44 protein-coding genes and 5 pseudogenes (1 of these 49 running past the window's edge) are annotated in these 57671 nt (G+C 38.6%); 40 read left to right on the top strand and 9 right to left on the bottom strand.

Translation table 11 applies throughout. From position 1 onward, the window contains the following. Positions 1-165 precede the first annotated feature (165 nt). From IGJ95_RS08520 to IGJ95_RS08510, 3 genes are all read right to left on the bottom strand, one after another. Positions 166-1164, bottom strand: a complete 999-nt coding sequence (locus tag IGJ95_RS08520) for a hypothetical protein (RefSeq protein WP_438748235.1) — start codon at positions 1162-1164, stop codon at positions 166-168. Between the two features lie 53 nt (positions 1165-1217). Further along, the gene (locus IGJ95_RS08515) at positions 1218-2201 is read right to left on the bottom strand and encodes a hypothetical protein (protein WP_023519851.1); all 984 of its coding nucleotides are present in this window, start codon (positions 2199-2201) and stop codon (positions 1218-1220) included. 400 nt (positions 2202-2601) lie between these two features. Further along, entirely contained in the window at positions 2602-3081 is a 480-nt protein-coding gene (locus IGJ95_RS08510) for an arginine repressor (protein ID WP_010735183.1), read from the bottom strand. 374 nt (positions 3082-3455) lie between these two features. On the opposite strand from IGJ95_RS08510, the gene rpsB reads away from it, so the two are divergent. The 20 genes and pseudogenes from rpsB (at position 3456) to IGJ95_RS08410 (ending at position 26087) form a co-directional block, all read left to right on the top strand. Next, on the top strand, positions 3456-4238 hold the full coding sequence (rpsB, locus tag IGJ95_RS08505) for a 30S ribosomal protein S2 (RefSeq protein ID WP_010735184.1): 783 nt from the start codon (positions 3456-3458) through the stop codon (positions 4236-4238). Positions 4239-4340: 102 nt separating this feature from the next. Next, positions 4341-5222: a translation elongation factor Ts gene (tsf, locus tag IGJ95_RS08500; protein ID WP_010735185.1), complete on the top strand. Its 882-nt coding sequence runs from the start codon at positions 4341-4343 to the stop codon at positions 5220-5222. A gap of 234 nt (positions 5223-5456) precedes the next feature. Further along, positions 5457-6179: a UMP kinase gene (gene pyrH / locus IGJ95_RS08495; RefSeq protein WP_010735186.1), complete on the top strand. Its 723-nt coding sequence runs from the start codon at positions 5457-5459 to the stop codon at positions 6177-6179. A gap of 3 nt (positions 6180-6182) precedes the next feature. Beyond that, a complete protein-coding gene (frr, locus tag IGJ95_RS08490; protein ID WP_023519849.1) occupies positions 6183-6740 on the top strand; it encodes a ribosome recycling factor in 558 nt (185 codons plus the stop codon). A gap of 180 nt (positions 6741-6920) precedes the next feature. Further along, on the top strand, positions 6921-7727 hold the full coding sequence (locus IGJ95_RS08485) for an isoprenyl transferase (RefSeq protein ID WP_010735188.1): 807 nt from the start codon (positions 6921-6923) through the stop codon (positions 7725-7727). Next, positions 7724-8524, top strand: a complete 801-nt coding sequence (locus tag IGJ95_RS08480; RefSeq protein WP_023519848.1) for a phosphatidate cytidylyltransferase — start codon at positions 7724-7726, stop codon at positions 8522-8524. Before IGJ95_RS08485 ends, IGJ95_RS08480 begins: the two co-directional genes overlap by 4 nt. Before the next feature lie 200 nt (positions 8525-8724). Next, the gene (gene rseP, locus IGJ95_RS08475; RefSeq protein WP_438761719.1) at positions 8725-9993 is read left to right on the top strand and encodes an RIP metalloprotease RseP; all 1269 of its coding nucleotides are present in this window, start codon (positions 8725-8727) and stop codon (positions 9991-9993) included. A 58-nt stretch (positions 9994-10051) separates the two neighbouring features. Continuing rightward, a complete protein-coding gene (locus IGJ95_RS08470) occupies positions 10052-11761 on the top strand; it encodes a proline--tRNA ligase (protein ID WP_010735191.1) in 1710 nt (569 codons plus the stop codon). 404 nt (positions 11762-12165) lie between these two features. Beyond that, positions 12166-16518 (top strand): PolC-type DNA polymerase III, encoded by a 4353-nt coding sequence (locus IGJ95_RS08465; protein ID WP_137072540.1) that lies wholly within the window; start codon positions 12166-12168, stop codon positions 16516-16518. A gap of 205 nt (positions 16519-16723) precedes the next feature. Further along, positions 16724-17197, top strand: coding sequence for a ribosome maturation factor RimP (gene rimP / locus IGJ95_RS08460; RefSeq protein ID WP_010735193.1), 474 nt, complete (start codon positions 16724-16726; stop codon positions 17195-17197). Positions 17198-17218: 21 nt separating this feature from the next. After that, positions 17219-18406: a transcription termination factor NusA gene (gene nusA, locus IGJ95_RS08455; protein WP_010735194.1), complete on the top strand. Its 1188-nt coding sequence runs from the start codon at positions 17219-17221 to the stop codon at positions 18404-18406. Positions 18407-18429: 23 nt separating this feature from the next. Next, entirely contained in the window at positions 18430-18723 is a 294-nt protein-coding gene (rnpM, locus tag IGJ95_RS08450; protein WP_010735195.1) for an RNase P modulator RnpM, read from the top strand. Continuing rightward, positions 18720-19031 (top strand): YlxQ-related RNA-binding protein, encoded by a 312-nt coding sequence (locus tag IGJ95_RS08445; RefSeq protein ID WP_010735196.1) that lies wholly within the window; start codon positions 18720-18722, stop codon positions 19029-19031. Before rnpM ends, IGJ95_RS08445 begins: the two co-directional genes overlap by 4 nt. A gap of 12 nt (positions 19032-19043) precedes the next feature. After that, positions 19044-19466, top strand: a pseudogene (locus IGJ95_RS08440) (translation initiation factor IF-2 N-terminal domain-containing protein); the annotation flags it as partial. Between the two features lie 138 nt (positions 19467-19604). Then, positions 19605-21494, top strand: a pseudogene (gene infB / locus IGJ95_RS08435) (translation initiation factor IF-2); the annotation flags it as partial. 24 nt (positions 21495-21518) lie between these two features. Beyond that, a complete protein-coding gene (gene rbfA, locus IGJ95_RS08430; RefSeq protein ID WP_010735198.1) occupies positions 21519-21866 on the top strand; it encodes a 30S ribosome-binding factor RbfA in 348 nt (115 codons plus the stop codon). Positions 21867-22373: 507 nt separating this feature from the next. After that, the gene (gene truB / locus IGJ95_RS08425; protein ID WP_096081583.1) at positions 22374-23297 is read left to right on the top strand and encodes a tRNA pseudouridine(55) synthase TruB; all 924 of its coding nucleotides are present in this window, start codon (positions 22374-22376) and stop codon (positions 23295-23297) included. A 7-nt stretch (positions 23298-23304) separates the two neighbouring features. Beyond that, entirely contained in the window at positions 23305-24249 is a 945-nt protein-coding gene (gene ribF, locus IGJ95_RS08420) for a riboflavin biosynthesis protein RibF (RefSeq protein ID WP_153829751.1), read from the top strand. 190 nt (positions 24250-24439) lie between these two features. Next, a complete protein-coding gene (locus tag IGJ95_RS08415) occupies positions 24440-25225 on the top strand; it encodes a glucose-1-dehydrogenase (protein ID WP_010735201.1) in 786 nt (261 codons plus the stop codon). A gap of 10 nt (positions 25226-25235) precedes the next feature. Further along, on the top strand, positions 25236-26087 hold the full coding sequence (locus IGJ95_RS08410; RefSeq protein ID WP_023519841.1) for a GRP family sugar transporter: 852 nt from the start codon (positions 25236-25238) through the stop codon (positions 26085-26087). 49 nt (positions 26088-26136) lie between these two features. Here IGJ95_RS08410 and IGJ95_RS08405 read toward each other — a convergent pair whose 3' ends face one another. Further along, complete coding sequence (locus IGJ95_RS08405; RefSeq protein ID WP_023519840.1) at positions 26137-26595, bottom strand: helix-turn-helix domain-containing protein; 459 nt, start codon at positions 26593-26595, stop codon at positions 26137-26139. A 1106-nt stretch (positions 26596-27701) separates the two neighbouring features. Here IGJ95_RS08405 and IGJ95_RS08400 point away from each other — a divergent pair. The 6 genes from IGJ95_RS08400 (at position 27702) to IGJ95_RS08375 (ending at position 34271) form a co-directional block, all read left to right on the top strand. Continuing rightward, positions 27702-27959: a hypothetical protein gene (locus tag IGJ95_RS08400; RefSeq protein ID WP_023519839.1), complete on the top strand. Its 258-nt coding sequence runs from the start codon at positions 27702-27704 to the stop codon at positions 27957-27959. 596 nt (positions 27960-28555) lie between these two features. Further along, positions 28556-29452: a 6-phosphofructokinase gene (locus tag IGJ95_RS08395; protein ID WP_153829752.1), complete on the top strand. Its 897-nt coding sequence runs from the start codon at positions 28556-28558 to the stop codon at positions 29450-29452. 544 nt (positions 29453-29996) lie between these two features. After that, positions 29997-30650, top strand: coding sequence for a hypothetical protein (locus tag IGJ95_RS08390; protein ID WP_228760881.1), 654 nt, complete (start codon positions 29997-29999; stop codon positions 30648-30650). After that, on the top strand, positions 30650-31243 hold the full coding sequence (locus IGJ95_RS08385) for an SLBB domain-containing protein (protein ID WP_438761716.1): 594 nt from the start codon (positions 30650-30652) through the stop codon (positions 31241-31243). Before IGJ95_RS08390 ends, IGJ95_RS08385 begins: the two co-directional genes overlap by 1 nt. Beyond that, positions 31240-32253: an RnfABCDGE type electron transport complex subunit D gene (locus IGJ95_RS08380; RefSeq protein ID WP_438761714.1), complete on the top strand. Its 1014-nt coding sequence runs from the start codon at positions 31240-31242 to the stop codon at positions 32251-32253. The genes IGJ95_RS08385 and IGJ95_RS08380 overlap by 4 nt, the downstream gene beginning before the upstream one ends. A 281-nt stretch (positions 32254-32534) precedes the next feature. After that, positions 32535-34271 carry a glycosyl hydrolase family 28-related protein gene (locus IGJ95_RS08375; protein WP_194179790.1) on the top strand — a complete coding sequence of 579 codons (1737 nt, stop codon included), beginning with the start codon at positions 32535-32537 and terminating at the stop codon, positions 34269-34271. 2042 nt (positions 34272-36313) lie between these two features. Here IGJ95_RS08375 and IGJ95_RS08370 read toward each other — a convergent pair. After that, positions 36314-36856 carry a hypothetical protein gene (locus tag IGJ95_RS08370; protein ID WP_041684224.1) on the bottom strand — a complete coding sequence of 181 codons (543 nt, stop codon included), beginning with the start codon at positions 36854-36856 and terminating at the stop codon, positions 36314-36316. Between the two features lie 115 nt (positions 36857-36971). On the opposite strand from IGJ95_RS08370, the gene IGJ95_RS08365 reads away from it, so the two are divergent. The 7 genes and pseudogenes from IGJ95_RS08365 (at position 36972) to dnaJ (ending at position 44504) form a co-directional block, all read left to right on the top strand. Then, positions 36972-37202: a hypothetical protein gene (locus IGJ95_RS08365; protein ID WP_023519833.1), complete on the top strand. Its 231-nt coding sequence runs from the start codon at positions 36972-36974 to the stop codon at positions 37200-37202. A gap of 9 nt (positions 37203-37211) precedes the next feature. Further along, positions 37212-37654, top strand: a pseudogene (locus IGJ95_RS08360) (IS3 family transposase); the annotation flags it as partial. A 358-nt stretch (positions 37655-38012) separates the two neighbouring features. Then, positions 38013-39194, top strand: a complete 1182-nt coding sequence (gene hemW / locus IGJ95_RS08355; protein WP_153829755.1) for a radical SAM family heme chaperone HemW — start codon at positions 38013-38015, stop codon at positions 39192-39194. Between the two features lie 232 nt (positions 39195-39426). Continuing rightward, positions 39427-40470 (top strand): heat-inducible transcriptional repressor HrcA, encoded by a 1044-nt coding sequence (gene hrcA / locus IGJ95_RS08350; protein WP_023519830.1) that lies wholly within the window; start codon positions 39427-39429, stop codon positions 40468-40470. A gap of 79 nt (positions 40471-40549) precedes the next feature. Then, on the top strand, positions 40550-41098 hold the full coding sequence (gene grpE, locus IGJ95_RS08345; protein WP_153829756.1) for a nucleotide exchange factor GrpE: 549 nt from the start codon (positions 40550-40552) through the stop codon (positions 41096-41098). A 55-nt stretch (positions 41099-41153) separates the two neighbouring features. Then, entirely contained in the window at positions 41154-42983 is a 1830-nt protein-coding gene (gene dnaK / locus IGJ95_RS08340) for a molecular chaperone DnaK (protein WP_010735218.1), read from the top strand. 354 nt (positions 42984-43337) lie between these two features. Next, the gene (gene dnaJ / locus IGJ95_RS08335) at positions 43338-44504 is read left to right on the top strand and encodes a molecular chaperone DnaJ (protein ID WP_010735219.1); all 1167 of its coding nucleotides are present in this window, start codon (positions 43338-43340) and stop codon (positions 44502-44504) included. Positions 44505-44532: 28 nt separating this feature from the next. Here the strand turns inward: dnaJ and IGJ95_RS08330 are convergent, their stop codons facing one another. Together IGJ95_RS08330 and IGJ95_RS08325 are read right to left on the bottom strand one after the other, a co-directional pair. After that, complete coding sequence (locus tag IGJ95_RS08330) at positions 44533-45231, bottom strand: HAD family hydrolase (RefSeq protein WP_023519827.1); 699 nt, start codon at positions 45229-45231, stop codon at positions 44533-44535. Positions 45232-45241: 10 nt separating this feature from the next. After that, positions 45242-46018, bottom strand: coding sequence for a DeoR/GlpR family DNA-binding transcription regulator (locus IGJ95_RS08325; protein ID WP_023519826.1), 777 nt, complete (start codon positions 46016-46018; stop codon positions 45242-45244). A 226-nt stretch (positions 46019-46244) separates the two neighbouring features. Between IGJ95_RS08325 and lacG the strand changes: the two genes are divergently transcribed. The 5 genes and pseudogenes from lacG to IGJ95_RS08300 all read left to right on the top strand — a co-directional run bounded on the left by lacG (position 46245) and on the right by IGJ95_RS08300 (position 51326). After that, positions 46245-47645, top strand: coding sequence for a 6-phospho-beta-galactosidase (gene lacG, locus IGJ95_RS08320; protein ID WP_010735222.1), 1401 nt, complete (start codon positions 46245-46247; stop codon positions 47643-47645). Positions 47646-47661: 16 nt separating this feature from the next. Continuing rightward, complete coding sequence (locus IGJ95_RS08315; protein WP_010735223.1) at positions 47662-47973, top strand: PTS lactose/cellobiose transporter subunit IIA; 312 nt, start codon at positions 47662-47664, stop codon at positions 47971-47973. An 18-nt stretch (positions 47974-47991) separates the two neighbouring features. Continuing rightward, positions 47992-49276: pseudogene (locus IGJ95_RS08310) on the top strand (PTS transporter subunit EIIC); the annotation flags it as partial. Between the two features lie 77 nt (positions 49277-49353). Further along, positions 49354-49674, top strand: a pseudogene (locus IGJ95_RS08305) (lactose/cellobiose PTS transporter subunit IIB); the annotation flags it as partial. Between the two features lie 20 nt (positions 49675-49694). Continuing rightward, on the top strand, positions 49695-51326 hold the full coding sequence (locus tag IGJ95_RS08300) for a glycosyl hydrolase 53 family protein (protein ID WP_438761711.1): 1632 nt from the start codon (positions 49695-49697) through the stop codon (positions 51324-51326). A gap of 60 nt (positions 51327-51386) precedes the next feature. Here IGJ95_RS08300 and IGJ95_RS08295 read toward each other — a convergent pair whose 3' ends face one another. Both IGJ95_RS08295 and IGJ95_RS08290 read right to left on the bottom strand, forming a co-directional pair. Then, complete coding sequence (locus tag IGJ95_RS08295) at positions 51387-52124, bottom strand: amino acid ABC transporter ATP-binding protein (protein WP_019723724.1); 738 nt, start codon at positions 52122-52124, stop codon at positions 51387-51389. 1 nt (position 52125) lies between these two features. Next, on the bottom strand, positions 52126-53715 hold the full coding sequence (locus tag IGJ95_RS08290; RefSeq protein WP_438761709.1) for an amino acid ABC transporter substrate-binding protein/permease: 1590 nt from the start codon (positions 53713-53715) through the stop codon (positions 52126-52128). Positions 53716-53913: 198 nt separating this feature from the next. Here IGJ95_RS08290 and uvrB point away from each other — a divergent pair, with 198 nt between their 5' ends. Both uvrB and uvrA read left to right on the top strand, forming a co-directional pair. Beyond that, entirely contained in the window at positions 53914-55908 is a 1995-nt protein-coding gene (uvrB, locus tag IGJ95_RS08285; protein WP_019723722.1) for an excinuclease ABC subunit UvrB, read from the top strand. Positions 55909-55917: 9 nt separating this feature from the next. After that, on the top strand, positions 55918-57671 hold the 5' portion of the coding sequence (gene uvrA, locus IGJ95_RS08280) for an excinuclease ABC subunit UvrA (protein ID WP_010735229.1). It continues 1066 nt past the right edge of the window; 1754 of the gene's 2820 nt are visible here — the first part of the coding sequence; the start codon lies at positions 55918-55920; its stop codon lies off the right edge, out of view.

Here is a 57671-nt window from a genome sequence, read left to right as displayed (position 1 = left end):
CATATCCTATTTTAAAATAAATATATACTCTGAAGTAAAAGATTTTCTAATGACATGGGTGAATAAGAAACGCAGATGTGGGACTTATTAATTAACTATAAAAAGACTAATGTCAAAACTATTTTTCAAGCTTTGATATTGGTCTTTTTATTTATCGGAATCTATTTAAAGTTTTTTTCCAAGCCTGCTTAAACCTCTTTCTTTATATTCATTGATTTTTTTTTGAAACATTTCAGGTGTATACACAGTACGCCAATAATATAAATTGTTCTGTTGATATTGATAGATGATAGCTAAAATTGAATTATTCAATTGTTCGCTTAAACCAAGGTAGTCCGTATTAAACATCCATTCGTTATAAAAATCCCCATGTATTCCATAGCTTAATTGATAAGGGGAACAACCAAATAAAGAAATACCGCCGTAACTAATTGTATACTCTTCATTAGACAAATAACGTCTAGGATCATCTGGCTCGTCTTCCTCTGGATCGTAAGGGCACTCCGCAAGAAAATGACCGATATCTGGATCAAAATCAATGTATGAGTCATCACGAATCACGGTTAATCGAGAATCTAATTGATCTAACTGAGTTTCTAGAAATTCCGTATTCTTTTCTACAGCAGCTAAAGGTCGATGCTTGGGGTCAGTGAAACTAATTGGTGAACTAATTAGTTCGCCAGGTCCAATAGATTGCGATACTCTCTTGTAGGGTTTTAACTTCTCCTGTTCAAATTGTTTTTCTGTAAATATATCTTTCCAATAGAGAAGGTTATGAACTTGATAGTCATGAATGATTCTTAGGAGAGTCTGTTCAATCATTTTTAAAGTTTTTCTTCGCGAGTCTGCATTCCCTCCAGGGCTTCTATAATATTCGTAAATTTGTTCATCATAAGGCGTAAACCAGTAAAGAGGATAGCCGCCATATCTAAGCAGATACTCCGAATACACAAAATGTTCCATCGGATGATCTGGCACACGAGGGTCCCAATAAATTTTCGATAGCTTTGGAAAGACCTCTGGACCATAATCAATAAAGTTATCATTATGTATCAAAGTCAAATCTGGATCGATTGCTTGAAATTTTTGTGTGAGTTCTTCTGTCATTTTTTTGATCTCTGCTTGTGGTCGACGGTTGGGATCGACAAAGGGGAAGAAGGTCATAGTTACTATCCTTTCTGTTCAAGATTTTTTTAGTTCAATCATAAGATGTTGAATTAATTCAACTTCCATGTCTTTTTATAGTTACGCACTATTTTTTGGAAATCTTCATAGGAATAATTGTTGCGCCAGTAATATTTATTATAGAGCATATATTTCCTCATAATCACTTCGATCGCATCATCTAGTTCCTTACTAAGTCCAAGGTACGTAACATTAGCAATCCCCCCATTAAAGAAGTCGCCATGAAAACTAGTTCCTATACTATAAGGAGAAAGTCCGTAAATGGCTGTCTCATTAAAATAAATGTGGTAATCATAGTGAGATAAGTAACGTCTAGGATCATCTGGCTCGTCTTCTTCAGGATCATAAGGACATTCCGCAAGAAAATGGCCAATATCCGGACCAAAATCAATATAAGAATCATCATGAATCACCGTTAATTGAGAATCTAAGTGATCTAATTGAGTTTCTAAAAATTCGGTATTCTTTTCTACAGCAGCTAAAGATCGATGTTTGGGGTCAGTGAAACTAATTGGCGAACTAATGATTTTTACTGGTCCAACGAATTGTGATAATCGTTTATAAGGTTCTAACTTTTCCTGTTCAAATTGTTTTTCTGTAAATAAGTCTTTCCAGTAGAGTCGGTTACGCACTTGATAGTCATGAATGATTCTTAGGAGAGTCTGTTCAATCATTTTTAAAGTTTTTCTTTCTGGATCTGGAGTTCCTCCAGGTTTTTTATAAGTTTCGTAAAGCCATTCACCATAAGGAGTAAACCAGTAAAGAGGATAGTTTTTATATCTAAGTTGGTACTCCGAGTACACAAAATGTTCCATCGGATGATTTGCCACGCGAGGATCCCAGTAAATCGACGAAAGTTGTGGAAAGACCTCCGGACCGTAATCAATAAAGTTATCATTATGTATCAAAGTCAAATCTGGATCGATTGCATGAAATTTTCGAGTAAGTTCTTCTGTCATTTTTTTGATCTCTGCTTGTGGTCGACGGTTGGGATCGACAAAGGGAAAGAAGGTCATAATCGTTTTTCCTTTCTATGCTATAAAAGTTTTTTAAATTAAAGTATGACATGTAAATAAGTAGTGTGGGGTCCTGTTTTTTCGTCAATCAGAAAAAAGTGGAGGTTTATAATGGAACAAGCAATACCTGCCTAATTCAAAGTTAAATAAGCTTTATATGGTTTTTAGCGCTTGTGGTGTTTCTCAAATTTGTATTTATTCTACTAGTGGAAAACATTACTATTGTTGTTTCTATGAGGCATTGAGTGCGAGGTATAGCGGAAATTTCGTAGTAACTGAAGGTTAAGTCAACTTGAGAGAGGTTCAAGGTTCTTCTCTAGTATTGATTCAAATAAAAAAGATGCTGGCAAATTTCACCAACATCAAAAAATATAGATACAATTACTATTTGTTATGGTATTTAAAAAATTGTAGCTGTAGTGGGATGATGCAAGAAGTTTTCAACTAACTGCGCATCTTCATCATCTTTCGAAATAATGATCGTTGTATCAAAGCCAGCAATCGTACTAACGATATGAGGCGGTTTGATTTCATCTAAGACAGCAGCGAACAATGGTGCGTTGTCTGGTAAGGTGTGGACGATAGTCAAAAAATGAACTCGTTCCACTTTTAACACGATATCTTCAATCATCTGGATCAAACGTTTTTCATCTTCGCTTTTTGATTCAGCTGTCTCCTTTTCTTTGAACAGGACAAAATGGGAAACACCATTTTCATCAGGCGCCTTGACGATTTTTAAGTCACGTATATCTCTTGAAATCGTCGCTTGAGTCGCAGATACACCCATTTCAGTCAGCTTAGCTAACATTTCATCTTGTGTACGGATCGTATAATCTTCAATGATTTGTTTAATCAACAAGTGTCGCTCAGTTTTTCGCATTTTAGTTCTCCTTTAACGAAACTTTTCACAAGTATCATAACAAAAAAACGTTGAATTGCCCATCTTTATTTTCCAGTTACCTGTTTATTTTTTCACGAATTCCTTATAAAAAAACAAAGAAATAAAATAAAAAAATGAGAGGGAGAAAAAGAAGACACAAAAAATTAAGTAAGTTGATTTTTTTTCTTGAATTTTATGCCCAATTCAGTTAAACTATTGAATGTTGAGCAGAAAAAGATCACTTTGGTGTATCTTGCGTCACTACTCAATAAATCCACATTCTTGTTGGATCGTTGGTCGGTGCTTGTAAAAGTTGGCTAGCGAGTTGGAAGACAAGAAGAGGGAAAATAAAAACCAAATCGGAGGAAACAAACATGGCAGTAATTTCAATGAAACAATTACTAGAAGCCGGCGTACACTTTGGTCACCAAACGCGTCGCTGGAACCCAAAAATGAAGAAATACATCTTCACAGAAAGAAACGGAATCTACATTATTGACTTGCAAAAAACAGTTAAATTAGTAGATGCAGCTTACGATTACATGAAGAGCGTAGCAGAAGAAGGCGGCGTTGCTTTATTCGTAGGTACAAAAAAACAAGCACAAGAAGCAATCAAAGATGAAGCTACTCGTGCTGGACAATACTTTGTAAACCACCGTTGGTTAGGTGGAACATTGACAAACTGGGATACGATCCAAAAACGTATCGCTCGTTTGAAACAAATCAATGCAATGGAAGAAGATGGAACTTTTGCAGTTCTACCTAAAAAAGAAGTTGCTGGTTTGAACAAACAACGTGAACGTCTTGAAAAATTCTTAGGTGGTATCGCTGATATGCCAAGAATCCCAGATGTAATGTACATCGTTGACCCACGTAAAGAACGCATTGCCGTTCAAGAAGCACACAAATTGAATATCCCAATCGTAGCAATGGTTGATACAAACTGTGATCCAGATGAGATCGACGTAGTTATCCCATCAAACGACGACGCAATCCGTGCCGTTAAATTGATTACTTCAAAAATGGCTGATGCTTTCATCGAAGGAAATCAAGGGGAAGATCAAGTAGTTGAAGAAGATTTTTCAGCAGAAAACACAGCGACTTCAATCGAAGAAATCGTTGATGTTGTTGAAGGCGACAACTCTTCAGCAGAATAATTTTTAAATGATGGAGCTGTTTCAAAGGCTAGGCGACAAGCCTCACTCTCCTTTGAAACAGCTTTTTTTAAAGAAAAAGCATACAACTAGGAGGAAGAAAAAATGGCAGACGTTACAGCTAAAATGGTAAAAGAACTACGCGACATGACTGGCGTAGGAATGATGGACGCGAAAAAAGCATTGGTTGAAGTTGAAGGTGACATCGAAAAAGCAGTAGATCTTTTACGTGAAAAAGGAATGGCTAAAGCTGCGAAGAAAAACGATCGTATCGCCGCTGAAGGTCTTGCTTCAGTTGCAGTGAAAGGTAATACTGCAGCAATCGTTGAAGTCAACTCAGAAACAGACTTCGTTTCTAAAAACGAAATGTTCCAAGACTTAGTAAAAGAAATCGCTGAACTAGTTGCTGAAAACAAACCAGCTGACATGGACGCAGCAATGAAAATCAAAACATCAAAAGGAACAGTTGAATCTGACTTGATCGAAGCAACACAAGTTATCGGTGAAAAAATCAGCTTCCGTCGTTTTGAAGTAATCGAAAAAGATGACAACGCTGCATTTGGCGGTTACCTACACATGGGTGGACGTATTGCTGTATTAGCTGTTTTAGAAGGTACAACTGACGAAGCAGTAGCTAGAGACGTAGCGATGCACGTAGCAGCGATCAACCCTCGTTATGTAAACGAAACACAAATTCCTGAAGCTGAATTAGATCACGAACGTACAGTCTTGACTGAACAAGCATTGAACGAAGGCAAACCAGCGAACATCGTTGAAAAAATGGTTGAAGGACGCTTAAACAAATTTAAAGCTGAAATCGCATTGGTTGACCAACCATTCGTTAAAGATCCTGATATGACTGTTGAAAAATTTGTTGCTTCTAAAGGCGCAACTGTGAAATCATTTGTCCGCTTTGAAGTCGGCGAAGGTATCGAAAAACGCGAAGATAACTTTGTAGAAGAAGTAATGAACCAAGTGAAAAAATAATCCGGTTTATAGACTTGATCAATGGGACGATGTTTGGGGCAAAGAAAATGAAGATCATTCTCCGTTTTCTTTGTGCCCCCATCGATTCCATCGCTTATTTGAATGAAATGAGGAGCAGCGACATTCGTCACAGCTCTTTTTTTTAGGGCAAGAGATATCAGGAGCATAGGTATTTTCGTGCCTAAACTATCTGGATATGGTAGAATGTCAATAGAAAATATTGGAGGAATGAACATGGTCACACCAAAATATCAGCGTGTCGTCTTAAAATTAAGTGGAGAAGCTTTAGCTGGAGATGAAGGGTTTGGAATCAAACCACCAGTTATCAAAGAAATCATCCAAGAAATCAAAGAAGTCCACGAGTTAGGCGTAGAGATGGCAATTGTTGTCGGCGGTGGAAATATCTGGCGCGGTCAAATTGGCGCACAAATGGGGATGGAACGTGCACAAGCGGATTACATGGGCATGTTAGCAACTGTGATGAATGCTTTAGCATTACAAGATACATTAGAAAATGTTGGTGTTCCTACACGCGTACAAACCTCAATTGAAATGCGACAAATCGCAGAACCATACATCCGTCGTAAAGCAGAGCGTCATTTAGAGAAAGGGCGCATCGTTATTTTTGCCGGTGGTACTGGAAACCCTTATTTTTCTACAGATACAACTGCGGCATTACGTGCAGCTGAAATTGGCGCTGATGTTATTTTAATGGCTAAGAACAATGTTGACGGTGTTTATTCTGCCGATCCAAAAATCGATTCAACAGCAGTGAAATTCGATGAATTGACACACATGGAAGTCATTGCAAAAGGATTACAAGTAATGGATTCAACTGCTAGTTCATTGAGTATGGACAATGATATCCCGTTACTTGTGTTCAATCTTAATGAACATGGAAACATTCGCCGAGCAATCTTAGGTGAAAATATCGGAACAACCGTAAGGGGGAAATAAACAATGGCAGATGCAATTATGACAGAAGCAAAAGACAAGATGCAAAAAGCAGCACAAAATCTACAACGTGAACTTGGACAGATCCGTGCCGGCCGTGCGAATGCGAGCTTATTAGATCGTATAACTGTTAATTATTATGGCGCACCAACACCATTGAACCAATTAGCATCGATCCAGATCCCAGAAGCAAGAGTATTGATGATCACACCATTCGATAAAAGTGTGCTTCAAGACATCGAAAAATCGATCATGGCAAGCGACATCGGTATCAGCCCAACAAATGACGGAAATGTGATCCGTTTAGTCATTCCTCAGTTAACAGAAGAACGTCGGAAAGAATTAGCGAAAGACGTGAAAAAAGAAGCTGAAAATGCGAAAATCGCTGTCCGTAACATTCGTCGTGATGCAATCGATGAGTACAAGAAACAACAAAAAAATGGCGATATCACAGAAGATGATTTGCGTGACTTAGAAAAAGAAGTGCAAACTCTAACAGATGATAGTATCAAAGAAGTAGATCGTATCGCTGCAGACAAAGAAAAAGAATTGCTTGAAGTATAAGAATCAATAAAGACAGGTGGACAGTGTGAAGTGCTGTCTCCTGTTTTTTACTTTTTGACTAAGAAAAACTAAAAAATCCTTTGAATTTGCGTAAAAAAAGGGCTATACCATAGGAAATAACGATAGATATTGCTATAATGGTAAAGATAGTTGTAATTTTTTAGTATGGGAGGAAAAAGAATGTTACGTTTTTTTCCGCAAAAAAACAAATATATTCAAGAAAAAAGTGAGCACCATTTTGATGCGCAGAGAGATATCCCGAAACATATCGCCATCATCATGGATGGGAATGGTCGTTGGGCACAAAACCGTCGTCTTCCACGAGTGGCTGGCCACAAAGAAGGCATGGAAACCGTTAAGAAAGTCACTAAAAAAGCTTCTCGACTTGGGGTAAAGGTGTTAACGCTCTATGCGTTTTCAACCGAAAATTGGAAACGTCCAAAAGAGGAAGTCAATTTTTTGATGCAATTACCTGTAGACTTTTTTGATACGTTCGTCCCTGAGTTGATTGCTGAAAATGTCAAGGTACAAGTGATGGGCTATGAAGAACTTTTGCCGGAACATACGCAAGATGCAGTACGCCGTGCCATTGAACAAACCAAAGAAAATACGGGAATGATCTTAAACTTCGCACTGAATTATGGTAGTCGGGCAGAAATCATCTCTGCAGTCAAAGCAATCAGTGAACAAGTAAAAGAAAACGATCTTTCTACGGAAGACATCGACGAGGACATGATCGCGGATCATTTGATGACCGGTTTCTTACCTCCCGAACTTCGCGATCCAGGATTAGTCATCCGGACAAGTGGCGAAGAACGGATCAGTAATTTCTTATTGTGGCAGATTGCTTATAGTGAATTATATTTTTCAAAAGCCTTATGGCCAGATTTTGACGGCGCCCATTTAGAGGAAGCAATCGCTTCTTATCAACATCGAGACCGTCGTTTTGGTGGCGTAAAAAGTGTAGATAAAGGAGAACAATCATGAAGCAACGTGTGATCACTGCGGTCGTAGCATTGGCATTATTTATTCCGATCATTTGGATCGGAGGAATTGGTCTTGAGCTAGTAGCGGCTTTATTAGCAGTAGTTGGTGTCTATGAACTTTTTCGTATGAAAGGATTGACACTATTAAGTTTTGAAGGAGTTCTTTCTGCCATTGGTGCAGTTTTTCTTGTCCTGCCGAAAGAGCGCTGGTTTTTCTTTTTACCTGAACAAACAAATGAATTTATGTTGTTTTATTTGACTGTGATGATCCTATTGGGTGCCGCTGTCTTCTCAAAAAATATGTATACGATCGATGAAGCTGGTTTTCCAGTTGTTACTAGTTTATATGTCGGTTTTGGTTTTCAAAACTTTGTTAGTGCGCGTACAGAAGGAATCAACGTATTACTTTTTGGCTTGTTCATCGTTTGGGCAACCGATATTGGCGCATATCTAGTTGGTAGACGTTTTGGTAAGCGTAAGCTATGGCCAGATATCTCACCCAATAAAACGATTGAAGGTGCATTAGGGGGAATAGGTAGTGCGTTAGTTGTTGCCTTACTATATTTCTTACTTTATCCACCACAAGAATTGTTTGGACATGGCTTATTCGTCATGTTACTCCTAACGATCATTCTATCGATCGTAGGCCAATTTGGGGATCTAGTCGAGTCGGCAATTAAACGCCACTATGAGGTCAAAGATTCAGGGAACATTTTACCTGGACACGGTGGGATCTTAGATCGATTCGATAGTCTATTGTTCGTCTTTCCAGTCATGTACTTATTTGGATTGATATAAATAAAAATTCTGTAAAAGAAGCTTCCGAAGCCAAAAGTTTTTCGTCCGTCAATCAGACACGATCGGTAAGGAGATTCTTTACAGGATTTTTATTTTTTTACATTTTAATAGGTGCTTGGTGAAGTGTCGATAATATGGTAAAATTAAGTAGTTTTATTTTAACTGAATAAAAAATAATGATTAATGTAAAGGAGAATAGGATGAGAACAATTATCACGTTCATTATCGTTTTTGGCATCTTAGTGATCGTACATGAATTTGGCCACTTCTTCTTTGCGAAACGATCAGGAATCCTAGTTCGCGAGTTTGCGATTGGCATGGGACCTAAAATCTACGGTCATCAAGCAAAAGACGGCACGACTTATACATTGCGTTTGTTACCGATCGGTGGCTATGTGAGAATGGCTGGGAATGGGGACGACGAAACGGAAATGGCCCCAGGAATGCCGTTATCACTCTTGATGGATTCAGATCATGTCGTAAAGAAAATCAATTTAAGCAAAAAGATCCAATTGACCAATGCGATCCCCATGGAATTGATCCGTTATGATCTTGATGAAGCACTCACGATCACAGGTTATGTGAATGGTGATGAAACGCAAGAAGTAACGTATGCAGTGGATCACGATGCTTCGATCATCGAGGCGGATGGGACTGAATTGAGGATCGCACCGAGAGATGTGCAGTTCCAATCAGCCAAATTATGGCAACGAATGTTAACTAACTTTGCAGGTCCAATGAATAATTTTATTCTAGCAATTCTATTATTCATCGTATTAGCGTTCATGCAAGGCGGGGTGACTGTCACAAATACCAACCAAATCGGTGTTGTTACGCCAGACGGAGCTGCGGCTGCAGCCGGACTGAAAGAAAATGATGAAATTCTTTCAGTAGAGGGAAAATCAATCCAAACATGGAATGATCTGACAGCGATCATTACTGAAAATCCAGATAAACCACTTGATTTTGAAGTTGAACGAAATGGACGGGTTTCTTCTGTTGAAGTGACACCGAAAGCAATTGTGTCAAATGGTGAAAAAATTGGTCAACTTGGGATACAAGCGCCAATGAAAACTGGCTTCTTCGATAAGATCATCGGTGGAACACAACGTGCATTTAGTAGCTCTTTGGAAATATTCAAAGCATTAGGTTCATTATTTACCGGCTTTAGCTTGGACAAATTAGGTGGACCGGTGATGATGTTCCAATTGTCTTCTGAGGCAGCGAATCAAGGGATCATGACAGTCATTGGTTTGATGGCTATCTTATCCATGAATTTAGGGATCGTCAATTTATTACCGATTCCAGCATTAGATGGTGGAAAACTAGTCTTGAATATTTTTGAAGGTGTCCGTGGTAAACCACTTAGTCAGGAAAAAGAAGGCGTTTTGACGCTCGTTGGTTTTGGCTTCCTGATGCTATTGATGGTATTAGTAACATGGAATGACATTCAACGATTCTTTTTCTAGAAAAAGTAGGGTATAATGACATGCGTTAGATTATTTGAGGAATAAAGGAGTTTATATAATGAGACAATCAAAAATGTTGATTCCAACATTAAGAGAAGTTCCAAATGATGCGGAAGTATTAAGTCATCAAATCTTACTACGTGCCGGTTACATTCGTCAGGTTTCGGCTGGAATCTATTCTTATTTACCACTTGCAAATCGTGTATTAGAAAAATTAAAAACGATCATGCGCGAAGAATTTGAAAAAATCGGCGCAGTAGAAATGTTGATGCCAGCGATTTTACCTGCTGAGTTATGGCAAGAATCTGGTCGTTATGAAACATACGGTCCCAACTTGTATCGCTTGAATGATCGTAACGATCGTCAGATGATCTTAGGACCAACACATGAAGAAACATTTACAGAATTGATCCGTGATGAAGTCAATTCATACAAAAAATTACCTTTGAATCTTTATCAGATCCAAGCAAAATACCGTGATGAAAAACGTCCTCGTTTTGGACTATTGCGTGGACGCGAGTTTATCATGAAAGATGCTTATTCTTTCCATGCGTCTCAAGAGAGTTTGGATGAAACATACAAAGATTATGAAAAAGCTTATACAGAGATCTTTAAGCGTTGTGGTCTAGAGTTCCGCGCGATCATCGGTGACGGTGGGGCGATGGGCGGAAAAGACTCAAAAGAATTTATGGCAATCTCAGAAATTGGTGAAGACACGATTTGTTATTCAACAGAAAGTGACTATGCAGCAAATTTGGAGATGGCGACGAGCTACTATGTGCCAAAAAAATCCCATGAAACACAATTGGAAATGGAAAAGAAAGAAACACCAGATGTGAAAACCATCGAAGAGGTTGCAGCTTTCTTTGACGTTCAACCACAAAAAATTATTAAGTCTGTACTTTTCACAGCAGATGAGCAGCCTGTTCTAGTTTTAGTTCGCGGCGATCATGAAGTCAATGATGTGAAATTGAAAAACTTCTTAGGTGCAGATTTCTTAGAAGAAGCAACAGAAGAAGAAGCGAAAAACTATTTAGGCGCTGATTTTGGATCAGTTGGACCAATCGGTGTAGCAGAAGAAGTCAAAGTCTATGCGGATCGTCATGTTCAAGATCTGGCCAACGCGATTGCGGGAGCGAATGAAACTGGCTACCATTATATTAATGTCAATCCAGAACGTGATTTCAATGTCCTAGCATATGAAGACTTACGCTTTGTCCAAGAAGGCGATCCTTCGCCAGATAATAATGGCGTATTAGCCTTCACTCGAGGAATCGAGATTGGGCATATCTTCAAACTAGGTACACGTTACAGTGAATCAATGGGTGCTACTGTTCTTGATGAAAATGGTCGTGAAAAACACGTGATCATGGGTTGCTATGGTATCGGTGTGAGCCGTCTACTTTCAGCGATCGTTGAACAAAATGCTGACGAAAACGGTATTCACTGGCCAAAAGGCATTGCACCATTTGATTTGCATGTCGTACAAATGAACTTAAAAGATGAGTTCCAAACGAACTTGACGAATGAAGTGGAAAAAGCAATGAACGAAGCCGGTTATCAAGTACTTGTTGATGATCGCAATGAGCGTGCCGGTGTTAAGTTTGCTGATTCTGATTTGATCGGATGTCCAATCCGTATCACCGTCGGTAAAAAAGCAGTAGATGGCATCGTCGAAGTGAAAATCAAAAAAACAGGTGAAATGGTCGAAGTTCGGAAAGAAGAACTCGTAAATACACTACCGATTTTATTGAATCAAGGCGAATAAATAAGAGTGGAAAAGTCGTATCAGTCTTTTAGAAGACGGAAGCGACTTTTTCATTTCCTTTTCTTCAGTTAATGAACGGTGTTCAAGAAGCAACACTTCAATAATAAGCCAAAAAAATCAAAATGAAAAAGCCATTTTTCGATTTTCTTGTCTTATTCCTCAGTGCTGATCGCTTTTTTCACAACCTGATAAACGGTTTTCGAAAAGCTAACCTTCAACATTAAGCTGGAAAATTAAAAAATATGAAAAGCTATTTTCTGATTTTCCATCTTACTGCTCAGGTCAGAGCGCTTTTCTTACAACCTTAATGAAAATTTCCCTAAAAAGGGTTATACTAAATAGTATTGAAAAGTAAGGGTCGGAAATGGAATAATTTCTGGTCTTGACAGAAAGGGCGTATATTTTTGTCAGAAAAACGAGAGTTATTTGAGAAATTATTGGAGCAGATCCAATTAGAAGAAACAGAAAAAGCACATCCGCTTATTTCTGCTGGGGAAATGGAACAGGTGGTGGTCCATCGTAAATCTCGTCTGTGGGAGTTTACGTTACGTTTTCCAGCTATTTTGCCTGTGATGCTTTATCGCTCGCTGGTGCAGCATGTTATACTTGCATTCAAAGAAATTGCTGAGGTGAAAATCACAGTCCAAGCAGCGGATCAAACATTCGATGAACAACTCTTACAAGATTATTGGTCGCAAGCACTGGAAAGTCAGCAATGCGATACACCTTTAGTACAAAAGGTATTAAAGACGCAAGTACCAATGATCAAAGAGCATAAGGTGATTTTGCCTGTTGATGGTGAAGGAGCGATCGGCTATCTTAAACAACAATATCTGCCATTAGTAGAACAGTTATTTGTTAGTTACGGTTTTCCTAAGTTTCGAATCGAACCAGAAGTTGATGAGCAACAAGCAGAAAGAGTCCTAAAGCTTTTTGAAGAAAGACGACAAGAACAGGCTGAGGCGTTCATGAAACAAGCAGCTGAAAGCTTGATTGTTCATGAACAAAAGAAAAAAGAGCGCAAAGAGCAATTACCAGCGCTTGACGGGCCAATCCAGCTAGGTAGAAATATCCCGAATGATGAGCCTATCACACCGATGATCAATATCTTGGAAGAGGAACGCCGGGTAACGATCGAAGGCTACGTGTTCGATAAAGAAGTACGCGAGCTTCGTTCAAAACGTAAGATTTTGACATTGAAGATCACAGATTACACTTCTTCATTTATCGTCAAAAAGTTTTCAAATAATGAAAAAGATGAACAAATCTTTGAAGCAATCAGTACGGGTAGTTGGTTGAAAGTTCGTGGGAGTGTACAAGAAGACACGTTTGTTCGTGACCTAGTGATGAATGCCCAAGACATTTTAGAAGTCAAACATGCACCACGTAAAGATTATTCTCCTGAAGGGGAAAAGCGTGTCGAATTACATCTTCATAGTAATATGAGTACTATGGATGCAACGAACAATATTTCAGATCTTGTGGCACAGGCAGGTAAGTGGGGACATAAAGCAATTGCAATCACTGACCATGGCGGTGCACAAGCATTTCCAGAGGCACATAGTGCAGGGAAAAAAGCTGGTGTGAAGATCTTGTATGGTGTCGAAGCGAATGTGGTCGATGATGGGGTGCCGATTGCGTATAATGACGCCCATGATTCATTGAGTGAATCCACTTATGTCGTGTTTGACGTGGAGACAACAGGTTTGTCTGCTGTTTATGATACGATCATCGAGTTAGCTGCTGTTAAGATGTACAAAGGAAATGTCATCGAAAGTTTTGATGAATTTATCGATCCTGGACATCCCTTATCACGAACAACCATTGATTTGACAGGGATCACGGATGAAATGGTTCGCGGTTCAAAATCTGAGGAGGAAGTTTTACGCTTATTCTTGGAATTCTCAAAAGATGCGATCCTAGTTGCCCATAATGCGGCATTCGATATGGGATTTTTGAATACAAGTTATGCCAAATACAACATCCCTGAAGCAGCCAATCCAGTTATAGATACCTTAGAATTAGCTCGTTATTTATATCCACAATTCAAACGGTTTGGTTTAGGTGTACTATCCAAAAAATTCGGTGTTAGCTTGGAACAACATCACCGCGCGATTTATGACGCGGAAGCAACCGGACATCTGGCTTGGATATTTATCAAAGAAGCGATGGAAAACCACGAAATGTATTATCACGATCAGTTGAATGCCCATGTAGGTGAAGGTGATTCTTACAAACGGGCGCGACCTTTCCATGTCACATTACTGGCTAAAAACCAAGCTGGATTAAAAGACCTGTTCAAATTGATCTCGATGTCAAACGTCGATTATTTTGAACGCGTGCCACGAATCCCCCGATCACAGCTGAAAAAATTCCGACAAGATTTGTTAGTTGGCTCTGCCTGTGACAAGGGTGAGATTTTTGAAGCCATGATGCAAAAAGGGGTAGAAGAAGCACGTAACCGGGCGAAATTTTATGACTATATCGAAGTCATGCCTAAAGCTGTCTATGCACCACTCCTGGAGCAAGAGCTTGTCAAAAATGAACATGACTTAGAAGAAATCATTCGTAACTTAGTAGAAATCGGCAAATCATTAGATAAAATTGTTGTAGCGACAGGAAATGTCCACTACCTGAATGAAGAAGATGCGATCTATCGTAAAATCTTGGTCAATTCGATGGGGGGAGCCAATCCATTGAATCGTCACAGTCTGCCCGAAGTGCATTTCAGAACAACAGATGAGATGCTGACTGCATTCTCCTTCTTAGGTACGGATTTAGCAAAAGAAATCGTAGTTGAAAATACCAATAAGATTGCAGATATCTGTGAAGAAGTCGTGCCAGTGAAAGATGAATTATATACCCCTAAAATTCCTGGTTCGGAAGATGAAATCACGGATCTAAGTTATTCGAAGGCAAAACAAATGTATGGTGATCCATTACCGGATATCGTAGAAAAGCGTCTGAAAAAAGAGCTGGATTCGATCAATGGTAATGGCTTCTCAGTGATTTATTTGATTTCACAAAAGTTAGTGCATAAAAGTAATGAAGATGGCTATTTAGTAGGTTCTCGTGGCTCGGTTGGTTCTAGTTTCGTCGCAACCATGACAGGGATCACAGAGGTCAATCCATTGGCACCTCATTACTATTGCCCAGATTGTCAGTATTCGGAATTTTATGAAGATGGAACTTATGGTTCAGGATTTGATATGCCTGAGAAAAAATGTCCAAAATGCGGTACTCGTTTAAATAAAGATGGGCATGATATTCCGTTTGAAACATTCTTAGGTTTCCATGGCGATAAAGTACCCGATATTGATTTGAACTTCTCAGGGGATTATCAAGCAGAAGCCCATCATTATACGAAAGTATTGTTTGGCGAAGAATATGTCTATCGTGCGGGAACGATCGGTACTGTTGCGGATAAAACGGCGTATGGATTCGTTAAAGGGTTTGAACGCGACCACAACTTGCATTACCGCAGCGCCGAAGTGGATCGCTTAGCCAAAGGTGCTACTGGGGTCAAACGAACGACCGGACAGCATCCAGGAGGGATCATTGTTATCCCCGATTATATGGATGTATATGATTTCACGCCGATCCAATATCCGGCAGACGATCAGAATTCAGAATGGAAAACGACCCACTTTGATTTCCACTCGATCCATGACAATGTCTTGAAACTTGATATCCTGGGACACGATGATCCAACGGTGATCCGGATGTTGCAAGATTTATCTGGGATTGATCCACAAACGATCCCAACCGATGATCCAGAAGTCATGCGGATCTTTTCTGGACCCGAAGTCTTGGGAGTCACACAAGAACAGATTTATTCTAAAACAGGTACATTAGGGATACCGGAATTTGGGACACGTTTCGTTCGTGGGATGTTAGAGGAAACACACCCAACGACTTTTGCGGAATTATTGCAGATCTCTGGTCTTTCTCATGGTACGGATGTTTGGTTAGGGAATGCAGAGGAATTGATCAAACGTGGGGATGCGACGCTGGCTGAAGTAATCGGCTGTCGTGACGATATCATGGTTTATTTGATCCATGCTGGCTTAGATAGTGGGATGGCGTTCAAAATCATGGAGACGGTGCGTAAAGGATTATGGAATAAGATCCCTGACGAATTGCGTGAAACGTATTTGACCGCAATGAAAGAAAATAACGTACCTGACTGGTACATCGATTCTTGTTCGAAAATCAAATACATGTTCCCGAAAGCCCATGCGGCTGCTTATGTCTTGATGGCGCTACGGGTTGCTTATTTCAAAGTTTATTTTCCGATATTGTATTACTGTGCCTATTTTTCCGTTCGTGCAGATGACTTTAATCTTGTCGCTATGTGCAAAGGAAAAGAAGCAGTGAAAGAGGCGATGAAGGAAATCACGGATAAAGGCTTAGATGCTTCTGTAAAAGAAAAGAATCAGTTGACAGTTTTAGAGTTAGCCAATGAGATGCTAGAACGTGGCTTGAAATTCGGAATGATCGATTTATACAAATCCGATGCAGTAAACTTTGTGATCGAAGGAGACACGCTGATTGCGCCATTCCGTGCGGTACCAAGTTTAGGGGCCAACGTAGCGAAACAAATCGTCGAAGCTAGAAAAGATGGTCCTTTCTTATCCAAAGAAGACTTGGCAACTCGTGGGAAAGTCTCGAAGACATTGATCGAGTATATGACAGAAAATGGTGTCTTGAAAGATTTACCTGATGAAAATCAATTATCGTTATTTGATATGTTATAAAAGTCAACGTGAGAAATGAAAATGAATCAAAATGAAAGCAAAGATTAGTAAAGCTGGTTGCCAGTTGGTTCTAATGATATGGCTTGTCATTTAGAGTGATTTATGTTATAGTTATTTAAGGTAATGATACTAACTGTGAGTGAGCGGAATTTTCGCTCACTCTTTTTAATGGAATTACGGATCTAATTTTAAGGAGGCGAAATCTTTGAGTAGCGTCGTTGAAACAGTCACAGAAATGGTGACACCGATCTTAGATGAACAAAAGTTTGAGCTAGTAGAAGTAGAATTTGTCAAAGAAGGAAAAAGCTGGTTTTTACGGGTGTTTATAGATAAAGAAGGCGGAATCGACATTGAAGAATGCGCATTTGTCAGTGAAAAATTAAGTGAGAAACTTGATACGACAGAGCCAGACCCGATACCACAAGCATATTTCCTAGAGGTATCATCTCCAGGCGCAGAACGCCCTTTGAAAAAAGAGGCAGATTATGAAAAAGCACGAGGAGAGTATATCCATGTGTCTTTATATCAACCAGTTGACGGAGAAAAACAATACGAAGGTTTTCTCCAATCATTTGATGCTGAACAGCTTACATTGAAGATACGCATAAAGACACGGGAAAAAGAAATTGTTTTTGACCGTAAGAATATTGCCAAAGCTCGCTTAGCAATCCAATTTTAATCACGGAGAGGAAACAGAAGAATGAGTAAAGAAATGTTGAACGCGTTAGATGCTTTAGAGGCTGAAAAAGGAATCTCAAAAGAAATCGTGATCGACGCTTTAGAAGCTGCGTTAGTTTCTGCATACAAACGCCATTATGGGCAAGCACAAAACGTAGAAGTAGAATTTGAACAAAAAAAAGGCAAGATCCATGTCTATGCAGTGAAAGAAGTCACTGAAGAAGTGATGGACTCACAATTAGAAGTATCTTTGAAAGACGCCTTGTTGATCAATCCTGCTTACGAGATCGGTGACAAGATCCGTTTTGAAGTCACACCAAAAGATTTCGGTCGTATCGCTGCCCAAACAGCGAAGCAAGTCATCTTGCAACGTGTACGTGAAGCAGAACGCACGATCATCTATAACGAATTCAGTGCTTATGAAAAAGACATTATGCAAGGGATCGTTGAACGTCAAGACAAACGTTATATCTATGTCAATTTAGGTAAAATCGAAGCGGTACTATCAAAACAAGACCAAATGCCAAATGAATTTTATCAACCACATGATCGTATCAAAGTATATGTATCACGTGTTGAGAATACATCAAAAGGCCCTCAAGTCTTTGTTAGCCGTAGTCATCCTGATCTTTTGCGTCGCTTGTTCGAACAAGAAGTACCAGAAGTTTATGATGGACTTGTTGAAATCGTCAGTGTGGCTAGAGAAGCAGGCGATCGTTCAAAAGTGGCTGTCCGCTCAACGGATCCGAATATCGATGCTGTCGGCACGTGTGTTGGTCCTAAAGGCCAACGTGTCCAAGCGATCGTGAATGAATTGAAGGGCGAAAACATGGATATCGTCGAGTGGGATGAAGATCCTGCGGTGTTCATTGCGAACGCATTGAATCCTTCACAAGTCGTGGATGTCATTTTTGACGAACAAAATCCAAAAGCTTGTACGGTCGTGGTACCGGATTATCAGTTGTCATTGGCAATCGGTAAACGCGGACAAAATGCGCGTCTAGCAGCCAAATTGACGAACCACAAAATCGACATCAAATCAGAGTCAGACATGACTGAATTCTATGAGAAAAAAGCTCAGGCAGAAGCAGCAATCTCTGAAGAATTACACGATGAAGCAATCATCCAATCAGATTTGACAGATGATGAATATCAAACAATCGCATTTGAAGACGAAACAGCTGAAGTAACTGAACAAGAAGAAATTTAACTGCTAGTGAAGGAGGCAAAGAGATGAAACAAAGGAAGATCCCTTTACGCAAATCTGTGGTTTCAGGTGAAATGAAACCAAAAAAAGAGATGATTCGTGTCACACGTTCAAAAGAAGGTGTGGTATCGATCGATCCTACTGGAAAAATGCCTGGACGAGGAGCGTATGTCTCACTTGAGCCGGAGGAAGTACAACAAGCTTGGGATAAACATCTCTTGGATCGTGTACTTGAAGCTAAGCTAACAGATGAATTTTATCAAGAACTATTAGATTACGTCACTCACCAAAAAGCCCGAAAAGAGCTATTTGGCGAATGAATGGAATGAATCGGCAAAAAGCCATGAATCTTATTGGTCTAGCGATGCGTGCAGGGAAAATGATCACAGGTGAAGAATTGACGATCGGAGACATCCGTCGTCAAAAAGCCAAGATCGTTTTCGTCGCAAGTGATGCCAGTGAGAATACCAGAAAAAAAATCAAAGATAAGAGTTCGTACTACGAAGTTCCTTGCTTTGAGCTGTTTTCTGAGGAAGAAATCACGCAGATGATCGGTAAACCTCGGAAAGTGATAGGAATCACGGACACCGGCTTTGCAAAAAAGGTCAAGGAGCTAATTGAAGGTTAGGAAGGTGATTGCATGGGCAATAAACGAATTTATGAACTAGCGAAAGAATGGAACAAGTCTAGTAAAGAGGTCGTTGATAAAGCGCAGAAACTTGGAATCGATGTGAAAAATCACATGGGTGCGGTCAGCACACAAGATGAAAAGAAACTGCAACAAGCGTTCAACCAACCACAGCAGAAAAAGCAACCAGTACAAAAAGCAAACCAAAAACCAGCCGGACAACAGCCAAGTAACCAAAAGAAAACAAACGAACCATCGAACCAACAAAAAAATAAAAGTAACCGCAACTATCAAGATCGCGGTCAAGGGAGCGGTCAAGTGAATCAAGGAAAAAACCAATCAACAAATCAGAATAAGAGTAACCAGACAGGTGGAAACAATCAAAACCGTCAAGGATCTACTCAAAACAATAATCAAAATCGCCAAGGTAACAACCAAGGCAGCAACCAAAACCGTCAGGGAACTACCCAAGGAAACAGCCAAGGTAGCAACCAAAACCGCCAAGGCTCTACCCAAGGAAACACTCAGGGCAGTAACCAAAACCGTCAAGGAGCAAACCAAGGCGGCGGCCAAAATAGAAACAATAATAACAATCGCGGCAAATTCAACAATAACAACCGCAATCGTTTCAACAAAAAAGGAAAAAAAGGCAAACAACAAACGTCAAACAAGCCAGCAGTTCCACCACGTAAATTCCGTGAGTTACCTGAAGTATTAGAGTATACAGAAGGTATGAATGTTGCAGATATCGCGAAGAAAATTCACCGCGAACCAGCAGAGATCATTAAAAAATTATTTATGCTAGGCGTGATGGTCAATCAAAACCAAGCATTAGATAAAGATACGATCGAATTGTTAGCAACAGACTACGGGATGGAACCACAAGAAAAAATCCAAGTAGATATTGCGGATATTGACAAATTCTTTGAAGCGGATGAAGTGAATCCAGAAAAATTAGTCTCACGTCCTCCAGTTGTTACGATCATGGGACACGTTGACCATGGTAAAACAACTTTACTCGATACCTTACGTCATTCTCGCGTAACAAGCGGAGAAGCCGGTGGTATCACACAGCATATCGGTGCGTATCAAATCGATATTGATGGCAAACCAATCACATTCTTGGATACACCAGGACATGCGGCCTTTACAAGTATGCGTGCGCGTGGTGCAAGTATCACTGATATCACGATTTTAGTTGTTGCCGCCGATGATGGCGTAATGCCACAGACTGTAGAAGCGATCAACCATGCGAAAGCAGCTGGTGTGCCAATCATCGTTGCAGTCAACAAAATCGATAAACCAGGTGCAAACCCACAACATGTGATGCAAGAATTAAGTGAATATGAATTGATTCCTGAAGCATGGGGTGGCGAAACGATTTTTGTAGAAATCTCAGCGAAATTCGGTCAAAACATCGAAGAACTATTAGAAATGATTCTTTTAGTCGCTGAAGTGGAAGACTTGAAAGCTGATCCAACACAACGTGCGATCGGTACAGTGATTGAAGCACGATTAGACAAAGGAAAAGGTCCTGTGACAACATTACTTGTTCAACAAGGTTCATTGAATGTTGGAGACCCAATCGTTGTCGGAAACACATATGGTCGTGTACGTGTAATGGTCAACGACTTAGGACGCCGTGAAAAAACAGCTGGACCAGCAACACCAGTTGAAATCACAGGATTGAATGATGTACCTCAAGCAGGCGATCGTTTTGTTGTCTTTGAAGATGAGAAAACAGCTCGTGCGGCGGGTGAAGAACGAGGCAAACGTGCGATGTTAGAACAACGTGCAGCAACTAGCCGTGTGACATTAGATAACTTGTTTGAAAGCTTAAAAGAAGGCGAATTAAAAGAAGTCAATGTCATAATCAAGGCTGATGTACAAGGTTCAGCAGAAGCACTAGCTGCTTCATTGAAGAAGATCGACGTTGAAGGCGTACGTGTCAAGATCGTCCATTCAGCTGTTGGAGCAATCAATGAAAGTGATGTAACGCTTGCTGCGGCAAGTAATGCGATCATCATTGGTTTCAATGTTCGTCCGACACCACAAGCGAAAATCCAAGCAGATACAGAAGAAGTGGATATCCGTCTTCACCGTATCATCTACAAAGCCATCGAAGAAATCGAAACAGCGATGAAAGGGATGCTAGATCCTGAATTTGAAGAGAAAATCACTGGTCAAATGACTGTCCGTGAAACCTTCAAAGTATCAAAAGTCGGAACGATCGCTGGTGCCTTTGTCACTGATGGTTACATTCGTCGTGATAGCGGCGTACGTGTCATTCGTGATGGCATCGTCATTTTCGAAGGACAATTAGCAAGCTTGAAACGCTTCAAAGACGATGTCAAAGAAGTGAAAATGGGCTTTGAATGTGGAGCAATGGTAGAGAAATTCAATGATCTTAAAGTAGACGATGTTATCGAAGGCTTTATCATGGAAGAAATCAAAGTCGACTAATTTAAAAAAAGGAGGCCGCTCATTATGGCTAACTATCGTGACCGCAGAGTCGGTCAAGAAATTTTAAAAGAAGTGAATGATATCTTACGCAAAAAGGTACGTGATCCACGTGTGGAAAACGTAACGATCACAGATGTGCATGTCACGGGTGATCTGCAACAAGCAACGATTTATTATAGCCTCTTATCTGACTTAGCCTCAGATAAGAAAAAAGCGCAAGAAGGGTTGAATAAAGCAAGTGGACTGATTCGTCGTGAATTAGGACATAACATGAGCATTTATAAAACACCTGAATTGACGTTTGAGCTAGACGAATCAGTTGTCTATGGTAATCATATCGATGAATTATTGCGTAATTTAAACAAAGACTAATGTTCTAGCGAGTTAAATCGTTCGTATCAATGGTCGAACAGGGAGGATACAATAACTGTATCCTCCCTGTTTTTTTTTTTTGTCTATTTTCATTCGACACTAGAGAGCCAAACAAAATACAACGAAAGAATCCAAAAATAAAAGGAGCCATTTTCGAATTTTTTCGTTGTATTCGTAGCAGATGATCATCGCTGAATTGTCCGCTTTTGGGGAAAACATGTTTCATCATAAAAGCAAAAGATAAGAATTGACTGATCAAAGAATCATCCGATCATCTACCAGATAACCATCCGTATAACCAATCAAAAGGTGCAAAGAAAAGATTTTCCATAGGTGCTCCCTCCTTTACAAAAAGAATACCACCTTTCTATTTACAACAGTGTGAACTTTTGTTACGTTTATGTTTCTAAAACAAAATAATCGTACATTTAAGGATCAATCCCGTCAGTTTTTGATCCGATGTGTTATAATAATTCAGTTAATACTTAAAAGAATGGAGAACAAAAGATGGAAGGCTTATTACCTTTATGGAAAGAACGCGGCATGACTAGCCACGATTGTGTATTCAAATTACGAAAAATTTTACATACAAAGAAAATCGGACATGGTGGGACATTAGATCCTGATGTAGATGGTGTTCTTCCAATTTGTATTGGTAAAGCCACTAAAGTCATTGAATATCTGACGGATTCGGGGAAGACCTACAAAGGAGAAATCACACTTGGCTACAGTACGACGACTGAAGACAAATCAGGTGAAATCGTTGAACAACGAGCGGTCACCGAAGCATTGACAGAGGAGCAAGTAGATGAAGCAATGGCTGCTTTTGTCGGTGAGATCACACAGATTCCTCCGATGTACTCGGCTGTGAAAGTCAATGGTCGACGTTTATATGAATATGCTCGAAATAATGAGACAGTGGAACGACCTGTTCGCAAGGCACAGATCTATCGTTTTGAACGAACAAGTGAAATCCTCTGGTCAAAAGAAGCAGGGACCGTTTCGTGGCGGTTTGAAGTCGAATGTGGCAAAGGTACCTATGTTCGGACGTTGGCTGTAGATACGGGGAGTAAGCTAGGCTATCCTGCGCATATGTCAGATTTGACGAGAACAGCGAGTGCCGGCATGGATGAATCCCAAGCAATTACTTTAGCTGAAGTAGCATCATATATGGAGAATGGTACGATCGAAGAGTATTTATTACCCATTGAAACGGGTGTAGCAAAGTTCAAACAGGTCGATATCGATGAAACAGTGTGGCAGAAAGTCAAGAATGGTATGCGCTTAGATTACCAAGTATTCGGTCTATCCGAGATGCCATCAGAAGAAATTGCCCTTTTTTATCAAGGAAAAGTAGTGAGTATCTACCAACCAAATCCAAAAGAAAAAAATAAGTTAAAACCAAGTAAAGTTTTAAGAAATGAGGTTTAATGTAAAAATGGAAATCATCAAAATCAGACACCCTTATCAAGTTTCTCAAATTCCGAAAGAAGACGTCGTATTGATCTTAGGTTTCTTTGACGGAGTTCATTTAGGACATCAGAAAGTGATTGAAACGGGGCGAGAAATTGCTCAAAGAGAGGGTCTGAAATTGGCATTGATGACATTTAATCAACATCCGTCAATCGTCTTTAAAAAAATCAATCCAAGTAACGTCAAATACTTGACTAAGTTAGAACAAAAAGAAGAAAAAATGGCAGAACTTGGGATCGATTATCTTTACGAAATTGAATTTACTTCTGCATTTGCTCACTTAGCCCCTCAAGATTTCGTTGATCAATATATTGTAGGGCTAAATGCTAAGTATGCCGTTTCTGGCTTTGACTATACGTATGGTCCAAAAGAAATTGCGGATGTCCCTCATCTCCCAGGTTATGCAAAAGGTCGCTTTGAAGTAGTCACTGTACCAAAAGAGCAACAAGAAGGGGAAAAAATCAGTTCTTCACGGATTCGTCAAGACTTGGATGCTGGGGATGTCGCGAGTGTGGCCCATTTGCTAGGATATATTTATGAAATCGACGGTGTGGTCATCCACGGGGACGCACGTGGTCGCTTATTAGGATTTCCGACAGCCAATGTCAAAGTTAAAAGCACCGTTCATTTACCAAAAGTGGGGGTCTATGTTTGTGAAATCAAAATCGGTGAGACGTGGTACCCAGCGATGGGATCAATCGGACATAATGATACATTTGGCGATGGACGTGAATTGACAGTCGAACTGTATATTCTAGATTTTGATCAAGATATCTATGGTGAACATGTCTACATTCGTTGGCACGAGTTTATCCGAGATCAAGTGAAGTTTGATGGAGCAGAAGCTTTGATCGAGCAATTAAAAGCAGACGAACGAGTAACTGCTGATTTTTTTGAACATGTTGAATAAGCAAATGTAGTATTCGAGAATAAGGAAGAAGCCCAATCAGGATAGCTGAAGGGCTTTCTTTTTTGGAAAGAATTTTTTAGTGCGTATGATTTGCTTTCACCTACACTGCGTAGTGTACACTGTCTTTATAGCTAATAACGAATGTTTTAAAATATCTGATATTAATGTGATAAAAGAAAGGGTGTCTTCTATGTATAAAGAATTAGAACAGAAAGTAGCTATAGTGACTGGTGGGTCCAAAGGGATCGGTACAGCCATTTCTCAGCGTTTTGGAGAAGAGAAGATGAAAGTAGTTGTAAATTACCATTCGGATGCTGATGGAGCAGAAGAAGCAGTTAAAGCGATTGAAGAAGCTGGGGGTCAAGCATTAGCTGTCAAAGCGGATGTAGGAACAGAAGAAGGCGTGCAGACTTTGATTGATCAAGCGATAAAAGCCTATGGTCAGTTGGATGTTTGGGTCAACAATGCTGGCACTGAAAACCAAAAACCTACGCACGAATTAAGCTTGGAAGAATGGGAAACTGTGATGCAAGTCAACCTTACTGGCGTGTTTTTAGGAACAAAAGCCGCGATCAATTATTTCAAAAAACACAAAGTAAAAGGAAGTATTATCAATCTTTCCTCTGTCCATGAACAAATCCCATGGCCGACCTTCTCACATTATGCCGCTTCAAAGGGTGGGGTAAAACTATTCACTCAAAGTGTTGCGATGGAGTATGCGCCTGAAGGAATACGTATCAATAGTATCGGACCAGGAGCGATCAAAACACCGATTAATGCCGAAAAGTTTGATGATCCAGAGCAAAAAGCGACAACAGAAAGCATGATCCCGATGGAACGCATTGGAAAACCAAGTGAAGTCGCCGCTGCGGCTGCTTGGTTGGCTTCAGATGAATCAAGCTACGTTACAGGTATCACGTTGTTTGTAGACGGTGGTATGACGCTTTATCCTTCATTTCAAGGTGGGAAAGGGTAGGGATTGATTGATGGGAATCTTAATTGCATTAATACCAGCGATTGGCTGGGGAATCCAACCACTGGTTTTGAAAAAAATCGGTGGACGTCCCACCAATGAAATATTGGGTACAGGTATTGGGGCATTACTCGTTGGTCTAGTTGTTCAATTGTTCATGTCACCCGGTGGTATTTCGATTACTACATTTTTGATCAGTCTTTTATCTGGGGCGTTTTGGGTCATTGGCCAAATCGGACAATATACGACGTTCAATTTGATCGGCGTATCCAAAACAATGCCTATTTCCACTGCGATGCAGCTTGTTGGAACGTCACTCATTGGTGTTTTTGCTTTTGGCGAATGGTCAGGAACAACAGGGAAAGTGATTGGTGGAGTAGCGATCGTCTTGCTAGTGATTGGTTCTGCACTAACAGCAGTAACTGATAGGGGAAGTAAACAAGGTGGAATAACTAAAGGAATTTCGATTCTTGCTTCTACGAGTATTGGTTATTGGGTGTACAGTGCATTACCTAAATTAGTCAATGCAGATGGTGTAGCTATCTTCTTTCCACAAATGTTAGGTGTTTTCTTAGCAGCGGCTATTTACGTCGTCTTGAAGCAACCAAAAGCGTACGGAGATGGAAAAAGTTGGAAAGCGACGATCGTCGGAGTCATTTTTAGTTTAGCCGCATTTGCTTATATATTTTCAGCTAGTGCCAATGGAGTAGCTACTGCCTATATCATCACACAACTGAACGTAGTGATCTCAACATTAGGTGGTATGGTTATTTTGCACGAAAAGAAGAGCAAAAAAGAATTAAGATACACGTTGATCGGGTTAGCCTTGATTGTCGGGGGTAGTATGATTACTGTGCTGATTTAAAAAATAAAGCAATGTAAGACATCGACTAACAAAAATGTCTTACACTGCTTTATTTTGGTGCGGTCAATGAGATATCCGTTCGTTTTAAAACAGCTTCATTAAACCAAGTACCAAAACTTTGAACATAGTTAAAATTCCCGCTAATGATAAATTCCGCGCAGGTATCATCTAAGACATTATAAAAAAAGTAACGATCTTCTTTATTTGAATAAACATCTTGATGATAGCTGATCATACAATCTCTAAATTGGTGCAATGACTCCAACGTTTCGTACTGAAGGTAGAATTTTAGGACTACTGCACTATTTATTGGTTGGTCAGTTCCTACGAAGCTTGGTTTGTTTTTAAGAGAGAACTGTAGAAACTCTGACAGATTTTCTTCTGAGAATTTCCATTTTCCTCCAACCTTTATCCCCTGTAGTTTTCCCTCGCGTAGATAATTTCGTACAGAACGAGTAGTTACTCCTAGAATCTCTGCAACTTCATTGACTGAATAATAATTCTTCATCAGTTTTCCTTCCTCCGTTTTCTTGAATGATAGAAACAAATAACTAGTACCATTTACGAGTTAGGTAAATGATTTTTGCTATTATGATTTGCCTATCAATTATATAAATATAGCGTAAAATAATAAATAAATAGAGAAAAAATAAGGATATCTTTCAAATTATTATACTCAATATAAAGCATTAAAACCATAATTTTTGAAGATTATTGTTATGTTTTTAAACTTTTGCAAAATATCGATAAGGTAAATATCAAGTCTGTAAACAATCCGCCTAAACCTTTTCTAAAACATTCTCTAAAATTTGTGAGTGTTTCAATATAGGATAGCTAGTTACTTCTTAATTCAGTGTCTAAAATCCTGCAATCCATGAAAACAGTACGAATAAGCTGTTTAATAAAAATAAACTTATTCCTAACTTTTCCTAACAAAGATATTGACTTTTACATTAATCGCGTTATACTAATGTTAGGAAAAAAAGTGAAATTTTTTCCTAAATACTAGAGAGGAGGACAGTGATAGTTAGCTCAAAGGATCTGTGAAGAGTCTCTAAGCACATTAAATGACCGTATACCAAAGTGAAGTCATGTAGTTGTTCTAGATGATTAGCAAATGGACCAAAGCTTACACCGTTCTTTTTTATGGTAGAAACGAAGTTAGTACACTAAAAAACTCCCCTTTTTTGTACAGACTAACTTTAGTTTCCTAAAAATCCCCATATTGTGAGGCAAATGATTTCGTCTATGATTTGCCTCACAATAATCAATTGTAAGTTAACGATGACCAAGATCAGATAAGAAGGATAAACCTTATCTATATAGTGAATCTTATGTGTATACATACCATTTTGAGATGAAAACTACTACTTATTCGCATTTGATTATTTTACGATGTAAAGTAAATGCAAGAATCGATCACCCGCCAAGAATAAAGGAACTCTTATCTTTGGAATAAGGAATAAGAACAAGTAATACGGTTAATGCTTTTGAAAAGGCAGTCCAAGTGAAGTAATATTCAGAACACCATCAATTTCGAAGAATTGCTGTTAAAAGAAGACAATCAATAGTAGAACTATTGGTTATGGAGTTATAGGAAAGGAAGAAAAAGAAATGAAGTTAAACAAAGCGATCGCTTATGAAAAATTAGGAAATACAATCTACTTGTCATCAGATGAGGGAATCTTTCTACTGGAGAATGAAGTAGCGACATATATCTTCGATCTTCTGACAAAGGAACAGACCATCAAAGAAATCAAATTAAAAGTAAAAGAAAAGTTTAGTCACGCGAATGAACTGACAAAAGAAGGAACAGATTTATTTATTGAAAATTTTTTAACTGATTTGTCGAAGCGATCGATTGTTTGTTAAATGAAAAGCACATTATCTAACTCTATGTTGGATCATTCAACATGAAACAGCTCTAATTGTTGCTACGAATAAAATATACATGTTACAGCTGGAGGTACAATAAGTTTAAAGCTGTTTTATTTTGAGTTATCGAACGTTAAAAATAGACTGCAAGTCACACTTGCGGTCTATTTTTTTGTTGATGACAGATCCAAAGCCTGATTCGATGATCACCAATAAAAGAAATGTCTTTGTCTTTCTCGCTTTCTAGGTGTTGCCGTGAGACAAAAATATCATAATTTGTTCTGTCGCAATTGCTACTATTATTTTAGTATTCCTATACTTTTTTCTACCAATAAAAAAACCTCTATGCTATATTGGAATAAATATGGTATATTTTACTTAAATAGAAAACAGCGGAAAGATACTATGTTTATCCTATGGAAATCACAAAATTAAGTGACTTTTCGAAAACTTTTACGATTAAATGATACCGATTACATAGGGCTGCTATTTATTTGATCGGCATGAGAAATTACTACTGACTGAGGAAGATAGCTCTTGGAACTAACTTAGTATAGAAATTCAATGAAAGAATACAGTGAGGGGAAAAGAATATGGCGAAAAAAGTTGGGATTTTATCAATAGAAGGCTATGTAAAAGGGGGAGAGCGATTAGTGGAACAGCTTGTGCTTTCCATACCTGAACAAGAAATCGAATTATTCGCAATCAATTTTTCTGAAGAACAATATATCCAAACAAAGTTGGATCAAAATATAAATAATTGGCATTTATTTGATTGTTCCTATTTATGTTCAGAAACTAACCATGTAAACTATCAATTTATTCAATTGATCAAAGAGGCAAATTACGACTCCTTCGTATTATTAGGTGGGACTTCGAGTGTTGTATTTGCAAATGAGCTACGTAGCCATGGACTTTCAGTAATCACTGTACCAGTATCCAACTATCTTGATTATCCAAGTGGTGACTATACAGTAGGTTCAGATACATTTATCAACGGCGTAACAAAAGTGATTGATCGGATAGTCGATACTGGACATTCTCATCAAAAAGTAACGTTCATCCAAATTGACGATACCATCACAGGTAAAGTCACAAGAGAACTATCTTTGACAAATGAAATCGATGTTTGTATTGCTAATCAACTTGATTTAACGAATAATAAAAAATATCTTTTGAAACATATGAATAGCCATCCTATGCATTTTTTATTGAACCGTTCAGTTAGTTCAATCGATTCTTTTGTTGAAACGTTTTGTCCCACATTATCCGACTATAGAAGTATTGTTTTAGATAATTTAGCCATTGGACAGTCGATGATCACCGCGTTTGATCGAATTGCGGTAATTGAATTAGCGAATGTCATAACTGATTTACTTAACGACAAGCAATGTTTAGACGCTGAATTGTATTTCTCACATGGGAAGGTGTTGTTTGAACAAAGTCCTTATCATCAAAATGTGAAAAACAAGCGGTGGAGTAACTATTAGTAAGCAAATTGTTACAGGATAGAATGTCACGTTCCACGAAATAATTTTCGGTAATCAGGATCTGGCAAAAAGGTAACCCTTCAAATTATTTCTCGCAAGCAAATCAATAAAAAATTCTAACTCAAAGCAACACATGAGTTAGTTTTTTTGTTATTGTCATTTAGTAAAAAAGATAAGATAAAAATTTTTATAAATTAATCTTTTATATTACGTTATATAATGTTATTATATTTGTGAAAAACAGTTATTTTATTTACTTTGATATAAACGGAAATAGTAAAATATTTCACTTATAAATCATTTTCTTTAGTAGAATTTGGGCGAATATATACTATTTTGTTCATATTCATTCGAGTAATAAAACAACTGTTTTATATAAAAAATAATTGTTATTCTAGGGGGAGAAATGAAAAAAATTAGTTATCGAAAAAAATATGAATGGATCGGATTAGGTTTGCAATTAGTTTTAGTAGCTATCGGTTTGATTTATTACTTTTTTATCTATCGTTAGGAGAATGAAAATGAAATTAATAGTAAAAAAAGGTTGAATGGCGTCTATCTTGATAAAAACAAACATACAGCACAACAAGCCATCGAGAAACTAACGCCACCAAAGAAAATTATTTTACCAATGTCTATGCATCTTGGAAAACCTGCTAAAGTCGTTGTTGAAGTAGGCGATAAAGTGGCAATTGGGACACTCATCGGAGAAAAAGATGGACCAATATCTGCCAATGTACATAGTTCAGTGGCAGGAGTCGTAAAAAAAATCGAGAACCGCATGGTCAATCATCGGTCGACTGAAGTGGTCATTATAGAAAATGACTTTTCTGACCGTATGGAATTATTACATACAAAAAACAAAGTTTTACATAATATCGTCGCGAATGCAGGAATTGTAGGGATGGGAGGCGCTGGTTTTCCAACTGACTTAAAGCTACTACCTAAAGAAGAACAAAAGATCCATACCTTGATCATTAACGCAGCAGAATGTGAACCATCCATTACTAGTGATAGAAGATTATTGATTGAAGATACTGAACAAATGATTTTGGATACTTATCAAATCCCCAAAGCAAGGATTGCGATCGAAAAATCATCTGTACAAGTGATTGAACATTTACATAAACATCTGATTGATCCAAGAATCCAGTTACATATTCTAGGGATCTATATGCTCAAGGTGCGGAAAAATTAGTGATCAAGCATGTATTATCTCAAGAAATACCTAAAGGCAAGCTCCCTTTTGATGTCGGAGTGATCACCTTGAATGTAGCGACGATACATAGTATTTTTAGTGCTGCGTTGAAGCAGGTCGCATCCTTCGAACGGGTAGTAACAGTTTCAGGTACACCGATCAAAGAAGGAAAAAATCTACGAGTACGAATTGGCACACCAGTAGAGGAATTGATTGATGCTTGTGGTGGATTTGTGTCGTCACCTCTTAAGGTATTGAATGGTGGACCGATGATGGGGAAACTTATCCAGTCATTAGATGAACCAGTCACAAAAACGACTAATTTGATTTTAGCATTGTCTGCAGCAGAGACAATGATCCCCAAGGAACAAAAGTGTATCAAATGTAGCGAGTGTGTGAATGCGTGCCCAATCGGTCTACATCCGATCTTGATCAGTCAAGCGTACCGTCATCAGGATCTTCAGACAGCCGAACAGTTAGGCGCGTTGAATTGTTTAGAATGTGGTGCTTGTTCATTTATCTGTCCTTCAAAAATCAATTTATTAAAAGATATCAGAGCAGTAAAAAATCAGATCATGGAGGCAAAAGGATGAGTACGAAATATCTAGGAAACGGAACGATCAATGGTCCGCATATCCGTAATGATTGGACAAGCCAATGGAAAATGAAACAAGTATTGATTGCCCTTATATTTCCAACGATTGGTGCTACTTACTTTTTTGGTTGGCGTTCGTTAGTGATGATCATTACCAGTATCCTCACATGTGTATTACTTGAAGGGGTTATCCAAAAAGTAAGTAAACAACCGATCACGGTCAATGATTTGACTGCTGTGATCACAGGTTGGCTGTTAGCTTTGACATTACCTACTAGTACACCATTATGGACAGTGCTTGTCGGAGACTTTATTGCTATCGTCCTTGTAAAGCATCTAGGAGGCGGGTTAGGAAGGAACTGGATCAATCCCGCAGTAGCAGCACGAGTCCTTCTAAAGCTCTTTTTATCTCCTTGGATCACCAATTGGATCGCACCAGGACCAGATGTGATCACTACTGTGACGCCACTTGTGGCACTTGCTCATTTTTCTCGAGAAATCAGCGCGACCACACCTGAATGGTGGAAACTTTTCTTAGGGATTGATCTAGGCGGTCCAATGGGGGAAACAAGTAAACTGCTCTTATTGATTGCAGGGGGCTATTTGATCGTGCGAAAAATCATCCATCCATTCGTTCCTCTGTTGACCCTAAGCTCTTTCTATCTAGCGATTTTAATTTATAGTGGGTTTAATTTTAGCTTTGCTACAGCTCATTTGCTTAGTGGAGCATTGATCATGGCAGCTGTTTTCATGGTAACAGACTATACGACTTCACCTGCAACCGATAAAGGGAAGTATTATTTCGCTATCGGCTGTGGTTTACTATGTGCTGTTTTAAGAATCGTCTTAGATTTGCCAGTGGGGATCGGCGTAGCGATTGTTGTCATGAATCTAGCGGTACCATTCATTGATCAGTGGACGATGCATCGGGTGTATAGTGAAAAAGAGTTTAAGATAACCTCGATGATTGATAAAGAAAATAGAAAAGGATTATCAAGTTTCAAGTGATAATTTATAAGGAATAGGACTGTTACCCGACTAGAGAAATTTAGTCGGGTCTTTTTAGGTAAAACTGTTGCTCAACTATTTTTTTTGTGAAAGAACTCAATAATTTCACCTGTGAATGAAATTATTGAGTGCCAAACTATTTATTTATCTGCTAATCTACAAATGGATATCGTTCGTTATTTTATAGTGTCTTAAAACAAAAGGTATCTAACATCAAAAATAAAAGAATACTTCCTGTTTAGAACGATAGCTAATCACAGCTAAAAAGAATGGAGAGACAAATGAACAAACTACAACTAAAAATGATGTTATGTTTTCTGGTTCTGTTTGTAATAAGCATACCAGCAAATATAAACGCAGAAGCAACGAATGAGTTAGAGGGCCAAAAAACTTTTTCGGCTCAGCACCCCGAATGGTTAGATGCAACAGATGCGACGATTTTTGGAGAGCACGCGCTGCGACGTGAGAGTTTAGAAGATCAGTCAAATCAATTACAAGCGATTATTGATCATGCCAATTCTTTAACAAAACAGTTATATATTCCAGCTGGTACGTATATTATCAACAAAAATGTAGTGTTAAGAAGCGGTCTTAAGATCAAAGGAGAAGAAGAGAATCCAACGATACTGAAAAATGAAACAGGACAAAACGTTTATTTGTCAGATGAAAATTACCAGACAAGCTACAATATTGAGATTCATTCATTGTTTTTCGATGGAGTAGGAATTTTTACACGTTTAGCAAATAACATTACCATCAATGATAATGTGTTTTATCATCCTGTCTCTTTATATCCGATCAACCTACAGACATCCAATGGGGCAACTATGCAAAATAATATATTTATGAGAGATCATGAACATGCCACGCCAGATACAGAAAATCGGGCAATCTATATTGGTGGTTTTTCGACGGTTGGAAGATATGAGTATATGGAAAATGTACAGATTACAGATAATCTATTTGGATTACGGATCAATGAGTTAGAAGCAATCAAGAGCTTTAGCAATCCTGAGATTATCAAAACCATCAATCGTCTACAATCTGCATTGGAGTCTGAGCAAATGTCTCTTGAACATAACGAACAAAACTATCTTTCTTGTGGTGTCAATTCATATAGTAATTCGAAGAATGTTTTGATAAAAAATAATTTCTTCCAGCAGATGTACGAGAACGAGGATCGATATGGTGTGGTAGGTGATCATGCCATCTATCTAAGAGGATCACAGAATGTACAGGTTGTAGGCAATCACGTTCGTGGATTGCACAATGGACCTTATGGTGGATTTAAATTCAAATCAGGACGTAACATCACGATCATGAATAATTATCTACGTAATACCGGTATTATCATGTATGAAACACCAGAATTTGGATTAGGAGATAGTTTTGCTCAAGGTCAAGTAGCTGAGTTATCGAATTGGTTCGTAGCAAATAACGTGTTTGATTTTAAAGAGTGGCAGGATAAATACGCGATTGGGATAGAGTATAATCGGCATACTGGAAAGGATAACGTATACAATGGGGTATTTATTGATAATAAATTTATCAATTATCACAATATTCCAGCCAACCGCCGGAGAGAGCTATTGATCATGAATCAAGCTTCTGAAGGTTTTAAAGGAGAGTCAACATATGTTTCTGGCAATACACGTGATGACACATCTGATCGTCAATTAAATGTTGAGTATTGGACCTCAGCAGAGTATGACAAAATGCCAAAGGATTGGAGAAGTTTGATCGATTCTACAATGTATGATCAATATAAAGAAACGCAAATACCAATACAAGATGCATTTCCTGTTGGTCGGACGGTTGAGATTATTTTAGGTGAATCTTATGATCCATTTGATTTTGTTGAGCAAACCCATATAGAAGAAAACGATCGTCCTGAAATCACTATTTTGAATCCTGAAGTTCTATCAAAAGTTGGTCAACATAAGCTAGAGCTAATGCTTTCATATCCAAATGGACGAACAGTGCGTGTGGTTGCAAATGTGACAGTCATGTTTCAATAATATAAAAAGTTCAAGCGATTCAAAAACCAGTTGAAACTTCTTGGCATATCATTTTCTAGCCAAAGTCGAAAGAGTTAGAAATATTTTCGCTCGATAAAGATTTACAAGTAGTCATTTTATCAGAAATACCAAGTTTTTACCGCTTAATTTTCGATTGAAAAGGCGGTGTTAATGAGCTTGGCTAAATAGGTGATTTCGACAAAAGAACAGATGCATGAAATTACTTATATCTCTTCTATTTTTCGCACCAAAAAACAAGGTTGGTTGAACATTCCTTCTTTTTATAGACATAGTATAAAGACGGAGGATGTTCAACTGATTTTTATTTTGCCTAAGTAGTTTATCAATCAGTTAAATAAAAATACACTTATAAAGTGAAAAGGAAAAGGTACAAGAAATGTAAAATAAAAGTATTGTGGATTTAGTAGAGATTGTCATAGCGAAAGAATTTTATGCTGGAATGAAATATGTAACAGATGAAGCGAATAAAAGACAGAAAGGATTAGTTGGTTAGGGTAAAATGGATTGGATACTGAAGTCATCCAAGAAATATGTGTATGGCTTTTTTTGTTTTGCTGATTTTATCATACTTGATTGAGATAAATTTAACGTTTATGCGTTCAAAATAAGTTTTTATGATTAGTTTGAATAATAACTATGTTATTAGGTTATATTAAACGTGTGGCTTAAAGGTTTATGATTTTTTGTATATTATGTAAAAAAAGTTCTAAAGATTAATAATTTTTTTGTAATTAAAATTTTCTTGGTACTACTATGAACTATGGTAAAGAGAATTATTGCAGAAGGTATAGCTAGAATCGTCAGAAAAATAATAGTTATCTTTTGGAATAAGCCTTTAACAGTACATATTGAAAAGGATGTAGGTAGGTTAAATTGATATATTTCGCGATCCGAATAGGCTTATGTTTCTTAAGTCTGTTGTGTTTTAGTATAGGCATTAGCTTTTTATGGAGAATAAAAAAATTAGTACGACAAAACCTTGGGAAAAGTTTGTCAAGATCAGATTATATGAAAACACAAGATTATTTAACAAAATATAGGTTTTATGTTTATATAGTTTTTTTTACATTAGCATTTATCTTAATACTAATACGTTTTAATTAGTATTTAATTGATATTATTTCTCTTTGATTACAATTTATATTCAGCATAAAGTGTATTATGTTTATTTTCATAAATAATCGGTTGTAAGCCCGATTATTTATGAAAAAGAGAGTATAAAATTTTTACGGTAGGATAGAATTATTATGATAGAAAAGATTCTGATAAGGAACATCGTATCTAGAAATATTTTTTATAATTGTTAATTCGTCGAAATCTAATTGTTTTAGCATAAGAATATCTAAGATACATTGTAATTTTAGAGTTACATATATAATTCTATTGGATTGGTAATGGCTAATTCATATTTACTTACTGAATCTCCGTGGGTAAGATAATTTCTTGTGAATCTGTAAATATTTTTAAATATCTATAATTTAGTTTTCGTCCCAAAAAAAATTGAATAAAAATTATTGATTTTAAGTAAACTATCTTTAAAATCTTTAAAAAGGAAGTAGACTGTCGTTTAAAACTTTTATTTCAAAATTTTTTTAGAGAAATTTCAAATTTTGTAAATCCATCAATATGTCTCCTTGATAGTATAGCTCTTTTAGAAAATTCCATTGTATCAACCTCTATTAGAAATGAGCTTTCAATTGATTTTAGATTTTCCTTACCATAGTTTACAGATTCAGAATTTTCTGCTTTATTTATAGATATTGTGATTGGAGAACTTTGATTCCATCTTTCATATGAGTCAAAGGAAAAAGTGGATTTTATGATATTTAAATTATCAATTAATGCAATTGGTTGGGATGAAATAAATAAGGAATTAACCAGGTATGTTACTAGTTTGTATAATAATAATGAAATCCTTTAAATATACATATTTACCATTTTCAGAAAAAACATAGATTATTCTATCGTCAATTATATTTTGCTGATCAAAGAAGTCTGCAAAACTATTCATTAACTTTAGTCTAAATTTTTGCGATAGTACCATCATCTTTTAATTGATAACTAGTAACCACTTGGCGACTCAGTCCCATTCCTGTTCCAGTAAATATATACAGATTAATTGATTTATTTACTGGTTGTTGTGCCATCAAAAGCTCTGAGTTCTTTTTAAAACGTTCTAAATCTTGTTCACTCTCTAAATAATTATTAGTAATGCTTAGACTATAGAAGTTATCTCCTGTTTTAGTTAACTCAATTTCAGCTTTGTCAGTATTATCAGAAAAATAAGGTGATAAACTCAATTCTGCAACCATAGAGGCATCCTGCAAAGCTTTAGTTTCGTTGCCTTGAGTAGCATTAATCATACCTTGAATATCCATTTTTCCAGGATGCCATTCACTTGCAGGATATTCTTTTAATAATGATTCAGAAGTTGGTTCACTGCTTGATATTTTTGTTTGTTCAACCGTACTACTCGTTGTAGAACTAACTTTTTTTGTGGTTGGCTCGGTACTTTGATTAGAACAACCAGCAAATAAAGTAATCGTTGATACAAGTAATAACAACCAAATATTTTTTTCATTATTTCACTCTCCTCAAATTATATAATAACATGGTTTGAATATATTGTATCTAAATATTCCATGACGATAAGTATGCGCAACAGAAAAGTATTGTATTATGAAATTTGAACAACTTGGAAAACCAATCAAATTTGGCGAATATATGGGTCGTTACAAAGAAATGATCCAGCATGTGTTATGTGAATTGTCTTTTGTAGATTTTGATTCAGAAAAAATAAAAGCATTATTAAGAGCAAAAATACGTAAGGCAGAAACTACTTTTTATATCTTTTATGATCAACATCGCAGAGAGCCTGATTATGCTTTTTTGCAGAGGAAAATTATGTAGTGCGAGCCACTTTCACAACCCAATTTTGTTAATCAACAAAGGTTCAAGGCCACAGAAAATATAAAATTTGGTTAAGAGACATTACCTATATCACTCTGAAAGAAGGAACGCTTTATTTATCTATATTTATTGATATCTGTACGAGAAAAATTGTTGGGTGGTCTATGTCACCTAGAATGAAAGGTCAATTAGTTGTGGACTCTTTTCTTCAAGCATTTGGAAAAGAGCAGCCTGGACCAGGGGTTATTATTCACACTGATTAAGGCTCACAATAAACAAGCGCTAAATTCCAATCGGTGTTAAGAAAAAAAGAAGCACGCTCTAGTATGAGCCGAAAAGGAAACCCTTATGATAATGCCTTAATGGAATCTTTTTACAAAACGATAAAAAGAGAGCTGATCAATGATGCTCAATTTAGAGATATTGATCAGGCTCAAATGGAGATATTTAAATAGATTGAAACTTACTATAACACGAAACGCATACATTCTAGAACGTGTAGGGCACGCCAACATGAAAACCACACTGGAAATTTACAAACAAGTCTCCAATACAACTAAAGAAAAACTAATCCAAGAAACCGATTCTTGGATTTTTTAGTGGATTTGTTTGTTAAATACGTTTAGTATGCGTATATAAGAGGTCGTGAAAGTGCCGGTTAGCTCCGATGACAATAAGAAAGCAATTTTTAAAACAGCTTTTCATGTTTTGAAAATTGCTGGCTTATTTCAAGGAGTTGGCACTTGAACACCGTTTAAAGAGTGGTCGAAAAGCGGTACGACTTTTTGACGTAAGGAGAAAGAAAAAACAATGAAAGAAACAAACAAATCCGCAGAACATAAGCTTTCTGCTTATATCCATATCCCGTTTTGCGAACATATCTGTTATTACTGTGACTTTAATAAAGTGTTTCTAGAAGGTCAACCAGTGGATGAGTATGTCGAAATGCTACTAAAGGAAATGGCGATCATGATGGAGCGTCGTCCGATGAATGAATTGGAGACGCTGTATGTTGGTGGTGGAACGCCGACTTCTTTATCGGCTAAGCAGCTCGATCGACTATTGTCTGGTGCCAGAGAGATCTTACCTTTTAATGAAGGAAAAGAGTTTACGGTGGAAGCGAATCCTGGTGATTTGACCAGGGAAAAGCTACAAGTAATGAAGAATTATGGGGTCAATCGTTTATCGATGGGGGTCCAGACCTTTGATAATCGCTTATTAAAGAAAATTGGTCGAAAACATACGGCGGAAGATGTCTATGAAACAATGCGATTTTTAGAGGCGGAAAATTTTTCAAATGTCAGCATTGATTTGATCTATGCGTTACCTGGGCAGACGTTAGAAGGCTATCTTGATACTTTGGAGCGGGCATTAGCCTTAGACTTACCTCATTATTCTCTTTATTCATTGATTTTAGAGAATAAAACGATGTTTATGAATTGGGTTCGACAAGGTCGGTTGCAATTGCCAGATCAAGAGACGGAGACACGGATGTTTGAAGAAACGATTGCGGCGATGGAAAAACACCAACGTCATCAATATGAGATCAGTAACTTTGGTTTAGCTGGTCATGAATCGCAACACAATTTGATGTATTGGAATAATGATCACTATTTCGGTTTTGGCGCAGGGGCAAGTGGCTATTTGGATCATACGCGATATCGAAATAAAGGTCCGATCCAACATTATTTGCGTCCGTTACGTGAAGGTGAGCTACCGGTATTAGAACGTGAAGAGTTATCTCGTAAAAATCAAATTGAGGAAGAGATGTTTCTTGGTTTAAGAAAAAAGGTGGGCATTGAGAAGCAACACTTTTTACAGCGTTATGGTCGATCGATTGAATCGTTGTATCAATCTGTCCTGGATGAGTTAGTAGCAGAAGAGTTGTTAGTGAATGAAGAAGACCGAGTATATTTGACACAAAAAGGAACTTTTTTGGGAAATAATGTCTTCGAACGGTTTTTATTGGATAAGGACTTGATAAACGACTGAATGATTGTTTAAATTTTTTATAACAACGAAATAAAAAAACAATTTGATCAATTTTTTTATGATTAAAAGACTGATATGACGGTATTTTAAGCAAGTTGACGATTGATTAGCACTCTCGGTGGCAGAGTGCTAAAAAAGTGGGTTCTTTTCCTTGACACTTTTTAGTCTTCTTGCTATATTTATAAGTGGGTTAGCACTTAGAAGCTAAGAGTGCTAATGAGAGGTGAGAAAGATGTTAACACAGCGACAAAGTGATATTTTACGTCTGATCATCCAAAACTATACGAGTAGTGGGGTGCCCGTTGGTTCCAAAACGTTAATGGCGGAAGGAGTCGAGGCAAGTCCAGCGACGATCCGTAATGATATGAAAGCTTTAGAGGATGAAGGTCTACTTTTAAAGACACATTCTTCTTCTGGACGTATACCGTCTGCGCTAGGTTATCGTTATTATGTGGATCATCTGTTACGACCTGCTCGTGTAGCAAATGATGATTTGCACCAAATTCGACAGTCTTTAAACAAGGAATTCCATGAAATCAACGAAATCATCAAACAATCAGCTGAGATTTTATCTGAGTTGACTAGTTACACTACTTTTTCGTTAGGACCCGAGATTAAAGATCGCCGTTTGACCGGTTTTCGCATCGTGCCATTGAACAGTCGTCAGGTGATTGCGATCGTGGTGACTGATAATGGGAACGTTGAAAGTCAGGTTTTTACTCTTCCTGAAAACTTAGGTAGTCAGGACTTAGAAAAAATGGTTCGTATTGTCAATGACCGTTTGGTAGGAGATCCGTTAGTGACGGTATACAACAAATTACGCACGGAGATCCCAATGATCTTGCATAAATATTTTCAAACAACGGAAGGGATGTCAAATCTCTTTGATACGGTATTGAGTCATGCGTTTGAAGATAAAGTTTATGTGAGTGGCCAAATGAACTTATTGGATTATGAACCGTTGCAAGATGTGGATCAGTTCAAGTCAATGTTTTCATTTATGACAGATTCCTATGAACTGACACAGATGATCGTACCGATGGATAGCAAGATACATATCAAAATCGGTTCGGAAATAGGCAATGACCTATTGCAAAATATGAGTATGATCCAAGCGAGTTATGAAATCGTCGGCCATGGACGTGGAACCATTGCATTGCTAGGACCAACTAGTATGCCATATTCCAAAATGTTAGGCCTTGTCGATGTCTATCGAAAAGAATTGGCGCACAAACTCGCTGATTATTATCGCACACTTGATCGCTCGGATTTTTAAACAATCACAAAAGTGACTGATCGTTTTTTCGATTTGAGCGATCAAGCATCTGACTGAATAATGAAAGGAAGACTGCATCATGAAAGAAAACCATGAAGAATTAGATCAGGAATTGAATGATACGCAGCTAGATCCAGAAACGGAAGAAGTAGAAGTTTCAGAAGTGGAAGAAGAAGCAAATGAACTTGCAAATCTCCAAGCTGAATTTGATGAAATGGAAGACAAGTTTTTGCGTGCGAGAGCAGAAATCGCTAATATGGCAAATCGTGGTAAAAACGAACGAGAGCAATTGCAAAAATATCGTTCACAAGATTTAGCCAAAAAATTATTACCTTCGATCGACAACTTAGAACGTGCTTTAGCAACAGAAGTATCTGATGAGCAAGGTGCAAGTTTGAAAAAAGGTGTCGAGATGGTTCTTGAAAGTTTGAAACATGCATTGAAGGAAGAGGGAATCGAAAAAATCCCTGCAAAAGGTGAACCTTTTGATCCGACATTGCATCAAGCAGTTCAGACCGTGTCAGCAACAGATGAATTACCTGCTGATACGATCGTTGAAGTGTTACAAGAAGGCTATAAATTACATGACCGCGTATTGAGACCGACAATGGTTATCGTTGCGCAATAAAGTCATGATGGAATAGAAACAAACAACTTAGTAATAAGATAAGGAGACGTTGATTATGAGTAAAATTATCGGAATTGACTTAGGTACTACAAACTCAGCAGTAGCTGTATTAGAAGGAAATGAAGCAAAAATCATTGCAAACCCAGAAGGAAACCGTACAACACCTTCTGTTGTGTCATTTAAAAATGGTGAGATCCAAGTAGGGGAAGTAGCAAAACGTCAAGCAGTAACAAACCCTAATACGATTTCTTCCATCAAACGCCATATTGGTGAAGCTGGTTATAAAGTGGATGTTGAAGGTAAATCATATACACCACAAGAAATCTCTGCAATGATCTTACAATACATCAAAGGATTCGCAGAAGATTATTTAGGCGAAAAAGTAGAAAAAGCAGTTATCACTGTTCCTGCATACTTCAACGACGCACAACGTCAAGCAACTAAAGATGCTGGTAAAATTGCAGGTTTAGAAGTAGAGCGTATCGTCAATGAACCGACAGCGGCAGCGCTAGCTTATGGTTTAGACAAAACAGATCGCGATGAAAAAATCTTAGTATTTGACCTTGGTGGTGGTACATTCGACGTATCGATCCTTGAATTAGGTGATGGCGTATTCGACGTATTATCTACTGCTGGAGACAACCATTTAGGTGGAGATGACTTTGATAACAAAATCATTGATCATATGGTTGCTGAATTCAAAAAAGAAAATGGCATTGACTTAGGTCAAGATAAAATGGCTTTACAACGTTTGAAAGACGCTGCTGAAAAAGCGAAAAAAGATCTTTCAGGTGTTTCAAGCACTCAAATCAGCTTGCCATTTATCACAGCTGGCGATGCTGGTCCATTGCACTTAGAAATGACATTGACTCGTGCAAAATTTGATGAATTGACAGCTGACTTAGTGGAACGTACGAAAGTTCCTGTACGTCAAGCATTGAAAGATGCTGGTTTGTCACAATCAGAAATCGATGAAGTGATTTTAGTCGGTGGTTCAACGCGTATTCCTGCGGTTGTTGAAGCTGTAAGAAAAGAAACAGGAAAAGAACCAAACAAATCAGTAAACCCAGATGAAGTTGTAGCGATGGGTGCGGCAATCCAAGGTGGCGTGATCACTGGTGATGTAAAAGACGTTGTTTTACTAGACGTAACACCATTATCATTAGGTATCGAAACGATGGGTGGCGTATTTACAAAATTGATCGATCGTAATACAACAATCCCAACAAGTAAATCACAAGTATTCTCAACAGCTGCGGATAACCAACCTGCGGTAGATATCCATGTATTACAAGGGGAACGCCCAATGGCTGCGGACAATAAAACATTAGGTCGCTTCCAATTGACAGATATTCCAGCTGCACCACGCGGTATCCCTCAAATCGAAGTAACATTCGATATTGATAAAAATGGTATCGTAAATGTATCTGCTAAAGATCTAGGTACACAAAAAGAACAAAAAATCACGATCAAATCTTCTTCAGGTCTAACAGACGAAGAAATCGAACGCATGGTGAAAGATGCTGAATCTAATGCAGAAGCAGATAAAGCACGTAAAGAAGAAGTGGATCTACGTAACGATGTCGATGCATTGCTATTCTCAGTTGATAAAACCTTGAAAGAATTAGAAGGTAAAGTTGACGAAGAAGAAGTGAAAAAAGCTGAGGCAGCTCGTGACGAGTTGAAAGCTGCAGTAGAAGCAAACAACATCGAAGAAATGAAAACAAAACGTGATGCGTTGAACGAAATCGTGCAAAACTTGACAGTTAAATTATATGAACAAGCGGCACAACAACAAGCTCAAGAAAATCCTGAAGCTGCCCAAGGCGGAGCGGATGATGTCGTAGATGCTGATTTTGAAGAAGTCGATGACGACAAAAAATAATCAGTTCATTTAGTTTCACTTAAAGAGATCAAGTCCCGCTTAGAATAAGCCGAAGAATTCGAAAATAGCTTCTCATATTTTCGCGATTCTTCGGCTTATTTCCGAGGGAATAATCTTGTATCACTTTATTTTATAGAGTTTAGAAGCATCGCTAGTGTAAAGAAACAAGTCATCAATTATGATTTTTCTTTGGATCAAGAAGAGAAATGTTTTCTTTTCTTCATGCCATAGAAATCAATGATCGATTTTTTCTTCTTTAGTCGATACTTCGAAATTTCCGGTTTTTGTTTCGATCAAAGTGTGATATGATAACAAACGACGTGGAAATGAAGAGAACCAATAGGAGGAAAGCCTATGGCAACAAAACGTGATTATTACGAAGTCTTGGGGCTGTCAAAGGGAGCTTCAGAAGACGAAATAAAAAAAGCTTATCGAAAGTTATCAAAGAAATACCATCCAGATATCAATAAAGAGCCTGATGCTGATGAAAAATTCAAAGAAGTTTCCGAGGCTTATGAGATTTTAAGTGATCCACAAAAACGTGCGGCTTACGATCAATACGGACATGCCGGAACTGATCCTAATTATGGCGCAGGTGGCGGCGGCTTTGGTGGCTTTGGCGGCTTCTCCGGTGGTGGAGCTGGCTTTGGTGGATTTGAAGATATTTTTGATTCGTTTTTTGGCGGTGGTGGAAGATCTGTTGATCCAAATGCCCCTCGTCAAGGATCAGATCTACAATATACAGTCAATTTATCCTTCGAAGAAGCAATCTTTGGGGTAGAAAAAGAAATCAAATACAACCGTGAAGAAATATGTCACACGTGTAGCGGAAATGGTGCAAAACCAGGAACACAACCGACGACTTGTCATAAATGTCATGGTTCTGGAACGATCAATGTGGAACGTCAAACGCCACTTGGTCGTGTGATGAGCCGCCAAACTTGTGATGTGTGTCGAGGCACTGGGAAAGAGATCAAAGAACCATGTCCAACTTGTCATGGCTCTGGTCATGAGAAGAAAGCACATACGGTCAAAGTGAATGTACCAGCCGGTGTGGAAGAAGGACAACAAATGCGCTTAGCAGGACAAGGTGAAGCAGGCGAAAATGGAGGCCCATTCGGAGATCTATATGTGGTCTTCCGAGTAGAAGAAAGTGATATCTTCGATCGCGATGGCTCAGAGATCTATTATGAGTTACCATTAAGCTTCGTGCAAGCGGCATTAGGCGATGAAGTACAAGTGCCAACTGTTCATGGGGATGTCAAATTGAAAATCCCTGCTGGTACGCAAACGGGAACGAACTTCCGTTTACGTGGCAAAGGAGCGCCGCGTTTACGTGGTGGTTCTACAGGGGACCAACATGTACGTGTGAAATTGATCACACCTAAAAACCTCAATGAGGAACAGCGTGAAGCTTTACGTGCGTTTGCTAAAGCAGGCGGCATGCATGTTCAAGAGCAACAAGAAGATGGTTTTTTTGATAAAGTAAAAGATGCGTTTGGCGGAAAAAAACGTAAATAAATACAAAAAAAGATAGACGATCATACGTCTATCTTTTTTTTGATGAAGTTGCAGTGGAGAAGAAATTGAGATAGAAATCATCAAAATTCTCTATCACACCATCTTTTCTTAGTTCTTGATCGGAGAATAACTGGCGATTTTTTCCAAATGGATCAATGGCGATGATCGTACCGATATTTGCACGCTTGGCTGCTAAAAGTCCAGAATAAGCATCTTCAATGACCAAGCAGTCTTTTGGTTCAAGAGCCAATTTTTGGGCAGCTTTGATAAAGATATCAGGTTGTGGTTTACCTGGAAAAGTATTATCATCGTAAACGACTTGGTCAAATTCAAACCATCGCGCTAAATCGAAAATCTCGAAATAAAATTCAACGTTTTCTTTGACTGTCGCTGTAGCGATGGTGATCGGGATATCCTCCTCTTTCAATATATCCAAAGTACCGATCAATCCCTGCGTAAGCACTAAATCATCCGGTTTTTCTAAGCAAAGAGTGCGATAATATGCCTCTTTCTCGTTTGATAGTTTCTCGACTTCTTCCTTAGATAAAGTAGGTGAGATAAAATAATTCAATATCTCGCTATTGGTACGTCCATGGATATTTTTAACAATGTCTTCATCAGAAAGCTCTTTTTTAGAATAATGATGGATCATTTGGACCCAAGCCGCTTCATGTAAATGGGAGTCTTGGAACATCGTCCCGTTAAAATCAAAAATAATTCCTTTCATACGTTCACTCCTAAAGTTCATTTTCTAGCGATTCCGCTAATTTTATTTGGACATATTGCGAATAATGATCTTTCACATGTGACTTGATGTGTGGATCAGTAATCAATAAATCGAAATCATGTAATTGATAAAAGATATAAAAGTCATCGCGATTAAATTTTTGGTGATCCACTAATAAGTATTTATTTTTCGAATGGTTCAATGCAATTTGTTGGGCTTCGCCTTCTTCAGTACTATAGGTTGAGATTGCTTCATTATGCACACCGTTAGCGCTGATAAAAGATTTGGTGAACTTCAGTTTTCTGAGGTTATCGTTGGTGATGGGGCCGACAAATGCACCAGTGTTTTTTCGAAAATCGCCACCGATCAACAAAATTTCGGGAACTTCTGCTTGGGCTAACACTTCAAAAACGGCATAATTATTCGTAATGATCCGCAATTTTCTGTGGATCAAGTGAGAAGCTAATAACTCGATCGTCGTTCCTGGGCCCAAAAAGACTGTATCGCCTTCATTGATCAACTGTGCAGCAGTTGCTGCAATCTGTTGCTTTTCTTTGATTTGCATGACTGATTTTTCTGTATGTGATAATTCTTGGTCGAGGGTATAGGTAAGACTTTGAGCCCCGCCATGGATACGCAATAATTTTCCTGACTTTTCTAGCTCATCCAAATCTCGACGAACGGTCATATCAGAGACATTCAATTGTTCGATGATCTCACTGACCGTTAAAATTCCTTTTTTATTCACCATCTCACTAATTGTTAGTAAGCGCTCTCTTTTTAACATCTAATCACTCCCAATTCACAAATAATCTACCATAGAATAGAATGGAGGTCAACAAAAACAAACATGTGCAAACAAAAATAATCAACCTAAACAAACAATTGCCACTTTTATTTTAAATAAATGCAATTTTTTGATTGAATTTGTTTGTTTTTGTTGACAAATGTTTTGGATGCGATTACAATTCGTGTTGTCATATAAATTAGTAGACAAGAAGGTAGGGGAAGAGATGCTGAAATTACCAGAAGATTTTATTTTTGGCGGAGCAACAGCGGCATACCAAGTAGAAGGTGCAACAAAAGAAGGCGGAAAAGGTGAAGTTGCTTGGGACGAGTTTTTAGAGAAACAAGGAAGATTCAGTCCTGATCCGGCAAGTGATTTCTATCATCAATATGAAAAAGATATTGAATTATGTGAAAAGTTTGGTGTGAATGGGTTACGTTTATCCATTGCGTGGAGTCGTATTTTTCCTGATGGAACTGGGAAAGTTAATGAAGAGGGTGTGGCATTTTACCATAAGGTCTTTGCAGCTTGTGAGAAACATGGTGTACTTCCTTTTGTGACGCTCCATCATTTTGATACTCCGAAAGTTTTATTTGATCAAGGTGATTTTTTAAATAGAGACAATATAGAAGCATTTGTTGCATATGCAAAATTTTGCTTTAAAGAATTTAAAGAAGTGCGTTACTGGAGTACCTTCAACGAGATTTATCCAGTGGCAACGAATCAATATTTATTAGGGATTTTCCCACCAGGAATCACCTATGATTTTACCAAAATCATTGCTTGTTTGCATAACATGATGTATGCGCACGCAAGAGTGGTGAACTTGTTCAAGGACGAGGGATACGCCGGTGAAATTGGTGTGGTTCATTCCTTAGAAACGAAATATCCTGCATCGGACGCTTTGGAAGATCAACATGCAGCATTCTTAGATGATGCGTTGTCGATCCGTTTTCTCTTAGATGCCACTTACTTAGGATATTACTCTGATGAAACATTGTCAGCACTTGCTGAGATTTGTGAAGCGAACGACGCAAGTTATGAGTTTCCTGAAGAGGATCTGGCGGAGATGAAGCGTGCCTCACATCGTAATGATTACTTGGGGATCAACCATTATCAATGCCACTTTGTCAAAGCGTATCATGGAGAGAATGCGATCCATCATAATGGCACAGGGGACAAAGGAACTTCTGTTTATAAAGTAAAAGGAATTGGGGAACGGATCTATAAAGAAGGGATCCCTCGAACGGATTGGGACTGGTTGATCTATCCAGAAGGGTTATATGATTTATTGTTACGTATCAAGGAAGATTATCCCCACTACAATAAAATCTACATCACTGAAAATGGGATGGGATTCAAAGATCAGTTCGATGATGGTGTGATCATGGACCAACCACGGATCGAATATTTGAAAGTTTATTTAGAATCATTGAGCCAAGCTATATCTGCTGGAGTCAACGTGAAAGGCTATTTCCTATGGTCGTTAATGGATTTGTTCTCTTGGTCAAATGGTTACAATAAACGATACGGACTCTTCTATGTCGATTTCGAAACACAAAAACGTTACCCTAAAGAGTCCGCCTATTGGTACAAATTCGTCAGTGAAACAAAAACAATCATTTAAGTTGGAGGAATGGAAGATGAATAAAGAAGAATTGCAAATGTTAGGTTTTGAGATCGTGGCTTATTCAGGGGATGCACGTAGTACGTTACTCACATTATTAAGAGAAGTACGTCAAGGGAAATTTGATCGTGTGGAAGAAGCCTTGAAGGATGCAGATGAGAATTTGACATTAGCCCATAATTCACAAACGAAGATCTTAGCAGAAGAAGCTTCAGGAAAAGATATGGATATGGGATTTATTTTTATCCATGGACAAGATCACTTGATGACTACTTTATTGCTAAGAGATTTGATCCAAGATTTTATTGAGTTATATAAAAACAAATAATCACTAGGAGTGAAAAGCATGAATGGGATCATCAAGCAAATTGAAAAAGGCAAACCGATCTTTGAAAAAATCTCACGTAATATATACTTAGGTGCGGTCAGAGATGGATTCTTGACGGCTATGCCTGCAATTTTATTTTCAAGTATCTTTATTTTGATTGCGGCAGTTCCTGAGATTTTTGGTTTTCAATGGCCAGAAGGAGTATCGACCTGGTTATGGAAAATCTACAATTATTCGATGGGGGTCGTGGGCATATTAGTTTCTACAACTACTGCACGTTGTTTAGCTGAATCGATGAATCGGAGAATGCCGAAAAATAAAATCATCAATACCACATCGGTGATGCTTGCTTCTTTAGTTAGTTTCTTATTGTTGAGTGTCTCACCGATCGAAGGTGGTTTTTCAACGGAATATATGGGGACGAAAGGATTACTTGCTTCGTTCATCGCTGCATTTATTACTGTAAATATTTATAAGTTTTGTGTACGAAAAGATATTACGATCAAGATGCCAAAAGAAGTGCCAGGAACGATTTCTCAAACGTTCCGCGATATTTTTCCATTTTCATTTTCGGTCTTTGCCGCCGTGTTGGTCGACTTAGCTGCACGTAGTCTTTTTGGCATCTCTTTTGCAGAAGCCATCATCACTTTATTACAACCACTATTTACAGCAGCAGATGGCTATTTGGGGATAGCCGTGATCTGGGGTGCTATGGCATTTTTCTGGTTTGTTGGTGTGCATGGCCCATCGATTGTTGAACCAGCGATTGCAGCGATCATTTATGCGAATGTCGAAACCAATTTACAACTGTTTAATTCTGGGGAACAAGCTTCACATGTATTGACTGTTGGTTTAGGAAATTTTGTCGGAACGATGGGTGGAACAGGTGCGACTTTAGTCGTGCCGTTTATCTTTTTGCTGTTTGCAAAATCCAAACAGTTAAAAGCCGTTGGTAAAGCTTCAGTTATTCCAGTCAGCTTTGCTGTGAATGAGCCGTTGTTGTTTGCGGCACCGATGATTTTGAATCCGTATTTCTTTGTTCCGTTTTTATTGACACCGATTGTAAACGTTTGCTTGTTCAAGTTTTTTGTTGATGTGTTTGGAATGAATAGTTTCATGTATGTCTTACCTTGGGCAACGCCAGCGCCGATTGGACTAGTTTTGGGAACCGGCATGGGGGTTTTGGCGTTTGTATTAGCCGCCGTCTTGATTCTCGTCGACTTTGCAATCTACTTCCCATTCTGTAAGGCGTATGATGCAACGTTAGTCGAGCAAGAAGCACGACAAGCAGAACAAGTAGCCATGCAAGAAAACGAAACAAAAGTGACTGTGACGATTCCGGCGAATGAAGTATTGGCAACAGAAGCGAGTTCTTTGGGTGATTCAGGAAAAGAAATCAATGTATTAGTTTTATGTGCAGGTGCAGGTACAAGTGCTATGCTTGCAAATGCCTTAAAAGAAGGAGCAAAAGAATTTGATGCACCAATCAGTGCTTTAGCAGGTGCTTATGGTTCTCATTACGAGATGATGGAAGACTTTGATATGATCGTCTTGGCGCCGCAAGTCCAATCTTACTATGAGGATATCAAGGAAGACACAGATCGTTTAGGGATTAAATTGGTTGCCACAAAAGGTGCAGAATACATTGGTTTGACAAGAGATCCTGAGAAAGCTGTTCGGTTTGTTTTAGATCAATTTTAAATCAAAGGAGAGATCGTTAAATGAACAAAGTAAAAGGTTGGCGAGTGTTGGTTGTCGGATTATTTGTTTCATTAGTCAGTGTAGTATTAGGCACAAAGCAAGTGGAGGCAAAGGAATTGATACGAGGAGCAGATATCTCGATATTAGCAGATATGGAAAAATCTGGTGCAGGATATTACGAAAATGGTGTGAAAAAAGATGCATTACAGATTCTAAAGAACAATGGCGTCAACTATGTTCGTTTGCGATTATGGCAAGATCCTTATGATGATCAAGGGAATTCATATGGTGCAGGCACGAATGATTTGAAAACAACGATTGCTTTGGCGAAACGTGCGAAAAACCTAGGATTGAAAGTGTTACTTGATTTTCATTATAGTGATTTCTGGGTGGACCCTGGCAAACAAAACCTACCGAAAGCATGGGAAAACTATAGCTTTGAGCAACTTGATGCAGCCTTATACGGTTATACGAAAAGTGTATTGACAGAAATGAAAAACAATGGCGTATATCCTGATATGGTCCAGATAGGTAATGAATTGAATAGCGGCATGCTTTGGCCACATGGGAAATCATGGGGGGAAGGTGGTGGCGAGTTTGATCGATTAGCCACTTTCTTGAAGTCTGGGATTCGGGGAGTAAAAGAAACACAACCAGTCGACACGCCGATCATGCTACATTTAGCTGATGGTGGAGATACAGATGTATTTACTTGGTGGTTTGATGAGATTACAAAACGTGGGGTGGATTACGATTTGATCGGCCTGTCCTATTATCCTTATTGGCATGGCTCGATGAATGCCTTACAAACAACAATGAACACGATCAGTGCCAGATATGATAAAGAAGTCAATGTGGTAGAGACTGCGTATGGACACACAACTGCCAGTGCGGATAGTATGCCCAATGCTTTTGGACCTGAACAGGAAATTGCAGGAGGCTATGCGGCAACACCAGCAGGACAAAGAGAATATTTGAATGATTTGGTGACCCGTATCCAAATCGTGCCAAATGAGAAAGGAAACGGATTCTTCTACTGGGAACCTCTATGGTATAACGGCAATGTCTCTTGGGCAACAGCTGCTGGAATGAACTATCTAGGCGTACAATCTCAAACAGGAAATGAGTGGGACAACCAAGCGATGTTTGATTTCAATGGGCAAGCACTTTCCAGCTTAAAGGCGTTTCAAGAAGCCGGGAGACAGCAAAATCTTCTGAAAAATCCTAGTTTTGAAAATGACGGTTTCACGAACGCACCGTCCAATTGGTCGGTGTGGCGAGGCAATGGTGCAGCAATCGATACATTGAAAACTGAAACTGGTGGGTTTTCCGGAACGTATAAAGCAACCTTTTGGGATGATCAAGCGTATCAAATGTCGATATATCAAACGGTTAATGGATTAAGCAAGGGAACCTACACATTAACTGCTTATACTATGGCAGGCGGCGATTTGACCACTAGTCAGGTGTATGTCAAAAATCATGGTGGGAAAGAACTGAAGACTTCGATCACTAAAAGTGGCGAGTGGACGAAGGTAACGATCAAAGATATCTCGGTTACTTCAGGCACGAGTGAGATTGGCATTTATGTTGATGCAAAAGCGCAAGGATGGGTATCGGTGGATCATGTAACATTCGTTAAAAATCAATAGTAAAAAGCCCCTAAGGACGCTTGGTTTTTCCAGACGTTCTTAGAGGCCTTTTTTAGTCGATCAGATATCTAATACTTTATCCAAGAAATCTTTCGTTCGCTCATTTTGCGGATTTTCAAAGATTTGTTGTGGTGTGCCATCTTCAAGGAAGTTGCCGCCATCTATAAACATGACACGGTTAGCGACTTCTTTAGCAAAGCCCATTTCATGTGTCACGATGACCATAGTCATTCCTTGTTTCGCTAATTTTTTCATGACATTCAATACATCGCCGACCATTTCTGGGTCCAAGGCTGAAGTAGGTTCATCAAAGAGCATGATATCGGGATTCATAGCTAATGCACGAGCGATAGCAACCCGTTGTTTTTGTCCACCAGATAAGTTATCTGGGTACATATCTTTTTTGTCTTCTAAACCAACTGTTTCTAACAATTTGATTGCTTTTTTCTCTGCTTCCTCACGAGAGAGTTTCTTTAGATCCATCGGTGCTAAAACGATGTTTTCCAACACAGAAAGATGTGGGAAAAGATTGAAATGCTGGAATACCATGCCAATATGTTGTCTTACTAAGTTGATATCTGTGTTTTTATCCATCAAATGAGCACCATCAATGATGATATCACCGGATGTCGGATCTTCTAAACGGTTCAAACAACGTAAAAAAGTACTTTTACCTGAACCAGAAGGTCCGATCACACAAACAACATCGCCTTCATTGATCGACACGTTGATGTCGTTCAAGACAGTGTTGTCTCCATATTTTTTTACAAGATGTTCGACTAAGATTTTTTCTGTCATCTTATTTCACCTTCTTTTCTAAAACTTTCGCGAATTTCGTCAATGCAGTGATCAAGATCAAGTACATTACTGCGATGATCAAGTAAACATACGTACTTTGAGTGGTCCGAGCAACGATGATTCGTCCAGTTTGTAACAACTCGACCACACCGATCGCTGAAATGATCGTCGTATCTTTCAATGAGATCACGAATTGGTTGACAAACGATGGAATCATGATTTTAAATGCTTGTGGTAAAATGATTTTTTGCATCGTACGGTTATAAGACAGACCTAAACTTCGTGAAGCTTCCATTTGTCCTGTTGGAACTGCATTGATCCCACCACGTACGATTTCAGCGATATAGGCACTCGCGTTCAAGGTCAATGTAATGATCCCTGCAATAAAGTCAGGAATCGTAAAGCCGACGATACTTGGTAGACCGAAAAAGATGAAGAAAGCAAGTACCATCATCGGGATTCCACGAATGATATCTACATAGATGCTGGCAACTGTTCGTAAGGCGCGGATCGGTGCAACACTGAAAAGACCGAAGATTACGCCGACAACTAAAGCTAGTGCAAATGAAATCAAGGTTAATAGGATCGTTTGCCATAAGCCTTTCAATAGCGCTTTGTAATTGTTTTGGATCAAGCCAGTCAATGTCGATTCATCAACAGCTAATGCTGCTGCACTTTCATCTGTAGAGATGTATTGATTGATGATCTCATCATATTGACCTGTTCGTTTTAATTCTTTTAATCCTTCGTTGAACATTTGTAATAATTCAGGATTTTCTCCTTTTTTCACTGCGAAACCATAAGAGCCACCAGTTTCTCGTTCGATCGGCGTTTCTAATTCCTGACCATTTTTGATCGCATAACCGATTACTGGATAGTCATCCATCATTGCGTCAATTGCTCCGACTCTCAAACTGTCATATAGTTGATCTGCAGCATCGAAATATTTGATTTCGTAGCCATATTTCTCTTGGTTAGCGACCAAGAAATCTGCACTTTCGGTACCGACTTTCGCACCGACTGTTTTTCCATCTAAGTCTTCATAAGACTTGATCGAAGTATTGCCTTTTTTGACTGCGATTTGGATACCACTTTGGAAATAAGGGTCTGAAAAATCAAACGTTTTTTTACGTTCATCTGTAATCGTCATCCCCGCGATCATTCCATCTGCTTGTCCAGATTCCAATGCTTGTAACGCAGCAGAGAAACCGCGGAAGTCCATGCGGATATTGAACCCATGCATTTCTGAGATAGCTTCCATTAAGCTGACATCGATCCCCACATATTCGCCATCCGCATTTTGATACTCGAATGGAGCGAAGGCCGAATCACTTGCAATCACATAAACGTCTTTTTTAGGTTCTATTTTTTGCATCGTCTCGCTAGTTGCTGTAGTCGATTGCGTCTCATCAGCTTGCACAGGCGTGTGCAGAGCGAATGTAACAAGTCCTGTCATTATGAAAAGGAATGTCTGTAACATGTTTCTTTTTTTCATAAATAACCTCCTATATAAATTTCGATAATTTCCATATTTAACTATTATAGGCGAAAAGATATTCCTAACACAAGATTCCAAGAAAAAATAATTCAAAAAAGTAGCAGTTTATTACATGGTATGTAAGAAAATGTGACATGTAATAAAAGAAAGAGATGAACTATAAGATCTGAAACTTTCAATTGGCGAAAGTATGTTCGCCGTGATATAATAGAAGAACAAGGAATGCCTTTGCTTTCCTTTTCTTTTTTTTGATGAAATGAGAGAAGGAATGAACGAAAAGGAGGACGAACAATGATTGAAAGAGATACCTCCCGTCATTTCGAGTTGGTGTCAAAATACCAACCAGCCGGCGATCAACCAGAAGCGATCAAGCAGTTGGTCGAAGGTGTAAATGAGGGTAAAAAAGCGCAGATTTTATTAGGTGCGACCGGAACAGGGAAAACCTATACGATATCTAATTTGATCGAAAAAGTAAATAAACCAACTTTGATCATTGCACATAATAAGACACTAGCTGGCCAATTATATGGGGAATTCAAAGAGTTCTTTCCGAATAATGCGGTCGAATATTTTGTTTCTTACTATGATTATTATCAACCAGAAGCCTATGTACCTTCGAGTGATACGTACATTGAAAAAGATTCAAGTGTCAACGATGAAATCGATAAATTGCGTCATTCCGCCACAAGTTCATTGTTAGAACGAAATGACGTGATCGTGATTGCTTCGGTTTCTTGTATTTTTGGATTAGGTTCACCATTCGAATATCAAAAACAAGTCGTGTCGATCAGACAAGGTGCGGAGATGGACCGTAATCAATTGATCCGAGATCTAGTCAGCATCCAATTTGAGCGAAACGATATTGATTTTCAGCGCGGTCGTTTTCGAGTGCGTGGTGATGTCGTGGAGATCTTTCCGGCTTCACGTGATGAGCGAGCATTACGCGTGGAATTTTTTGGTGATGAGGTCGAAAGAATCCGTGAGGTGAATGCGTTGACAGGTGAAGTATTAGGCGAAACAGAGCACGTCGCTATTTTCCCAGCCACTCACTTTGTGACCGATGACGATCATATGGAACATGCGGTCGCAAATATCAAAGCAGAACTGGAACAACGCTTGACTGTGTTACGTAATGAGAACAAATTACTAGAGGCGCAACGCTTAGAACAACGGACGAACTATGACATCGAGATGATGTTAGAGATGGGCTATACTTCAGGGATCGAAAACTATTCACGTCATATGGATGGTCGTAAAGAAGGCGAACCGCCGTATACGTTATTAGATTTCTTCCCTGAGGATGCGCTGATGGTCATTGATGAATCTCATGTGACGATGCCACAGATCCGTGGAATGTATAACGGAGACCGTGCGAGAAAACAAATGCTAGTCGATTATGGCTTCCGCTTGCCATCTGCACTAGATAACCGTCCTTTGCGTCTAGAAGAATTTGAGAAACATGTCAACCAGATCGTCTATGTTTCAGCTACTCCTGGACCTTATGAGTACGAACAAACAGACACAGTGGTCCAACAAATCATTCGACCAACAGGATTATTAGACCCAGTCATCGAAGTACGACCGATCATGGGTCAAATCGATGATCTAGTTGGTGAGATCAATGAGCGGGTCGAAAAAGATCAACGGGTGTTCGTGACCACGTTGACGAAAAAGATGTCAGAAGACTTGACCGATTACTTCAAAGAGTTAGGGATCAAAGTGAAATACTTGCATAGTGATATCAAAACATTAGAACGAACAGAGATCATTCGCGACCTTCGTTTAGGTGAGTTCGATGTATTAGTTGGTATCAACTTACTACGTGAAGGATTAGATGTCCCTGAAGTATCGTTAGTCGCTATTTTAGATGCCGATAAAGAAGGGTTCTTACGAAGTGAACGTTCGTTAGTCCAAACCATCGGACGTGCGGCACGTAACTCAGAAGGTAAAGTCATCATGTATGCGGACAGAGTCACTGATTCTATGCGTTTGGCCATGGACGAAACGTCAAGACGTCGTAGTATCCAGCAACAATACAATGAGGAACATGGTATTGTTCCGAAAACGATCATCAAAGAAATCCGAGACTTGATCTCGATTACGAAAGAATCAGAAGATGATGCAAAAGAAACGGTACAAGTTTCTTATGAAGAGATGACAAGAGAAGAAAAAGCAACACTATTGATGAAACTAGAAAAAGAAATGAAAGATGCAGCGAAAGCATTGGATTTCGAGACTGCAGCCAATGTGCGTGATATGATTCTTGAATTAAAAGCATCTGAGTAGGGGGTAAACATGGCTAACGATAAAATTATTATTCATGGCGCAAGAGCGCACAATTTGAAGAATATCGATGTGACGATCCCACGTGATAAATTCGTGGTCGTCACCGGATTATCCGGTTCAGGGAAAAGTTCACTTGCTTTTGACACATTATACGCAGAGGGACAACGCCGATATGTCGAAAGTTTATCTGCGTATGCCCGTCAATTTTTGGGGCAAATGGATAAACCGGATGTCGATAGTATTGATGGACTTAGCCCAGCAATCTCGATCGATCAAAAAACAACCAGTAAAAACCCTCGTTCTACCGTAGGGACAGTCACAGAGATCAATGATTATTTACGTTTGTTGTTTGCTCGGGTCGGTCATCCGATCTGTCCAAATGACCATATCGAGATCACCAGTCAATCCGTCGAACAAATGGTGGACAAAGTGCTAGAACTGTCTGATCGGACGAAGATCCAAATTTTAGCACCGATCGTGGTAAAGAAAAAAGGACAACACAAAAAAGTATTTGAACGTGTCCAAAAAGAAGGGTATGTTCGTGTTCGTGTAGACGGAGAAACCTATGACGTTAGCGAAGTACCTGAATTAGAGAAAAATAAAAAACACGATATCGCGATCGTGATTGACCGAATCGTGGTCAAAGAAGGCGTCCGCTCTCGTTTATTCGATTCTATCGAAGCAGCGCTTCGTTTAGCGGATGGCTATGTACTGATCGATGTGATCGGGGAAGAAGAAATGCTCTTTAGCGAACATTATGCGTGTCCGTACTGTGGGTTTACAGTGGGAGAATTAGAACCGCGCTTATTTTCTTTCAATGCACCATTTGGCGCATGTCCGGATTGTGATGGTTTGGGTGTCAAATTAGAAGTCGATATCGATCTAGTGATCCCAGATAAAACAAAAACATTGAATGAAGGAGCAATCATCCCTTGGAATCCCATCAGTTCGCAATATTATCCACAAATGCTGGCTCAAGCGTGCGAAAGTTATGGCATCGATATGGATACACCATTTGAAGACTTACCTATTGAACATCAAGAAATCGTGTTGAATGGTACCTCAGAGCCCTTCCATTTCCACTACGAAAATGATTTTGGAGGAGTGAGAGATGTTGAAACGTCATTTGAAGGGGTGATGACCAATATCAAACGTCGCTACCATGATACGAACAGCGATTTTACGAGAGAACAAATGCGTCTTTACATGACAGAATTGACGTGTAAGACTTGTGACGGTTACCGGTTGAATCCACAAGCTTTATCCGTACAGATCAATGGTACGAATATTGGTCAGACGAATGAGTTGTCGATCCAACATGCCGTTGAATTTTTTGAAAATCTAACTTTATCAGAGCAAGAAAAAGTCATCGCTCGTCCGATTCTAAAAGAAGTCAATGATCGTTTGTCATTCTTAGAAAATGTGGGTCTTGATTATTTGACACTTAGTCGTGCTTCGGGCACTTTATCAGGTGGAGAAGCGCAACGGATTCGTTTAGCCACACAAATCGGTTCAAATCTATCGGGAGTTCTTTATATCTTAGATGAGCCTTCCATTGGCTTGCATCAACGGGACAATGATCGCTTGATCGGTTCATTGAAGAAAATGCGTGATCTTGGCAATACCTTAGTGGTTGTGGAACATGATGAAGATACGATGCGTGCAGCTGATTATTTGATCGATGTTGGGCCTGGTGCGGGACATCAAGGTGGCGAGATCGTTTCTGCTGGAACCCCAGCTCAAGTTGCGAAGGATAAACATTC

Origin of the sequence: Enterococcus sp. AZ156 (assembly GCF_051714165.1) — a bacterium.
Classification (GTDB): Bacteria; Bacillota; Bacilli; order Lactobacillales; family Enterococcaceae; genus Enterococcus_B; species Enterococcus_B pernyi.
This window is presented reverse-complemented; position numbering and strand designations above follow the sequence as displayed.

Coding starts and splice junctions, on each gene's coding strand:
- IGJ95_RS08520 (WP_438748235.1), bottom strand. CDS start 1,164: ATGACCTTCTTCCCCTTTGTCGATCCCAACCGTCGACCACAAGCAGAG.
- IGJ95_RS08515 (WP_023519851.1), bottom strand. CDS start 2,201: ATGACCTTCTTTCCCTTTGTCGATCCCAACCGTCGACCACAAGCAGAG.
- IGJ95_RS08510 (WP_010735183.1), bottom strand. CDS start 3,081: ATGCGAAAAACTGAGCGACACTTGTTGATTAAACAAATCATTGAAGAT.
- rpsB (WP_010735184.1), top strand. CDS start 3,456: ATGGCAGTAATTTCAATGAAACAATTACTAGAAGCCGGCGTACACTTT.
- tsf (WP_010735185.1), top strand. CDS start 4,341: ATGGCAGACGTTACAGCTAAAATGGTAAAAGAACTACGCGACATGACT.
- pyrH (WP_010735186.1), top strand. CDS start 5,457: ATGGTCACACCAAAATATCAGCGTGTCGTCTTAAAATTAAGTGGAGAA.
- frr (WP_023519849.1), top strand. CDS start 6,183: ATGGCAGATGCAATTATGACAGAAGCAAAAGACAAGATGCAAAAAGCA.
- IGJ95_RS08485 (WP_010735188.1), top strand. CDS start 6,921: ATGTTACGTTTTTTTCCGCAAAAAAACAAATATATTCAAGAAAAAAGT.
- IGJ95_RS08480 (WP_023519848.1), top strand. CDS start 7,724: ATGAAGCAACGTGTGATCACTGCGGTCGTAGCATTGGCATTATTTATT.
- rseP (WP_438761719.1), top strand. CDS start 8,725: ATGAGAACAATTATCACGTTCATTATCGTTTTTGGCATCTTAGTGATC.
- IGJ95_RS08470 (WP_010735191.1), top strand. CDS start 10,052: ATGAGACAATCAAAAATGTTGATTCCAACATTAAGAGAAGTTCCAAAT.
- nusA (WP_010735194.1), top strand. CDS start 17,219: ATGAGTAAAGAAATGTTGAACGCGTTAGATGCTTTAGAGGCTGAAAAA.
- rnpM (WP_010735195.1), top strand. CDS start 18,430: ATGAAACAAAGGAAGATCCCTTTACGCAAATCTGTGGTTTCAGGTGAA.
- IGJ95_RS08445 (WP_010735196.1), top strand. CDS start 18,720: ATGAATGGAATGAATCGGCAAAAAGCCATGAATCTTATTGGTCTAGCG.
- rbfA (WP_010735198.1), top strand. CDS start 21,519: ATGGCTAACTATCGTGACCGCAGAGTCGGTCAAGAAATTTTAAAAGAA.
- truB (WP_096081583.1), top strand. CDS start 22,374: ATGGAAGGCTTATTACCTTTATGGAAAGAACGCGGCATGACTAGCCAC.
- ribF (WP_153829751.1), top strand. CDS start 23,305: ATGGAAATCATCAAAATCAGACACCCTTATCAAGTTTCTCAAATTCCG.
- IGJ95_RS08415 (WP_010735201.1), top strand. CDS start 24,440: ATGTATAAAGAATTAGAACAGAAAGTAGCTATAGTGACTGGTGGGTCC.
- IGJ95_RS08410 (WP_023519841.1), top strand. CDS start 25,236: ATGGGAATCTTAATTGCATTAATACCAGCGATTGGCTGGGGAATCCAA.
- IGJ95_RS08405 (WP_023519840.1), bottom strand. CDS start 26,595: ATGAAGAATTATTATTCAGTCAATGAAGTTGCAGAGATTCTAGGAGTA.
- IGJ95_RS08400 (WP_023519839.1), top strand. CDS start 27,702: ATGAAGTTAAACAAAGCGATCGCTTATGAAAAATTAGGAAATACAATC.
- IGJ95_RS08395 (WP_153829752.1), top strand. CDS start 28,556: ATGGCGAAAAAAGTTGGGATTTTATCAATAGAAGGCTATGTAAAAGGG.
- IGJ95_RS08380 (WP_438761714.1), top strand. CDS start 31,240: ATGAGTACGAAATATCTAGGAAACGGAACGATCAATGGTCCGCATATC.
- IGJ95_RS08375 (WP_194179790.1), top strand. CDS start 32,535: ATGAACAAACTACAACTAAAAATGATGTTATGTTTTCTGGTTCTGTTT.
- IGJ95_RS08365 (WP_023519833.1), top strand. CDS start 36,972: ATGAAATTTGAACAACTTGGAAAACCAATCAAATTTGGCGAATATATG.
- hemW (WP_153829755.1), top strand. CDS start 38,013: ATGAAAGAAACAAACAAATCCGCAGAACATAAGCTTTCTGCTTATATC.
- hrcA (WP_023519830.1), top strand. CDS start 39,427: ATGTTAACACAGCGACAAAGTGATATTTTACGTCTGATCATCCAAAAC.
- grpE (WP_153829756.1), top strand. CDS start 40,550: ATGAAAGAAAACCATGAAGAATTAGATCAGGAATTGAATGATACGCAG.
- dnaK (WP_010735218.1), top strand. CDS start 41,154: ATGAGTAAAATTATCGGAATTGACTTAGGTACTACAAACTCAGCAGTA.
- dnaJ (WP_010735219.1), top strand. CDS start 43,338: ATGGCAACAAAACGTGATTATTACGAAGTCTTGGGGCTGTCAAAGGGA.
- IGJ95_RS08330 (WP_023519827.1), bottom strand. CDS start 45,231: ATGAAAGGAATTATTTTTGATTTTAACGGGACGATGTTCCAAGACTCC.
- IGJ95_RS08325 (WP_023519826.1), bottom strand. CDS start 46,018: ATGTTAAAAAGAGAGCGCTTACTAACAATTAGTGAGATGGTGAATAAA.
- lacG (WP_010735222.1), top strand. CDS start 46,245: ATGCTGAAATTACCAGAAGATTTTATTTTTGGCGGAGCAACAGCGGCA.
- IGJ95_RS08315 (WP_010735223.1), top strand. CDS start 47,662: ATGAATAAAGAAGAATTGCAAATGTTAGGTTTTGAGATCGTGGCTTAT.
- IGJ95_RS08300 (WP_438761711.1), top strand. CDS start 49,695: ATGAACAAAGTAAAAGGTTGGCGAGTGTTGGTTGTCGGATTATTTGTT.
- IGJ95_RS08295 (WP_019723724.1), bottom strand. CDS start 52,124: ATGACAGAAAAAATCTTAGTCGAACATCTTGTAAAAAAATATGGAGAC.
- uvrB (WP_019723722.1), top strand. CDS start 53,914: ATGATTGAAAGAGATACCTCCCGTCATTTCGAGTTGGTGTCAAAATAC.